The organism is Cytobacillus horneckiae (assembly GCF_002835735.1).
Taxonomy (GTDB): Bacteria; Bacillota; Bacilli; order Bacillales; family Cytobacillaceae; genus Cytobacillus; species Cytobacillus horneckiae.
On record NZ_PISD01000013.1, the window covers coordinates 115,344 to 173,014 of the forward strand.

At 38.9% G+C, this 57,671-nt stretch carries 57 protein-coding genes (2 of these 57 cut by a window edge); 42 read left to right on the forward strand and 15 right to left on the reverse strand.

Annotated features, from left to right (window positions below):
* Positions 1-238: the 5' end (the start) of an aminotransferase-like domain-containing protein gene (locus CWS20_RS07275; RefSeq protein ID WP_066192750.1), read on the reverse strand. It extends 1,184 nt beyond the left edge of the window; the window shows 238 of its 1,422 coding nt (coding positions 1-238); the start codon lies at positions 236-238; its stop codon lies off the left edge, out of view.
* 103 nt (positions 239-341) lie between these two features.
* On the opposite strand from CWS20_RS07275, the gene CWS20_RS07280 reads away from it, so the two are divergent.
* Together CWS20_RS07280 and CWS20_RS07285 are read left to right on the forward strand one after the other, a co-directional pair.
* A complete protein-coding gene (locus CWS20_RS07280) occupies positions 342-944 on the forward strand; it encodes a LysE/ArgO family amino acid transporter (RefSeq protein WP_066192752.1) in 603 nt (200 codons plus the stop codon).
* Positions 945-1,054: 110 nt separating this feature from the next.
* The gene (locus tag CWS20_RS07285) at positions 1,055-1,549 is read left to right on the forward strand and encodes a DUF1648 domain-containing protein (RefSeq protein WP_066194218.1); all 495 of its coding nucleotides are present in this window, start codon (positions 1,055-1,057) and stop codon (positions 1,547-1,549) included.
* Between the two features lie 4 nt (positions 1,550-1,553).
* On the opposite strand, the gene CWS20_RS07290 is transcribed toward CWS20_RS07285, so the two are convergent.
* A complete protein-coding gene (locus CWS20_RS07290; protein WP_066192754.1) occupies positions 1,554-2,048 on the reverse strand; it encodes a cupin domain-containing protein in 495 nt (164 codons plus the stop codon).
* A 420-nt stretch (positions 2,049-2,468) separates the two neighbouring features.
* Here CWS20_RS07290 and CWS20_RS07295 point away from each other — a divergent pair, with 420 nt between their 5' ends.
* The 8 genes from CWS20_RS07295 (at position 2,469) to CWS20_RS07330 (ending at position 11,175) form a co-directional block, all read left to right on the forward strand.
* Positions 2,469-3,425, forward strand: a complete 957-nt coding sequence (locus tag CWS20_RS07295) for an ABC transporter permease (RefSeq protein ID WP_066192756.1) — start codon at positions 2,469-2,471, stop codon at positions 3,423-3,425.
* On the forward strand, positions 3,412-4,368 hold the full coding sequence (locus CWS20_RS07300; RefSeq protein WP_066192758.1) for an iron chelate uptake ABC transporter family permease subunit: 957 nt from the start codon (positions 3,412-3,414) through the stop codon (positions 4,366-4,368). The genes CWS20_RS07295 and CWS20_RS07300 overlap by 14 nt, the downstream gene beginning before the upstream one ends.
* Positions 4,365-5,132 carry an iron ABC transporter ATP-binding protein gene (locus tag CWS20_RS07305; protein ID WP_066192759.1) on the forward strand — a complete coding sequence of 256 codons (768 nt, stop codon included), beginning with the start codon at positions 4,365-4,367 and terminating at the stop codon, positions 5,130-5,132. Before CWS20_RS07300 ends, CWS20_RS07305 begins: the two co-directional genes overlap by 4 nt.
* Positions 5,133-5,519: 387 nt before the next feature.
* On the forward strand, positions 5,520-6,539 hold the full coding sequence (locus tag CWS20_RS07310) for a siderophore ABC transporter substrate-binding protein (RefSeq protein WP_066192762.1): 1,020 nt from the start codon (positions 5,520-5,522) through the stop codon (positions 6,537-6,539).
* 193 nt (positions 6,540-6,732) lie between these two features.
* Complete coding sequence (locus CWS20_RS07315; RefSeq protein ID WP_083957229.1) at positions 6,733-7,002, forward strand: phospholipase A2 family protein; 270 nt, start codon at positions 6,733-6,735, stop codon at positions 7,000-7,002.
* Positions 7,003-7,165: 163 nt separating this feature from the next.
* Positions 7,166-8,161 carry a DUF3231 family protein gene (locus tag CWS20_RS07320; protein WP_066192766.1) on the forward strand — a complete coding sequence of 332 codons (996 nt, stop codon included), beginning with the start codon at positions 7,166-7,168 and terminating at the stop codon, positions 8,159-8,161.
* A gap of 788 nt (positions 8,162-8,949) precedes the next feature.
* On the forward strand, positions 8,950-10,173 hold the full coding sequence (locus CWS20_RS07325) for an MFS transporter (RefSeq protein WP_066192768.1): 1,224 nt from the start codon (positions 8,950-8,952) through the stop codon (positions 10,171-10,173).
* Between the two features lie 60 nt (positions 10,174-10,233).
* Complete coding sequence (locus tag CWS20_RS07330) at positions 10,234-11,175, forward strand: glucosaminidase domain-containing protein (protein ID WP_066192771.1); 942 nt, start codon at positions 10,234-10,236, stop codon at positions 11,173-11,175.
* Between the two features lie 1,077 nt (positions 11,176-12,252).
* Here CWS20_RS07330 and ade read toward each other — a convergent pair.
* The 5 genes from ade to vanR all read right to left on the reverse strand — a co-directional run bounded on the left by ade (position 12,253) and on the right by vanR (position 19,548).
* Positions 12,253-13,995, reverse strand: a complete 1,743-nt coding sequence (gene ade / locus CWS20_RS07335; protein WP_066192774.1) for an adenine deaminase — start codon at positions 13,993-13,995, stop codon at positions 12,253-12,255.
* A gap of 670 nt (positions 13,996-14,665) precedes the next feature.
* Positions 14,666-16,231, reverse strand: coding sequence for a Vga family ABC-F type ribosomal protection protein (locus tag CWS20_RS07340; protein ID WP_066192776.1), 1,566 nt, complete (start codon positions 16,229-16,231; stop codon positions 14,666-14,668).
* Between the two features lie 287 nt (positions 16,232-16,518).
* Positions 16,519-17,382, reverse strand: a complete 864-nt coding sequence (locus CWS20_RS07345; RefSeq protein ID WP_066192778.1) for a D-alanyl-D-alanine carboxypeptidase family protein — start codon at positions 17,380-17,382, stop codon at positions 16,519-16,521.
* Positions 17,383-17,741: 359 nt separating this feature from the next.
* Complete coding sequence (gene vanS / locus CWS20_RS07350) at positions 17,742-18,863, reverse strand: vancomycin resistance histidine kinase VanS (RefSeq protein ID WP_066192780.1); 1,122 nt, start codon at positions 18,861-18,863, stop codon at positions 17,742-17,744.
* Positions 18,853-19,548 (reverse strand): VanR-ABDEGLN family response regulator transcription factor, encoded by a 696-nt coding sequence (vanR, locus tag CWS20_RS07355; RefSeq protein WP_066192782.1) that lies wholly within the window; start codon positions 19,546-19,548, stop codon positions 18,853-18,855. Before vanR ends, vanS begins: the two co-directional genes overlap by 11 nt.
* 246 nt (positions 19,549-19,794) lie before the next feature.
* Between vanR and CWS20_RS07360 the strand changes: the two genes are divergently transcribed.
* Complete coding sequence (locus tag CWS20_RS07360; RefSeq protein WP_241198846.1) at positions 19,795-20,256, forward strand: chemotaxis protein CheX; 462 nt, start codon at positions 19,795-19,797, stop codon at positions 20,254-20,256.
* 33 nt (positions 20,257-20,289) lie between these two features.
* Here the strand turns inward: CWS20_RS07360 and CWS20_RS07365 are convergent, their stop codons facing one another.
* Both CWS20_RS07365 and CWS20_RS07370 read right to left on the reverse strand, forming a co-directional pair.
* Positions 20,290-20,640: a hypothetical protein gene (locus CWS20_RS07365; RefSeq protein ID WP_066192784.1), complete on the reverse strand. Its 351-nt coding sequence runs from the start codon at positions 20,638-20,640 to the stop codon at positions 20,290-20,292.
* A 161-nt stretch (positions 20,641-20,801) separates the two neighbouring features.
* Positions 20,802-21,848, reverse strand: a complete 1,047-nt coding sequence (locus CWS20_RS07370) for a lactonase family protein (RefSeq protein ID WP_066192785.1) — start codon at positions 21,846-21,848, stop codon at positions 20,802-20,804.
* A 169-nt stretch (positions 21,849-22,017) separates the two neighbouring features.
* Here CWS20_RS07370 and CWS20_RS07375 point away from each other — a divergent pair, with 169 nt between their 5' ends.
* The 10 genes from CWS20_RS07375 (at position 22,018) to CWS20_RS07420 (ending at position 29,950) form a co-directional block, all read left to right on the forward strand.
* The gene (locus tag CWS20_RS07375; protein ID WP_066192787.1) at positions 22,018-22,533 is read left to right on the forward strand and encodes a YbaK/EbsC family protein; all 516 of its coding nucleotides are present in this window, start codon (positions 22,018-22,020) and stop codon (positions 22,531-22,533) included.
* 202 nt (positions 22,534-22,735) lie between these two features.
* Positions 22,736-23,896: a beta-ketoacyl-[acyl-carrier-protein] synthase family protein gene (locus CWS20_RS07380; protein WP_066192789.1), complete on the forward strand. Its 1,161-nt coding sequence runs from the start codon at positions 22,736-22,738 to the stop codon at positions 23,894-23,896.
* Position 23,897: 1 nt separating this feature from the next.
* Positions 23,898-25,622, forward strand: a complete 1,725-nt coding sequence (locus CWS20_RS07385; protein WP_066192790.1) for an ATP-binding protein — start codon at positions 23,898-23,900, stop codon at positions 25,620-25,622.
* A gap of 397 nt (positions 25,623-26,019) precedes the next feature.
* The gene (locus CWS20_RS07390; protein WP_411814265.1) at positions 26,020-26,271 is read left to right on the forward strand and encodes a GntR family transcriptional regulator; all 252 of its coding nucleotides are present in this window, start codon (positions 26,020-26,022) and stop codon (positions 26,269-26,271) included.
* Entirely contained in the window at positions 26,271-27,170 is a 900-nt protein-coding gene (locus tag CWS20_RS07395; protein WP_066192794.1) for an ATP-binding cassette domain-containing protein, read from the forward strand. Before CWS20_RS07390 ends, CWS20_RS07395 begins: the two co-directional genes overlap by 1 nt.
* Entirely contained in the window at positions 27,154-27,885 is a 732-nt protein-coding gene (locus CWS20_RS07400) for a hypothetical protein (RefSeq protein WP_142385367.1), read from the forward strand. Before CWS20_RS07395 ends, CWS20_RS07400 begins: the two co-directional genes overlap by 17 nt.
* On the forward strand, positions 27,882-28,538 hold the full coding sequence (locus CWS20_RS07405; protein ID WP_066192798.1) for a hypothetical protein: 657 nt from the start codon (positions 27,882-27,884) through the stop codon (positions 28,536-28,538). Before CWS20_RS07400 ends, CWS20_RS07405 begins: the two co-directional genes overlap by 4 nt.
* 102 nt (positions 28,539-28,640) lie before the next feature.
* Positions 28,641-29,213, forward strand: coding sequence for a TetR/AcrR family transcriptional regulator (locus CWS20_RS07410; protein ID WP_066192801.1), 573 nt, complete (start codon positions 28,641-28,643; stop codon positions 29,211-29,213).
* Positions 29,214-29,283: 70 nt separating this feature from the next.
* Positions 29,284-29,634: a DMT family transporter gene (locus tag CWS20_RS07415; protein ID WP_066192803.1), complete on the forward strand. Its 351-nt coding sequence runs from the start codon at positions 29,284-29,286 to the stop codon at positions 29,632-29,634.
* Position 29,635: 1 nt separating this feature from the next.
* Positions 29,636-29,950 (forward strand): DMT family transporter, encoded by a 315-nt coding sequence (locus CWS20_RS07420; RefSeq protein ID WP_066192805.1) that lies wholly within the window; start codon positions 29,636-29,638, stop codon positions 29,948-29,950.
* A gap of 95 nt (positions 29,951-30,045) precedes the next feature.
* Here the strand turns inward: CWS20_RS07420 and cydS are convergent, their stop codons facing one another.
* The 4 genes from cydS to CWS20_RS07435 form a co-directional block, all read right to left on the reverse strand.
* Positions 30,046-30,171, reverse strand: coding sequence for a cytochrome bd oxidase small subunit CydS family protein (cydS, locus tag CWS20_RS28930; RefSeq protein WP_276328294.1), 126 nt, complete (start codon positions 30,169-30,171; stop codon positions 30,046-30,048).
* Positions 30,172-30,183: 12 nt separating this feature from the next.
* Positions 30,184-31,209: a cytochrome d ubiquinol oxidase subunit II gene (locus tag CWS20_RS07425; RefSeq protein ID WP_066192806.1), complete on the reverse strand. Its 1,026-nt coding sequence runs from the start codon at positions 31,207-31,209 to the stop codon at positions 30,184-30,186.
* Positions 31,199-32,551 (reverse strand): cytochrome ubiquinol oxidase subunit I, encoded by a 1,353-nt coding sequence (locus CWS20_RS07430; RefSeq protein ID WP_066192808.1) that lies wholly within the window; start codon positions 32,549-32,551, stop codon positions 31,199-31,201. Before CWS20_RS07430 ends, CWS20_RS07425 begins: the two co-directional genes overlap by 11 nt.
* Before the next feature lie 252 nt (positions 32,552-32,803).
* A complete protein-coding gene (locus tag CWS20_RS07435; protein ID WP_066192810.1) occupies positions 32,804-33,583 on the reverse strand; it encodes a formate/nitrite transporter family protein in 780 nt (259 codons plus the stop codon).
* A 149-nt stretch (positions 33,584-33,732) separates the two neighbouring features.
* On the opposite strand from CWS20_RS07435, the gene fdhF reads away from it, so the two are divergent.
* Together fdhF and CWS20_RS07445 are read left to right on the forward strand one after the other, a co-directional pair.
* Entirely contained in the window at positions 33,733-36,690 is a 2,958-nt protein-coding gene (fdhF, locus tag CWS20_RS07440) for a formate dehydrogenase subunit alpha (RefSeq protein ID WP_066192812.1), read from the forward strand.
* Positions 36,683-37,291 (forward strand): helical membrane plugin domain-containing protein, encoded by a 609-nt coding sequence (locus tag CWS20_RS07445; protein ID WP_066192814.1) that lies wholly within the window; start codon positions 36,683-36,685, stop codon positions 37,289-37,291. Before fdhF ends, CWS20_RS07445 begins: the two co-directional genes overlap by 8 nt.
* A gap of 67 nt (positions 37,292-37,358) precedes the next feature.
* On the opposite strand, the gene CWS20_RS07450 is transcribed toward CWS20_RS07445, so the two are convergent.
* Positions 37,359-37,679 (reverse strand): winged helix-turn-helix transcriptional regulator, encoded by a 321-nt coding sequence (locus CWS20_RS07450; RefSeq protein WP_066192816.1) that lies wholly within the window; start codon positions 37,677-37,679, stop codon positions 37,359-37,361.
* A gap of 139 nt (positions 37,680-37,818) precedes the next feature.
* Between CWS20_RS07450 and CWS20_RS07455 the strand changes: the two genes are divergently transcribed.
* The 19 genes from CWS20_RS07455 to CWS20_RS07545 all read left to right on the forward strand — a co-directional run bounded on the left by CWS20_RS07455 (position 37,819) and on the right by CWS20_RS07545 (position 57,357).
* On the forward strand, positions 37,819-38,673 hold the full coding sequence (locus CWS20_RS07455) for a VOC family protein (protein WP_066192818.1): 855 nt from the start codon (positions 37,819-37,821) through the stop codon (positions 38,671-38,673).
* A 14-nt stretch (positions 38,674-38,687) separates the two neighbouring features.
* Positions 38,688-39,776: an FAD-dependent monooxygenase gene (locus CWS20_RS07460; protein WP_066192819.1), complete on the forward strand. Its 1,089-nt coding sequence runs from the start codon at positions 38,688-38,690 to the stop codon at positions 39,774-39,776.
* 23 nt (positions 39,777-39,799) lie between these two features.
* Positions 39,800-40,558, forward strand: coding sequence for a GTP cyclohydrolase II (locus CWS20_RS07465; protein WP_066192822.1), 759 nt, complete (start codon positions 39,800-39,802; stop codon positions 40,556-40,558).
* Positions 40,548-41,675, forward strand: coding sequence for a bifunctional diaminohydroxyphosphoribosylaminopyrimidine deaminase/5-amino-6-(5-phosphoribosylamino)uracil reductase RibD (gene ribD / locus CWS20_RS07470; protein WP_066192824.1), 1,128 nt, complete (start codon positions 40,548-40,550; stop codon positions 41,673-41,675). Before CWS20_RS07465 ends, ribD begins: the two co-directional genes overlap by 11 nt.
* A gap of 109 nt (positions 41,676-41,784) precedes the next feature.
* Entirely contained in the window at positions 41,785-42,360 is a 576-nt protein-coding gene (locus tag CWS20_RS07475) for a 5' nucleotidase, NT5C type (protein ID WP_066192827.1), read from the forward strand.
* Positions 42,361-42,574: 214 nt separating this feature from the next.
* Positions 42,575-43,882 (forward strand): D-serine ammonia-lyase, encoded by a 1,308-nt coding sequence (gene dsdA, locus CWS20_RS07480; protein WP_066192829.1) that lies wholly within the window; start codon positions 42,575-42,577, stop codon positions 43,880-43,882.
* A 2-nt stretch (positions 43,883-43,884) separates the two neighbouring features.
* Complete coding sequence (locus CWS20_RS07485; protein ID WP_066192831.1) at positions 43,885-45,075, forward strand: alanyl-tRNA editing protein; 1,191 nt, start codon at positions 43,885-43,887, stop codon at positions 45,073-45,075.
* A 175-nt stretch (positions 45,076-45,250) separates the two neighbouring features.
* Positions 45,251-45,568 (forward strand): DUF3870 domain-containing protein, encoded by a 318-nt coding sequence (locus tag CWS20_RS07490; RefSeq protein ID WP_066192833.1) that lies wholly within the window; start codon positions 45,251-45,253, stop codon positions 45,566-45,568.
* A gap of 175 nt (positions 45,569-45,743) precedes the next feature.
* Positions 45,744-46,568, forward strand: a complete 825-nt coding sequence (gene dppA / locus CWS20_RS07495; protein WP_066192835.1) for a D-aminopeptidase DppA — start codon at positions 45,744-45,746, stop codon at positions 46,566-46,568.
* A 15-nt stretch (positions 46,569-46,583) separates the two neighbouring features.
* Positions 46,584-47,516 (forward strand): ABC transporter permease, encoded by a 933-nt coding sequence (locus tag CWS20_RS07500; RefSeq protein WP_066192837.1) that lies wholly within the window; start codon positions 46,584-46,586, stop codon positions 47,514-47,516.
* Complete coding sequence (locus CWS20_RS07505; RefSeq protein ID WP_066192839.1) at positions 47,517-48,470, forward strand: ABC transporter permease; 954 nt, start codon at positions 47,517-47,519, stop codon at positions 48,468-48,470.
* A 5-nt stretch (positions 48,471-48,475) separates the two neighbouring features.
* Entirely contained in the window at positions 48,476-49,474 is a 999-nt protein-coding gene (locus CWS20_RS07510) for an ABC transporter ATP-binding protein (protein ID WP_066192841.1), read from the forward strand.
* Between the two features lie 87 nt (positions 49,475-49,561).
* The gene (locus tag CWS20_RS07515) at positions 49,562-51,202 is read left to right on the forward strand and encodes a peptide ABC transporter substrate-binding protein (protein WP_066192843.1); all 1,641 of its coding nucleotides are present in this window, start codon (positions 49,562-49,564) and stop codon (positions 51,200-51,202) included.
* A 203-nt stretch (positions 51,203-51,405) separates the two neighbouring features.
* On the forward strand, positions 51,406-52,326 hold the full coding sequence (locus tag CWS20_RS07520; protein WP_066192845.1) for a S66 peptidase family protein: 921 nt from the start codon (positions 51,406-51,408) through the stop codon (positions 52,324-52,326).
* Between the two features lie 12 nt (positions 52,327-52,338).
* Positions 52,339-53,442 (forward strand): mandelate racemase/muconate lactonizing enzyme family protein, encoded by a 1,104-nt coding sequence (locus CWS20_RS07525; RefSeq protein WP_066192847.1) that lies wholly within the window; start codon positions 52,339-52,341, stop codon positions 53,440-53,442.
* Positions 53,432-54,370 carry a C40 family peptidase gene (locus CWS20_RS07530; RefSeq protein ID WP_066192849.1) on the forward strand — a complete coding sequence of 313 codons (939 nt, stop codon included), beginning with the start codon at positions 53,432-53,434 and terminating at the stop codon, positions 54,368-54,370. Before CWS20_RS07525 ends, CWS20_RS07530 begins: the two co-directional genes overlap by 11 nt.
* A gap of 40 nt (positions 54,371-54,410) precedes the next feature.
* Complete coding sequence (locus tag CWS20_RS07535; protein ID WP_420869173.1) at positions 54,411-55,382, forward strand: ABC transporter ATP-binding protein; 972 nt, start codon at positions 54,411-54,413, stop codon at positions 55,380-55,382.
* Complete coding sequence (locus CWS20_RS07540) at positions 55,342-56,154, forward strand: serine hydrolase (RefSeq protein ID WP_101226257.1); 813 nt, start codon at positions 55,342-55,344, stop codon at positions 56,152-56,154. The genes CWS20_RS07535 and CWS20_RS07540 overlap by 41 nt, the downstream gene beginning before the upstream one ends.
* A gap of 294 nt (positions 56,155-56,448) precedes the next feature.
* Complete coding sequence (locus CWS20_RS07545; protein ID WP_066192854.1) at positions 56,449-57,357, forward strand: aminoglycoside phosphotransferase family protein; 909 nt, start codon at positions 56,449-56,451, stop codon at positions 57,355-57,357.
* A gap of 69 nt (positions 57,358-57,426) precedes the next feature.
* Here the strand turns inward: CWS20_RS07545 and CWS20_RS07550 are convergent, their stop codons facing one another.
* Positions 57,427-57,671, reverse strand: partial view of a DUF4395 domain-containing protein gene (locus CWS20_RS07550; protein WP_066192856.1) — the 3' portion only. The gene runs 181 nt beyond the window's last position; only the last 245 of its 426 coding nucleotides appear in the window; its start codon lies beyond the right edge, outside the window; it ends in the stop codon at positions 57,427-57,429.

Sequence of the window (57,671 nt, forward strand, 5' to 3'; positions counted from 1 at the left end):
TATTATTGCATACATAGGTGCCGCTGCCAGGCTTCGTTTCAATTAATTCATCTGCGGTTAACTCTTCTAGCACATGAATGATGGTGCTTCGATTGACCTCAAATAGTTCAGCAAGCTTCCTTTGAGAAGGAAGCTTTGTCCCAATTGTCCATTCTCCGGTCTTAATTCTTTCTTTTATCCAATCAATGATTTGTACGTGGAGAGACAAGTGTGAATTGCGGTTTGGCTTCCAGTTCACAGCGTTCATTCCTCCTTGAAATTGGTTGGTTGTTAATCCATCCAATTGGTTGTTTTCTTTCTTTTTATCATAAATATAATGAAGGGGAAAGGAGGAATTGCAATTGGAGCCGTTTGTACATGGATTAATTTTGGCGCTTGGGCTTATTTTGCCGTTAGGCGTGCAGAATGTATTTATATTCTCACAAGGAGCACAGCAGCATACTTATTGGAAGGCAGGACCGGCTATTTTAACTGCATCGGTCTGTGACTCGATTTTAATATTGCTGTCAGTATTGGGAATATCAGCGATAGTGAGCCAAGTGGAACAATTAAGATGGATTTTAATGGGTGCAGGTGCTGTTTTTTTAATATATATGGGGTTTATGATGTGGCGAACAAAGCCAATGGCAGCGGAAAGATTAGAAGTGATGTCTGCTAGGAAGCAAATTTTGTTTGCGCTTTCTGTTTCATTATTAAATCCGCATGCTATTCTCGATACGGTAGGCGTGATTGGCACAAGTGCACTGAGGTATGAGTCATATGATCAATGGATTTTTACTGTGACATGTATGATCGTATCATGGTGCTGGTTTTTCGGATTGGCATTGGCAGGGAGGATGATGAAACGGTTTGATCATTCAGGTCATATACTAATTGTTATAAATAAATGCTCTGCGATTTTCATATGGTTAACTGCCCTATTTATATTGAAGGAATTATTTTAGAAATACATAAAAGGAAGGGTTAATTCATACTTAAATATCTGCCTTTATAGATGAAACCATTTTCCTTTTTAACCGTAAGTATAAGTAAAAAGGAAAGGACATTTAAATATATGAATCGACCTGTATTAAAGATACCGAAGACGAAGACGGAACTGGTTTGGGATATTTTAGGCGGGACCATATTTTTAGGAGCAATCATCTTTTTGATCTTTTATTGGGGACAGATCCCCGATCAAGTACCAGGCCACTATAATGCAGCGGGTGAAGTTGACCGTTGGGGATCCAAGTTTGAACTGTTTATACTGCCAATCATCGGACTATTCCTATGGTTTACGCTTGTGATTCTAGAAAGGTTTCCTCATGTGCATAATTATCCTGAGCGTTTAAATGAATCAAATGCTGAAGCCTTTTATTTGAACAGCAGGAAGCTGTTAAATAGCATAAAAAATTTATGTTTAATTATGTTTGCTTATTTACTAGTACAATCCATTCGCGTAGCTTTAGGTTGGACTGACTCGCTTGGCATGTGGTTTTTGCCTGTCTTGCTAGCTGCTACGTTCATCCCGATTATAATAGGAATGGTCCGTTCATCAAAAATAAAATAGGAGGCTAGTTAGGTAGCACCTCATAAGCCAGCTTTAGGATAATGTCTTTATGCTGCGGGTATTTGCTAAGAAGTTCATCTTGAGTAAATAATTTAAAATCAGCATAATCAAAGCCAGGGGAAACCATACAGCCTACAAGCGAATAGGCGTCCTTCTGCAAGACACTTGATCCGAAGATTGTGTTTTTAGGCACCATAGCCTGAGGGACTTCCCCTTTTTCTATATTCAGGCCCAAATGAACCTCTTCATATACACCATTTTCATGAATCATATGTATCGTTAGTGGGCTGCCCTCATGAAAATACCAAAGCTCATCTGACTTTAATTGATGAAAATGGGAAACATCTTCGGATCTTAGCAGGAAATAGATGCTCGTATAAAGGCTTCTATCTCCGTTAATTGTTTCTGCAGATGAAAAAGTGCTGCTGAAAAATCCTCCCTCAGAATGTGGTTCAAGTTTTAGCTCTCTTATCCAGTCATTTGCAGTGTGTTTTTTCAAAGAAATCTTCCTTTCTTTTATTATTTGAAATTGGCATCCATCGTTTGAAGATTTGCATCATACCATTAAATAAGAACAGATGCTGGCGGATATAGAAACCATCATACATCCATTTTGTTCATAAAGGCAAAGGATTATCAAAGATTTTGGATTGATGTCTAAATGTTGGGGGATACTCCTTCTGCTCCATGCAATCTTCAGTACTGCTAAGTTCAATTTCTTCAAAGGCCGTCTCGGGAATGGCCTTTTTTTGTCTTTTACTACAAAACTCGTTAAATACGAAATTATCTTTCTTTTAAGCTGGCTCTAGTATTTCGGTGTTGATTTTAGATTTTTCTTTATATATAATTGAACTCGTACTTGGAATGATAATCGTTTTCAATTGTCAGACTGAGAATAAACACATTATGAGGATTACAAATGAGAATATGGATGTTAATAATCGCAGCTGTAGTCCTGTCATTTATATCGCTATTTATCGGGGCGATTGATATAAAGCCGAGTGACTTGCTCGACTTGGATTCTGACAAGACGCAAATCTTTTTAATAAGTCGAATACCTCGTTTAATCGCGATTATATTAGCTGGGGCAGGAATGAGTATCGCAGGTTTGATTATGCAAAGTTTAAGTCGAAATAAATTCGTATCTCCAACAACAGCCGGTACATTAGATGCTGCTAAGTTAGGGATTATGATTTCGATGTTGTTCTTTACGAATGTAACATATACGCAGCAAGTAATTTTTAGCTTTGCATTTGCCTTAGTAGGTACAATGGTGTTTATGCAGATTTTGGATCGTATAAAATTTAAAGATGTCATATTTGTTCCGCTTATTGGGATTATGTATGGGAATATTTTGGGATCGGTTACGACATTTTTTGCCTATGAAGCTGATATTCTTCAAAATATTTCTTCTTGGTTAATGGGGAGCTTCACATTAATTATCGCAGGCCGCTATGAACTGTTATATGTAAGTATTCCAGTAGTAATTTTAGCGTATCTTTACGCAAATAAATTTACTGTGACAGGTATGGGTGAGGATTTTGCAAAGAACTTAGGGTTAAGCTATAAGTTTGTGTTAAATCTAGGGCTTGTCCTTGTTGCCATCATTTCTACAACTGTCGTACTAACTGTCGGCGTTATTCCGTTTTTAGGTTTAATTGTACCTAATATTGTCTCTCTTTATATGGGTGATAACTTGCGGAAAACAATCCCACATACAGCATTATTAGGGGTTGTCTTTCTATTATTATGTGACATTATTGGACGCATTATTGTCCGCCCTTATGAGATTCCGGTTAACGTAACTGTGGCAGTAATCGGTAGTGTGATCTTCTTAATTATGTTATTTAGGGGGAGAGCATATGCGAAAAAATAGTACGAAGTTGATATTTTTAGCGGTATTAGCGATTATTTGTATTTTACTATACGGATTTTATGATATAAAAGGCGGCTTTGATTACGCCTTTCCAAAACGTATGATTCGAGTGACAGCAATGATTGTAACAGGAATTGCGATTGCGTATTCGACGGTCGTATTCCAGACAATTACACATAACCGGATATTAACCCCTTCTGTTATGGGGATTGATTCTATGTATGAAGTAGTGCAAACGCTTATTTATTTTTTTGCGGGATCAATGTCGATTTGGGTGTTAAATAAATATATGAATTTTGGTGCAGCGATTTTCGCCATGATATTATTTGCACTAATCTTATATAGGTTCTTATTCCGAGCGGATAAGCATCCTATTTATTTGCTCCTTTTAATTGGGATGATATTGGGAACGCTTTTAGGTAGCTTTGTCACCTTCTTGCAAGTAATGATTGATCCGGTAGAATACTTAAGTCTCCAAAGCCGGTTATTCGCAAACTTTACTAATGTAAAGGCGGATTTATTATTTATTGCAATGGGCATTTTATTGATTGCCTTTATTTTCGGCTATTTTATTATGGATAAGCTGGATGTTATGTCACTAGGCCGTGAAAATGCAATTAACCTTGGGATTAACTATGATCGCATGGTAATGAATGTATTGATTTTATCGTCAGTTTTAATTGCAACGTCAACAGCACTAGTTGGTCCGATAACGTTCTTTGGCTTAATCGTAGCGAACTTATCCTACCAATTTTTAGTGTCGTACAGGCATTCTGTTTTAATTTTAGGCGCAAGTTTAATTAGTATCATTGCATTAGTCGGCGGTCAATTCCTCATTGAGCATGTATTTGAGCTACGTACGACGATAAGTGTTATTATTAACTTTGTCGGTGGTATTTACTTCATTTATTTATTATTAAAGGAAAGTAGGTCAGCAGGATGATTGAAATCAAAGGTTTAACAAAGCGATTTAGTAAAAAGCCTGTTGTTGAAGACGTAACTGTCACAATCGAGCCGGGGACAATCACATCGTTTATCGGACCGAACGGTGCAGGTAAATCTACACTTCTTTCTATGGTAAGTCGATTATTAGAAGCGGATACTGGTGAAGTATTACTCGATCAAACCAACGTTAAAAAGTGGAAGTCTGATGAGTTTGCCAAGCGAGTGTCGATTTTAAAGCAAGCAAACTATATCAATGTACGACTGACGATTCGCGATCTTGTAGAATTTGGCCGCTACCCTTATTCAAAAGGGCGCCTCAAAGAAGAAGATGAAAAGTTTGTCAATCAAGCAATTGAATATATGAACTTAACAGATATGCAGGATAAGTTTTTGGATGAATTATCTGGCGGGCAAAAACAGCGCGCGTTTATAGCGATGGTTATTGCACAGGATACAGACTATGTATTGCTAGATGAACCATTAAATAACTTAGATATGAAGCATTCAGTTCAAATCATGAAGATTCTTCGAAAGCTTGTGGATGAGCTAGGAAAAACAGTAATCATTGTTCTGCATGATATTAACTTTGCATCAGTTTATTCGGACCGGATTGTCGCATTAAAGGATGGTAAGGTTGTGAAAAATGGACCGACCAACGATATTATTAATTCAGATGCATTGCGTCAAATTTACGATATGGATATTCCAATTCAGGAACAGAACGGCTGCCGCATTTGCGTGTACTTCAACTCACATGCTTAGAACAATAGTATAATCATAGAATCATGCCTAGAGAAATTACTTAAAGGTTAGTTTTTCTCTAGGCTTGTTTTGAGAGATTTAATATTACATCTATTTGTGTATAAGATGAATATTTATGCAGTTGTATCGTTTATACATAAAATAATATAGTGAGCATATAACAAGGCGAATATCAGTCATTTTCCCATTAGGACGGGTACATCTATATGTATCGAAATATGGACTGTATTACCTATTAATTAGTAAATTTCCTAAAAAATTTCAAAATAATTATGCAGAATAGTATTGACGTTAACGATAATAAGCCATATAATGATAATTGTTATCAATGATAATGATTATCATTAATGGTAAAATAAGATAATAGAATAGGGAGAGGTCAGAGACATGAAGAAATGGAAATTAGCTAGCGCATTTTTAGCTATGTCTTTAATGCTTGCTGCTTGTGGTTCTAGTGAAGAAACATCAGAAGAACCAAAAGAGAATACAGCGACTGAAGAGAAAACGAATGCAGCGGAGGAGTCAGCTTATCCGATGACTGTATCTTCAACAATTGGTTCAATTGAAAGCGAAGATGCAAGTACAATTAACTTTGAAGACGTTACATTTGAAAAGATGCCAGAAAAAATTGTCGTTTTTGACTATGGATTCTTAGATACATTAGATGCACTTGGTGTTGAAGGAGTAGTAGGATTAGCTAAAGGTTCTACACTGCCAGCTCACCTTGAAGATTATTCTTCAGATGAGTACACAAATGTCGGTACTTTGAAAGAACCATTACTAGAGGACATCGCTGAAGCTGATCCGGATGTTATTTTCATCTCTGGTCGTCAATCTGTATTTTATGAAGAATTGAAAGAAATTGCTCCTGTAGTATTCGTCGGAACTAACCAAGATGACTATTGGAATACATTCTTAAATTCTGTAGATGTAGCAGCTAAAATGTTTGATAAGCAAGAAGAAGCTGACGAATATCTTAAAAAATTCGACACAGCTTTAGAAGAAATTAACGAGTTGGCAGGTAACTATGAAACATCATTAGTTACTATGTATAACGAAGGTAAATTATCTGGTTTTGCAGCAAACTCTCGTTTCGGATATATTTATGATGTTTATGGCTTCAAGCCAGTAACAGAAAATATCGAAGCCTCTTCTCACGGTTCTAATTTCGGTTTCGAAGCGATTTTAGAATTTGATCCTGAAGTATTATTCGTAATCGACCGTACAGCAGCGGTAGGCGGAGAATCTAATATCAAATCTGATATGGAAAATGAAATCGTTAAGAAAACAAAAGCTTACAAAAATGAAAGAATCGTATACTTAGATGGCCCACTTTGGTACTTAGGTGGCGGCGGCTTACAATCTGAGCTTGCTAAAATCGACGAAGTGCTAGCAGAATTAAAATAAATTATTTTGCATAACGACTGTTCAGATAGTCAGTGAAAACTGGCACGCTCTGGACAGTCTTTTTTATGGTGTTTGTCTTCATTTTATTGGAAGTGTAGAATCTCAATTTAAATCATTTTTCTAGTATAGGTTTTCCCACAAACCATTCTCTTTTTACTTGCGTATGCATATAGAAAAGATAGTAGGTGTGAAAATGAGAAGGATGAATAAACCAGGATTCTGTCTGCCAGGAGGCTATCGCTATTGCGGGCCTGGATGTAGCGGACCTGGAGCACCGATTAATTATGTTGATTCATGCTGTATGAGGCATGACCGCTGTATAGACAAGTATGGCGATTGCTATGAATGTGATGAAGAACTTATCCGCTGTGTACAATCACGAACGCATTGTAGAGATAGAGAAGGACAAATGGCAAGAATTATTTCTGGTTTCATGCATATGCGGTCATCTTTTAGATGCTAAAATTAATGCAAAAATAACCATTCCATCAATTTTGAAGGAGTGGTTATTTTTTTATTAAAAATCGTTCTGCTAATAGGGAAAAATACTTCATAAATCGAGAATAAATGTCAGCATTATTGTAAAACTAATGTCAATGTAGAAAGTCGGGAGTGATTTTTATATTATGGCTAATAAAAGAAGAATGAGCTCATCAGAACTTGGCGCTTTATGGATGACTTATCAGAAGAAGACAATGATACTTAGGATTTTAGAGTATTTTATTGAGACTTCAGAAAATAAACAGGCAAAAAAGCTAATGAATGGTCTATGGAAAGAGCTGAACCCAAAAGTCGGTGTCATTGAACAATTATTTAGAGATGAGGGAGCGGCTGTACCGCAAGGATTTACTGATGCAGATGTTGATCTAAACGCCCCAAAATTATTTGACAAAGGCTTTGATATATTATTATGCAGAATACTGAAAGAAATTAGTATGGGCTTATACACATTACATATGACGATGTCCTATAGAGAGGATATTATTGACCTTTATACTGACCTTACAAAAATCACCCAAAAGTATTATAAGGAATTCACCGAATATTTATTGGCAAATGGTTACCTTTCAGTGCCTAACTATGTAAATATGCCAAACTCGATTAACTTTATTACAGATAAAAACTATACAAAAGGCTTCAGCCTTGTAGGGAATAAGCGGGGATTGAACACGATAGAATTCAGTTATTTATTTAATTCTATCCAAACAAATGCGGTGGGTCTTCAATTAATCACCGGTTTTGCCCAAACTGCTCAAAATCAAGAAGTGCAAAAGTATATGCTTAACGGAAAAAAGCTTTGTAAAGAAATAATTAAAGGGACAGAAGAGATTCTTGTTGATAGCGATATACTCCCCTCAGCAATTAACGGTATAGCGATTACAAAATCAAATATTCCACCATTTTCAGATAAGATGGCGGTTTATTTAATCTTCCTTTTAAGTAACTTTGGGCTAGGCGGGCAAGGATTTGGAGCAGGGTTCAGCCTAAGGGATGATATAAATCTTAAGCTCTTTGTTTACGCAAAAGATATATATCAATTTATTCGCGAAGGCATTAAAGTAATGATTGATAATGGCTGGATGGAAGAGCCCCCTAAAATGGATGTAAACGGCCTAAAATAAAGTGATATATTGACACATTTGTCCGTTAAAAGGGGAAGACCCATGTTATTTTTTTCTGCTGTTTAGGTTTGCTTGATGATGGTGAAGTCTGCTTATTATTAAGTCAAAGGTATAATCTAGGATTGAATGCACAGACTCTTTTTTTATAAATGAAACTGGAACCAAAAATAGGTGAGGATAAGCGAAAATGGTTACAGTTAATGATGACAAGGTGTATTTTATGCAGCCTTGTTTTTTTGTGCTCCAATTCTTTAAACTTTTATTCTCCTGATTCCCAGTGAATCTATGTAGAGGAGAGATAAAAATGAGCATTGAAACAATTGAAAATTTAACTCATATGTACGGTGATTAAATAAATTTGAAAAATACTAACTTTCGTTTGCTTTGAGGCGATCATGCGAGCTTAACTTGACTGAGAGCAAATACTTATACTAGATAAGCCAACCAGTCATCTTGACCATTATGCAAAAGAAATGCTTCAGCATGCTAGGATACAGTTTTCCTTGTCTCCCATGAACCTGTATTTTATAAGGAGTGGATTACAAGTGTATGGAGGTGGGAGGAATTAATATTAGACTGGAATTAGTGGACGATCAAGAAATAGAAAAATGCGGCTGAGATGCCGGTTATTTTTCATATTGTATTTTAGATGAAATTAGATTATTATCTAATTAGATAATAATCTAATTGTAAAATTCGCTTAGAGGCAGTAAAAGAGGAGCATCGCATTTTCTAATTAGATAAGTATCTAATCGATAATCTTACTACTAAAAAGGAGATAACCCAAAGTGTCTATAGTCAAACTATTTAAAGAAGAAAAGGACTATTTAAAGCTATTTTCAGCGGGGGTGTTAAATGGAATAGGTGACCGGTTTAGCCAGGTGGCGCTGCTCGCATTATTATTAAATTTGACCGGGTCAGGGCTGGCCGTAGGGCTTGCATTAGCTATTCGGGTCATTCCATTTCTTATTTTCGCACCCTTTGGCGGTGCGCTTGCTGATCGTTTTTCACGCAGGAAGATATTAGTCTTTACTGATTTATCTAGAATTCTATTTGCAGTTTCTTTTATTTTTGTGAACGATCCATCAGCTATCTGGATTGTGTATGTATCCAGTTTCTTTCTCGCAGCTGGTGAAGCGATATATGCTCCCACCAGAAAATCAGCCATTCCATTTATGGTAAAACAGGAAAATATAATCAAGGTGAATAGTTTAGAGCAAGTCATGGTTGGAGTAGTTTTAATTGGGGGATCTTTTTCAGGAGGGATTGTAACTCATTTCTTTGGAGCGAATCTTACATTTATTATAAATGCACTCTCTTTCTTGTTGGCAGCGAACCTTCTTTCAAAACTACATGTTTTGGATAAGCAAACAGAACAGGAACCGCAGGACGAAAGTGAAAAAAGATTTCAGCAGCTGGCTACATTTAAAACAACGATGCTCGCATCAAATGTTCTCCTGCTCATTTTGTTAACTGAAATTATTGTCCCGCTATTCAACGGGATAGATAATGTGCTTATAAGTGTATACGCTGTTCAAGAATTTCATTTAGGAGAGGTAGGTGTTGGCCTTTTCTATGGTTCACTTGGCATCGGTTTAATGCTGAGCTTCCCTTTTGCAGAGCGGCTTCAAAAGCATCTGCTAAAAATAGGCCTTGTTGCGCTCGTATTAGAGGGTGCTGGATTAATGATGTTAAGTCAAACAGGATCTATATTTGCAGCTATACTGGCATTTATCGCTGTATCATTCTGTTCGGGTGTGGGGAACACATGTTTTGATTCTGTATTAATGAAGGAAACGCCAGAAAAACATCGCGGTTTTATTTTTGGCATATTAACAACTATCTCTAATACATTAATGGGCCTATCCATGTTTGCAGCAGGTGTGGCAGCTGAAATTATCCCCAATCGATTATTAGGATTCATCGGTGGAATAGGTTTTGTTCTAACGGGAATGCTTCTATTTTTATTATATATAATAATAGAGAAAGGTAAAATCTACGCAAAATACTAACGGTAATGCCTTATCAGAGATTGGCAGACAAGCATATACTATCAAAAAGGAGTGGGAATAATGGACTTTATTAGCCTTATTGCTCCATATGCGCAAAAAATAGCAAAGCAATATAATATTCTAGCTTCTCTTATCATTGCACAAGCGATACATGAATCCAATTGGGGAAAAAGCAAACTAGCAATTGAAGGCAATAATCTATTTGGCATAAAAGGGTCCTATGAAGGTCAATCAATTGTTTTGAAAACGTTGGAGGTGAACAAAGGCGAGAAAGTTTATGTTGATGCTCACTTTCGGAAGTATCCATCATGGTATGAATCTATGGAGGATTTAGCAAGGCTATATAAAAATGGCGTTTCATGGGATCGAAATAAATATCAATCGATTATTGGAGAAAACGATTATAAAAAAGCTGCCAAAGCTGTGCAAGCTGCAGGATACGCAACAGACCCCAATTATGCGAATAAAGTAGTTACGGTCATTGAGTCGAACGAGCTTGCTAAATACGACCGACAAACAGAAAGCTACCTGCTTCATAATCATACTCCCGGCTATCTTACTGCAGCAGATGCAAAAAACAATAAGAATGCAACAGGCACTGTAGAGTCTGGAGAGTATTATATTTATAAAAAGAATAGCGGAATGCTCAATCTCTCATCAAAGGCGTACGCACCCGGCTCCTGGATTAATCCAAATTTTAAGGGCACCTCTGAAATAGTCCATATAGTAAAAGCTGGCGACACCTTAACAAAGATTGCAGCCACACATCAAACAACCGTAAAAAAATTACAGCAGCTTAACAAGATTAAAGATGTAAATGTCTTATCCATTGGTCAGAAATTAATCGTAGCTAAAGAATCCCAATACTATACTGTGAAATCCGGAGATACTGTATCAAACATTGCAAAAAGCTTTAAAACAACCGTACAACAAATTAAGCTGTTCAATCAACTGCACGATTTCAACAAAATTTATCCTGGGCAAAAGCTGCGTGTGAAATAAAAAACGGAGGCGCTTATGCCTCACTAGAATGCCTTCGAAAGATATAGTTGGATTTGAAGAGGTGTCCGCTCGACTCTGGCGGGAGTAGCGAGCCGCTTCGGAGTCCATGCAGGCATGTGCGCCGAAGCGCCACAAAAGCAACTTGTTCAGGTGAATAACCACGGTTTATTCCCCTGAAGCAGCACAAAAGCAACTTGTTCAGGTGAATAACCACGGTTTATTCCCCCGAAGCAGCTCGATTGCATCTTGTTCAGGTGAATAACCACGGTTTGTTCCCCTGAAGCAGCACAAAAGCAACTTGTTCAGGTGAATAACCACGGTTTATTCCCCTGAAGCAGCACAAAAGCAACTTGTTCAGGTGAATAACCACGGTTTATTCCCCTGAAGCAGCTCGATTGCACCTTGTTCAGGTGAATAACCACGGTTTATTCCCCTGAAGCAGCGCAAAAGCACCTTGTTCAGGTGAATAACCACGGTTTGTTCCCCTGAAGCAGCGCAAAAGCACCTTGTTCAGGTGAATAACCACGGTTTATTCCCCTGAAGCAGCGCAAAAGCACCTTATTCAGGTGAATAACCACGGTTTATTCCCCTGAAAGCAGCACAAAAGCATCTTATTCAGGTGAATAACCACCGTTTTACCCACACGAAGCTCCTCGCTTAACTCTTTTTTGAATGATTATCTTCACATTTTAAAGAGAGTAGTACACCGTTCCTTATTTACATGAAATGCCTATTAAGCTGAAACAGCAATCATGTTTAGCGATTATTACGAATCGCAAGACACATTTTCAATTAAAATAATATTTATGCGCTTGGAAATCGGGTCATATTTTCAGGGGATTCTAATTTGTGAAGCAGGAACCTGAAGTTTTCCATCTGTATAAGCACGTTGAAAATCAAAGCTAATGAAGCGGTCCATATTGGAGAAAAATGATATTTGGGTGCCAAAGCAGTAGGTTGAGAACGATTTGGGAAAGATTGCGAATTTGGATGCGGTGATTCAGTCAATATTATCATTAATTATTACCATTAATTAAGTAAAAGGTACCCAAGCTGGGTACCTTTCTTATTAGCTCATCAGCTGTCAGAATGATGTGAGATAGGAATATGAGTGAAAGTATTTACATCAAATAAACCTATATCTGTAAGCTTTAATGCAGGAATCACCGGCAGTGCAAGGAAGCTTAATGTTAGGAATGGATTAAAGGTTGTTTTTGCCCCAATTTTTACTAGTGCGCTGTTTATATTTTGCAGTTCATGATTTACTTCTGGATAGGAAGCTTCAGACATAAGGCCGGCAATCGGCAAACTGAGCTTTGCCAGCACCTCGCCATCTTTTACAACAACTAAACCGCCTTGCAGCTCTTCAATGGCTTTTGCAGCAGTCAACATATCTTCATCATTGACACCTGCAATAATGAGGTTATGTGAGTCATGGGCAACTGTTGTAGCAATTGCACCGGCTTGCAGTCCAAGTCCTTTTAATATCCCTAACCCAATATTGCCTGTATGATGATGCCTTTCAATGACAGCCAGCTTAAGCTGATCATTTTCAGGGGATGTAAGAAAGTGATGAGTGTCATCTGTTTTGACAGCTTCAATCACATGCTTGGTGACAATGCTGTTTGGAATGACTTCAATTATATTGGCTTGTACATCTTGGATTAAGATTTTGAAATCATCCTTTGTTAAAGTCGGGATATGGACGCTGCCCATTAGCTGTTTAGTTTTTGCATTCAGTTCAACCGTTGGAAAGGAGTGCAATTCCCCATTTTTCACTACGCATTTTCCATTTTTAAAAACAGCGTGAATGGCAAGCTGCTCTAAATTATCTAAAAGCAGAAAATCAGCTTTATATCCGGGTGCAATCGCTCCTTGCTCAGTTAAGCCGAAGCACTCTGCGGTATTTAATGAGCCCATTTGTATCGCTGTAATTGGATGCATGCCAGCTTTTATTGCCGCTCTTATCATATAATCAATGCTGCCTTCATTAATGATATCGTCTAAATGCCGATCATCGGTAACGAATAAGAAGCGGCGTGCGTTTCGGTCATTGACTAATTCAATAATTTTTTCTAGCTCCTTTGCCGCAGTGCCTTCACGAATCATAACATACATGCCTTTTTGCAGCCGTTCTCGAGCTTCTTCTGCTGTTGTACACTCATGGTCTGTCCGGATGCCGGCTGCCATATACACATCCAATTGCTTTCCTGATAGACCCGCAGCATGGCCATCGACTTTTTTGCCGCGGTTGCGCGCTTCTTCGATCTTTGCCAATAAATCTGCATCAGCGTTCATAACACCTGGATAATTCATGACTTCAGCAAGACCAAGCACTTTCGGATGATTATAGAATGGAGAAAGATCTTCTGCATTTAAAGCGGCTCCGGCATTTTCAAAAGTTGTGGCGGGCACACAGGAAGGAAGCATAAAATAGGCATCAAACGGAATATTTTCTGAAGCCTCCAGCATAAATTGGATTCCTTTTGAACCTACAACATTGGCGATTTCATGAGGATCACATATGACACCTGTTACTCCATGCTTAAGCAGAATCTTTGCAAATTCGGGAGGGGTGACCATAGAAGATTCAATATGAACATGGCCATCCAGAAATGAAGGCGCTAGAAATTTTTGCTTGGCATCAATTGTTTCCTTCCCTTCATATTCTCCAATACCAGCTATGTATCCATCCTTTATGGCAACATCCCCTGTAATAATTTCACTGCTAAAGACATCGACAATTTGCGCATTTTTAATCACAAGATCTGCTGGCTGTTTTCCAGATGCAGTATGTATTCGATTGATGATAGGATTCATGTATTTTTCCCCCTCTTGTATTTCTTAGTGCGGCTTCAGTTAGGCTTAGAAATTAAAGTTCTTATATACTTATGGTTTATAATTTACCGTCCATTGTATCATTTTTTAGCGGAAAAGCCTTTAACTTTTTTGTGCTTTCTTACATGGAAACCCTGCTCTCATGTAGTTTCCATTTCAATATCTCCACTGTTGAAGTAATTATACTAATGATGATGACGAATATGAATCTAAGGACAGGGCTTTCTATTACGATAGGAAAAATTATCCAAATACGAGAGAGGTGAACGATTGATTATTTGAAAATTTACCGAAAGTTAAAGATATGAAAGCAAGAATGGCGAAAATAATTAAGCATGATGATTATTATACGATCGTTGCTGAATCAGACGGAAAGCTGGTCGGCATGGCTGGTTTGCATCGAGGCTTATCTTAAGAATACAGTGAATGTCATGTGAGAAGATGAAAAGGCAAAGACGGCAAGGGGTTGTCAAAATACTCATCAAAGCAACAGACAATGGGCAGTTGAAGGCTGCAGGGATATCCTAAATAGCGGAAATAGAGAAGAGCGAGTAATCGCCCATTAATTTTATCAATCGAAGGGTTATGAAAAGACTGGTGAACATAGCTAAAAACAGCGAAGGAGAATCAATTGTTTCCTTCGCTGACAATTTTACTGCAATTCTCTTTTTCGCTTCAATAACGCTTGAAACTCCTTTTCAAGCGCTTCACTTGGTGCAATACTCAATCTTGAAAGAACTTCAGTAATTTTCGTCTCAATAATGAGTAGCTGATCTTCTTTCGTATCCCTCTCAGGTGCAGGTTCATAGTTTAGATAATCATGATAAGAACCATCAAATAGTGTTAGCTCACCATCTTCAAAAATAACTAATCTGTTCGCAATTTTCTCGATGAATCTTCTATCATGAGAAACAAAGATGATCGTGCCCTCATATTCGATTAGGAGTTCTTCTAATGCTTCGACAGCTTCTATATCTAAAAAGTTTGTCGGTTCATCTAAAATGAGCGTATTAATATCACTAACGAATAGCTTTGCCAGTGCTACTTTTACACGTTCACCGCCGCTGAGTACGTTTACAGGCTTGTAAACATCTTTGCGGAGGAAGCGAAGTCTCGCAAGGATTGTTCTAATAAAGGTTTCATCTTGTTTCGAGGTTGATGTAACGTTCTCTAGAATGGTCTTATTTTTATCTAGAATATCTATATTTTGGCTAAAATAACCGATTTTCACGGCAGGTGAGATGGATATGCCATCATCTTGGCGAATGATTTTTTTTAACAGTGTTGTTTTCCCGCTGCCATTAGGACCGACGATGGCCACTTTCTCCCCGCCTTTGATATGAAGAGTAGCAGGTTTCCATAATACCCGTTCCTGGATGATTCCAGGCAAATCTGTCATTCGCATAATCACTCGATTTTTGAATGTCCGCTCGTTAGGAAGATCCATTTTGATAGAAGGCAATTCTTTTGCTTTTTCCACTTTTTCGAGCTTTTCAAGTCTTGTTTCAATTGATTTGGCGGTTTTTTGAAGCTTCTTTTCTTTCTTTGCAAAATAAGGCTTAGCACCGGTAATACTCGCTTCAGAAGCGCTGACATTTTTCGGTTTCTTTGTTGCCCGCTCGGCTTTTTTAACCTTTAGCTCAAGCGCATTTTCAAGCTGAGCCTTTTTTCTTTCATAGTTTTCATATGCGAGCTGCTGTTCCCGAGCTTCCTGATCTTTCTTCGCTTTGTAATCTGAGTAATTTCCACTGTATTCCTTCAGTTTTCCTTCTTCAATTTCCCATATTTTTGTACAGACGGCATCAAGAAAGGCGCGGTCATGTGAGACGAGAACGTAGGCGCCTTGCCAGCCTTTCATAATTTTTTCCATCCATTCAATATGAGAAGTATCAAGATTTGTCGTCGGTTCATCAGCTAATAAGATCTCAGGGCTGCGGGCAATTGCACCTTTAATATATTCCTGTGTCAGCTCGCCACCGCTTATATATTGATCTGTGTGTTTTAGCTGTGGAAGAAGCTCTGTGACGGAATGCCGAACGACATTCCCCTCATCAGGTACACGCTGATTGGAAAGAACCTCTAATAAGGTCGTTTTCCCGCTGCCGTTTCTACCGACTAAACCAATTCGTTCATTCTTATGAATCGCTAAATGTGCAATATCTGCGATTAATCGATCTTTTATATAAATTTTTAATTCGTTTGCTTCAAGCAGTAACAAAAGATCATCTCCTTTTTTCTGGAGACATAAAAATGCCTCCTATCTTTAAATTCAGAATAGGAGGCATGGCTGTACACCGAATAAAGGGTATAATAACCCCTTGGTAACCATTGAAGCTCAATCCTATTCTGAAAACGTCGATTGAAGGCAACACAAAAAGAGCAAATCTTTCTGCATATATAAACCTTCAATTGTTTGCTTTCGAAAAATAGGATTAGTACTTCATCGGCCCAGGGTCACCCTTCCTTGTTTTGTTAAAATTACAATAAACCATATCCAATGAAATGTCAAAGCGTATTATACACTTTTATCATATCTGTTAGATTAAATTGCTCTGTATTTGGCCCGCCCTCCGCGCCTGCAGTTATTAGAATATATTCCTTGCCACCTATGTTTGCAAGGCTGGCCAAACATAATCCCGCCTGTTTCGTATAGCCTGTTTTTCCGCCAAGAATTTCGCCATTATTGATGATGGAGGAATCAAGCTTTTGAAACATGCTGCTCCAGATTGTCATTCCATCTGGATGAAAGTTTGTTGGAAGTACAGTATATGATTGCGCTGTGAAAATGTCTTTAAACGTGTCATTCTGCAATGCATATAGAAGCAGAATTGCCATATCTGAGGCGCTGGAATAATGGTCTTTGTCGTGCAATCCAGTGACATTCATGAAATGGGTATTCTCTAAACCGAGCTGTTCAGCTTTCTTGTTCATCAGGCTTACAAAATTGGCCTCAGACCCAGCAATATGGGAAGCTAGTCCAATTGATGCTTCAGCGCCAGATGGGAGCATGATGCCGTAGAGCAAATCAATTGCGCGAGTTTCCTCGCCAGGCAAAAAGCCAGCCATGCTTGCATTGGCTTCATATAATTCTGTAAACATTTCCTCTGTTAATAAAATCGGTTCTTGAGTTTGATTGATAAGCTCAATTGCAACAATCGCAGTCATAATCTTAGTTAAGGAAGCAGGGAAAATTCTTTCATCCGCTTCTTTTTCCAAATGAATATTTCCTGACAAATCCATTAAAACTGCGTTTTGACTGTTTAATTCAATATCCGGACCGGCTTTAGGAGCAGAAGCAACGTGGGTATATAAATAGCCGCCGCCAAGCAGCAAAGCAAATAAAAACATGATAAAAAATACCTTTTTCATAAAAACAACTCCTTAATAGAAATGCGGAGGTGGCTCGTACAGCCCCGACCAGCATAAGGCGGACAAGACTGGAGGTTGAACTATACCTCTAGTCTTGTTTGACTTATGACCTCGAGGGGCTAGCCACCGCAGCTGGACAAATAGAAATGCGGAGGTGGCTCGTTCCGCCCCGACTAGCATAAGGCGGACAAGAGTGGAGGTTGTACTATACCTCTAGTCTTGTTTGACTTATGACCTCGAGGGGCTAGCCACCGCAGCTGGACAAAATGCGGAGGTGGCTCGTTCCGCCTGTCTCTTTATTCAACCAAAAAAGTAGGAGTTGTTTTTTAATTTCATATAAGGAATTTCTTAAGTTTCTCTTAAGATGGAAGGGTGACAGTAAATACGGTTGTGCCGTTTTCGCTTTCAGCTGTAATTTGACCATTGTGCGCCAGGACAATTTCCTTTGCAATCGCAAGTCCTAAGCCTGCACCGCCTGTATGTGATGACCTTGACTCATCCAACCGGTAAAATTTCTCAAAAATTGATTGTAATTTATGCGAAGGAATGGTTTTACCAAAGTTTGTGAATTCGATCATTACATGGTCGTCAGTTTTCTTGATATTAATATCGATGGCGCTATCTTCATCACTGTACATAATCGCGTTTTTGAAAACATTATTAAATACTCTTGCAAGTTTGTCTGGATCGGCTTCAATCATTAAATGATCGTCAGCATGGATGGCAGCTCTGCTCCCTTTCTCAGCAAGTAAAGGGTAAAACTCATCTGCAATTTGCATCATCATAAGCGAAAGGTTAATTGGTGATTTTTCCAGTACGATTGTTTGCAAATTGAATCTTGTTATATCAAAAAACTCATTGATTAAATCTTCCAGCCTATTTGCTTTTTCCAAAGTAATCTTTGTATATTTTTCTCGTTGCTGCTGAGGCATGTCTGAAGCCTCATTTAATAAACTTAAGTAGCCAATTACAGATGTAAGCGGGGTTTTTATATCATGGGCCAGATAGACGACTAAATCATTCTTGCGCTGCTCAGCTTCCTGTGCGTCCCTTGCTCTTTTTGCTAAACGGTCTTTCACTGTATTCAGGTTCTTTTCCATAAATTCAAGCTCCGGCGGGAGGTTGAATTCTGCTTGCTGTTCTTCGGCAAGCATATGGATCCCTTGATTCATTTGTTTAAAATAGAGTGTAAATCGAGAAAGCGTTATATAAAAGATAATGAGTAAAAGCAATATAAATCCAATTGCCAGCCATAGCGGCTTGTTGCGCTGAAACAGGTTCATATAAGTCATTTGTGCAGCGTAAAAATCAACATCAAAAACATTTTGTATCAATTTGGTAAACCAATCAGCAAATGGCGCTTGGAGGATGCCATCAATAAGGATATTATTGATTAATAAGCCAATCGCTGCAGCGATAAATAAAGTAATGATAATCTGAAGGATGATTGTTCTTTTAAGTTTTCTAAAGTCATTTTTCAATCATATAACCTACTCCCCAAACCGTTTTAATATATTTTGGATGTTCCGCCGAATCGTTCATTTTATCACGGAGATGACGTATATGAACCATTACAGTATTGTTGCTACTAAAATATTTCTCGCCCCATACCTCATGAAATAATTCCTCTGAACCAATGACACGGCCCCGATTTTTACTAAGAAACCAAAGGATGGAAAATTCGGTTGGAGTAAGCAGCAACGGCTTTTCATTTAACATGCATTGGCGGGTATTCCGATCAAGAATTAATCCTGAAAATGCAATAATATTCTCGTTTTGCTCTGAATCAGATCGATTATACTTTGTTGATCTTCGCAGCTGCGCTTTGACTCGGGCAATGAGCTCAAGCGGTCTGAAAGGCTTGGTTATATAATCATCTGCTCCAAGTGTGAGCCCTGTAATTTTATCAATTTCTTCATCTTTAGCTGTGAGCATGATAACAGGGAAGTGGAGTGACTCGCGTATTTTGCGTAATATTGTAAAGCCATCGATTTCCGGCATCATCACATCAAGAATAGCTAAGTCTAGCTTTTCAGTTTCAATACAATTCAAAGCATCTGTTGGTGAATAAAATTTAAAAACTTGGAAATTTTCATTTTGCAAGTAGACCTCAATAAGATCAGCAATTTCTTTCTCATCATCTATAACTAAAATACGAGTGTTCAAACAAATCCCCCCAATATAATTAACCTTATTGTAAAATCAATTCACTTTTATAAGTTTTATCTTATGAAAATCTTAACAAATCCTTAAGAAAGAACAAAATCTGAAAGAATTGACGTTCAGGCGTGTTTGAGTTTTTAAAAGTAGGGGAAAAAATAGTGTTGAAATAATCAATCAATTCAATTACTATGACTATAGGCTTGAATATAAAGAACTATTAGATAGGACAATTTTATAGGGGGTGAAGATTTGTCAATAGCTTCAGACGAAAGCTTTCACATGACAGAAGCTTTATTAAATGGAATGATCTCTGCGATCAGCCAGACAATTCCTTTAGAACATTCTATTAATAAAACGTCCCCAATCGGAGATTCAATCTTAATTGATTTTGGCGTATTTATTGGTTTTACTGGAGATGTGAAAGGGAAGCTCCTGTTTTCAGGCGATAACAGTCTGTTTGCCTATATAGGAAAAGCTTTATATGGAATGGAGCTTGAAGGAGAAATGTTGGTTTCTTTTAGCGGAGAACTGGGAAATATGCTTGCTGGTGGTTTTTCAACATCAATAGAGTCCGATAAGATTAACATAGATATAACTGCGCCAACGATTATGGAAGGTCATACGGCGATTACTGGATTTAAAGATGGAGTGAAAATCCCTGTCGAATTTCCTCATTCCAGGCATTTAGCTGTTTTTTTGCTATTAGACTAAAAAAAATCTCATCTGTTATCAGATAAGATTTTTTTATTTCTCATATTTTAAATACTCATATTCATCTAAGGCAACCATTTCAATTACCTTATTATTGTTATCTCGATATACTTCATATTGTCTGTATGTTTCGATTATCTCATTGTCCTCCACTTGAGTATCTACTAATTTAAGCTCCAAACTTGGGATAATGCCATCTAAAGGGTCTTCATCAGCTACCGGCTGATCCACTTCTTCTGCTTCTTTCACATCATTCACGACCGGAATCATTTGATATAGGTTGTCATGCTCATTTTCATGACTGAGAAAAGAATTCGGCGATTCACTATATGCAACAAAGCCTATAATGATGAGCAATCCAATAATAGAAACAGCTTTATTCAATAATATCTTCCCCTTCTCTGTTATCCTCAGTCTATGTATATGCATGTCCAAGGGAGGTAGAACAGAGATTTTTTCTTCGAGTGTTGTAAAAGGAGATGATTGTGATACCACAAACAAAAAAGCAGAAAAGGAGGCTCCTTTCCTGCTATAAATAAAAATAATTAGAGTAGATTTAAGAATTTTACACAAACCGGGTTGGGTACTTTAACATCTTTTTGGATTACAGACAATTTACCAGTCTCACAATTTCGGCGATATAAAGTAAGCGAACTTGAGTTTTGATTGGATGCCACAAGATAGTTTTCTGATGGATCCAAAACAAAATCACGAGGCCAATTGCCATAGGTTGATGTATGCTCAATAAATGAGAGAAGCCCTGTTTGCTGGTCTACTGCAAATACTGCAATGCTGTCATGTCCTCGGTTGCCAGCATAAATAAAACGGCCATCACTAGATATATGAATCGCACTTCCCTGGTTATTTTTACTGAAATCCGCAGGGATGCTGGAGATAGCTTGTATTTGTGTAAAGCGGCCATTGTCTTTGTCATATTTCAATGAAATCACTTCTGAGCTCAATTCTGTCATCACATACGCCCATTGACCATTCGGATGGAATACAAGATGACGTGGTCCGCTGCCAGGTGCTGTATTCAAAACAGATTTCTCAATAAGCTGATTGTGTATTAACTCATAAACAATGATTTGGTCGATTCCTAAATCAACTGCAATAGTATATTTCTCATCCGGGGTAAAGCCAGCATAATGCGTATGAGGCTTCTCTTGACGGGTGTGTGGACCTGAACCATGGTGTTCAACAGTTGATAAAGCTGGTTCTACTATGCCACCCTTTGATGAATAGTAGTCGATCGTTCCTTTATGGTAATTGGCGCTTAAAACACTTTCTGCACGATCATCTAGACTAACATGACATGGAGGTGATCCAGCAGATAATTGTGTGCTTATTGCGTGAAGCTCACCTGAATTTTCATTGATTTTATAGGAAGCAATCCCTCCGTCTTCTCCCTTTTTTATTACAGAATAAAGAAATTGATTGTCTGCACTAATTGTTATATATGTAGGGTTTTCAAGTGCAGCGGCAACTTTAACATCTGTGATTTCATTGGCAGCCAGCTGAAATGAGTAAATACCTTCACTGTCTCCATTTGTATATGTACCAACATACCCAATAAGTTTTTTTTCCTTCATTCAATAGCCTCCAAAAAAAGTATGATCTTCTCTGTTTACTCTATCATATTTAATAACGACTAAGAAAATCGTTTATCAGTATTTCGAATTTTTAGATAAAATCTAATTGCTTTTGCACAATAAAGAGTGTTATGCTTTTACATAATATTTTACAGAAAGGAAGGTTCAAATGTCGCTTGAAAGTGTGAAGGCTCATTTGAAAAAATATGAGCGTGATCAAGATATACTAGAGTTTGATACGACCAGTGCGACTGTCGACCAAGCCGCTGAAGCAATTGGTGTTAGCCCTGCCAAAATTGCAAAAACATTATCTTTCAGAGGTGAAGGAGAATTAGGAATCTTAATTGTCGCAGCTGGTGATGCAAGAATAGATAATAAGAAATTCCGGGAAACCTTTGGAATGAAGGCAAGGATGCTTTCTGCGGAAGAAGTGACTGAACAAACGGGTCATGTCGTTGGAGGAGTATGTCCTTTTGGATTGGCAAAGGATTTGGACGTATATATGGATGTATCTTTAAAAAGATTTGAATTGGTATATCCTGCATGTGGAAGTAGAAATTCAGCTATCGAGCTAACTTGTGAGGAGCTCTACCAATATGCAAACGCAAAAAATTGGATTGACGTGACAAAGGACTGGCAAGGTGAATTAAAGGCTGAAACCGCTGCTGCTAAAGAGAAATTATAATTAAGGTGAGTCTATGCCGGATTCGCCTTTTGTCTTTTTAGCATAAAAAAACATGAAATATCATTGATTTATTTGTCACATCTGTATGATACTATAGTACTATTATGGTGATGTGGAAGCAGAACAATAAATAAAGAGTTATTTCCTCATCATTTATTTAATAGTAAAATAAAGTTGGATGTGTACAAAGGGGTTGCATTTTATGGGAGCTGTCATCACAGGGATGGGTATAATTGGCCCTGGTCTAACATCGATAGAAAGCTATACAAATATATTAAAAGCAGGAAGTTCTGTCTTAAAAAAAGAAAAGTTTAAAGACAAATATATTCATACCGGCAGGGTTTGTTCAGAAGATATATTTTTTCCCTTTGCTAAAGGAAAAAAATATCCTAAGGTTGCACAAATGTTGCTTCATGCTTCTGAAATGGCAGTAAACATGGCAGGAGTTTCTCCGAGAGACTATAAAACCGCTGTCATTGTCGGTTCATCAGGCGGTGGAATTACAGAAGTCTTTAAAAATACAAAGGATATGGAACAGAATAATAGATTAGGACCATACGCAATTGGCAATATGAACGCAAATACACTTTCCAGCGCCTTAAATGCATTTTACAAGCTGGATGGACAATCGTTTGCATTATCCAATAGCTGTACTTCTAGTTTAGATGCGCTTCATCTAGCTAAAATCCTTATAAAATCCAAAGAAGTAGATATTTGCATTGTAGGTGGAGCAGATTCTACAGTGAATGAGCTTGTGCTTTCAGGCTTTATACCATTGAGGGTATTGCAGACAGAAGAGGCATTCACTGGGCCATTTTCAAAGGGAACTGGGTTTGCTATGTCTGAGGGTGCAGGCATATTGATTGTAGAAGATGAGGAAGTGGCATTAAAGAGAAATGCTCAAATACTAGGGTGGGTAGAACAAACAAGCATGTCTCAAGATGCACGCTCACCCTATCTTTCGGACTCTGCTGGCGGAGCAATGCTAAGAGCTGTGGAGTCATGTGTAGGTCAGAAGAAACCAACCTATATTAATAGTCAGGCATTAGGTATTAAGGAAAATGATGATATTGAGTCTGTCGTATATGAAAGGCTATTTGCAAAGAAAGGTATCCCTATTACTTCTATAAAAGGAATGGTAGGTCATGCAATGGGTGCATCAGGCATGTTCCAGGTGATCTCAGCCCTAATAAGCATGAAAGAACAATTTATTCCGCCCACTCTTTATGCTAATCGTGCCGAATATCCTAATCTGCCTATAGTAGAGAAGACTATCAATACGCCGATAGAAAGTGTATTAATCACTTCACATGGGTATGGAGGAAATAACGGTTGCGCTCTTCTTTCAAGTGGAGGGATATAAATTGGAATTTATCTTATTACTAACAGTATCCTTTATCCCCTTATTTATCTCAATTTCTATTCTGTTTTTTTCCTATGCCTCATTAACAAAAGCTTTATCTTTATTTTTGCTTATGCTGTCTTTTTGGCAAATGGATATTGCTTTTCTATATGCTGATGATTTTTTATCAATTGAGGTAATAGACTGGCTATTTAGGGGACTAAGGATGGGCTCCATTTTTATTATGCCAATCATGTTTTATTTTTCATATTATTTGGTGAAGGAAAACCCGTTTCTTATTAATTTTAAACGCCTATTTAATAAAACAGGAGTTTTCATCGTTACTGGTTTTAGTGTGATCACATACGCGATAAATTTTACGGAATTAGGTGTGACTTCCTATAATTATATAGGAGAAACATCGCTTTCGCCCTCACATTGGATACCAGAATACGGACCATTGAATTTTACGTTTATTATTAATGTACTGCTTGTGTTTATAAATTGGTTCTTTTTGCTAATTGTAACAATCCAGCTTAAAGGAATCTATTATAAAAGCTTTTATCTTCAACTTGTTATTGCTGCTATGATTATTTTTGTAAATGGCGTAATTAGTGGATTCTCTTTTGTGCCGGTCTATTTCTCAAGTTTTAATTCTATTATCGCTGCACTCATTCTATTTTTAGGTTTTTTCCAAATGCAATCAGAACGAATAAGAAATATAAACCAAGAGCGGGAAAAACAGAGCGATTTGCTTGAGGCCATTATGGATATTAACCCCAACTATTTATTAGTAAGCGATGCGAACAATCGTATTGTAAAAGTGAATAGTTCATTTTGCAAGTTATTTGCTGAAGCTGAAGAAGACTTGCATGGAAAAAGAACTGCGTCCTTGTCGAGCTTCTTACAAATGGTTGATTATGGCTTTGAAACCCCGTATTGTTATACAGACAGCAGAGGAAATGTTTATTACATACAGTGGGGATGCAAACAGCTGAATCAGGAAACAGGAGAAACCTACACCATTTTCTTTGGCAATGATGTAACTGAGCAGAAGAGAAATGAACAAGTTCTGCTTTCATCTGAAAAAATGAAGGTAATTGGAGAAATGGCTGCAAGTGTTGCCCATGAAATTAGAAACCCATTAACAACGATTCGCGGATTTATCCAGCTCTTAAAAGAGAAAAGTCCAGATTCAACGTACGAGAAAATCCTTATCGAAGAAATCGACCGCATCAATCAAGTACTGAAAGAGCTCTTGATACTAGGTAAGCCTGAAGCAAAGGAAGAAGATATTAAGATTGAATTAAAGCTTGATGCATTAACTGAAGTCAACAATATCAATCTACTTTTTGAAGCATTAGCTGTAGAACAAAATAAGCATATTACAGTTGAAAATAAACTAATTACTCTTTCACAGATTAAAATGGATAAATCACATTTTAAACAAATTATGATTAATGTCGTAAAAAACAGCCTTGAAGCGATTCCATCCGAAGGCAAAGTGAAAATTGCACTTGACGAGCATCAAAATCGGATCCGCATTCGTGTCATTGACAATGGAGAAGGCATTCCAAAAGAAAGGCTAGCCCGCATAGGCGAACCTTACTTCACAAGCAAGGAAAAAGGCAATGGCATCGGCTTAACCATCTGCTTTAAACTCATGGGTGAAAATAACGGACAAATGTATGTGAAAAGTAAAAAAGATTGTGGAACAGTTGTAACTATGCTGTTTCCTGCAAAATAAATTTGTTACGAAGTGCTGAGCGTTTTACTGCTTGGCACTCTTTTTTTTGATTCCATATTTACAAGAGGGAAGCGCTCATGGTTGCAAAGCATCCTTTCTATAGGATAAGCCTGATATATCTCCGTGAAGGGTTCCAAAAAAGGGCATCATTCATTAAGTGAAATTACAGATGAAATAATTCTTTTAAAAATTTTCCAAAAAGGTATTGATAATTATGGAAATTTATAATATAGTACATTACATCAGTAATGCACTAGGTTAGGGGGCGTAATCCATTCTTAATACTGAAAGTAATAAACCAATCTATGTCCAAATTGCAGAATGGCTCGAGTCAGAAATTTTAAATGGAAATTTCTCCACAAATCAGAAGGTGTATTCTCAATATCAACTGGCGGAAATGTTTACAATCAATCCAGCAACTGCGGCAAAAGGGCTCAGCCTGTTAGTGGATAATCAAATATTATATAAAAAGCGGGGGCTGGGGATGTTTGTTTTCAGTGACGCCAAAGAAAAGATTCTCTTTAAACGCAAAAACCAGGTATTGAAACATTTAATTGAAGAGGTTGTTTTAGAATCTCAGCGGTTACAGGTGAGTGATGAAGAATTAATATTGATGATTAAAAGCGAACAATCAAGGAGGGAGAAGTGATGGGTGTCATTGAGTGCAGAGAAGTTTCCAAGAAGTATTTACGGAAAAAGGCTTTGAACCAGTTAAGCTTTACAATTGAAGAAAATAAGATTACAGGGTTAATTGGGAGAAACGGCGCCGGAAAGACAACTTTGTTGAAGCTGCTTTCGGGTTTTATAAAACCTACTTCAGGAAAAATCAAAATTTTTTCTGAGAAACCCTTTGATAATTTAACTGTGTCAGTTAATTCAATTTTAATAGATGATCAGATGGCGTTTCCGACTGCTTTGAACTTGGGTGATATATTAGTGGCTGCATCGAAATTTTATCCAAATTGGGACAGCAAATTAGCTGAAGGATTATTAAATTATTTTTCATTTAAGACTTATCAATACCATAATCGTTTATCTAAAGGGCAAAAAAGCACATTTAATATGATTGTTGGATTATCTTCACATTGTCCGCTGACTATGTTTGATGAGCCTACAACCGGAATGGATGAAGCAGTAAGAAAGGATTTCTATCGCGCCCTTTTAAAAGATTATATAGCCTATCCGAGAACAATCCTCATATCCAGCCATCATCTCGAAGAAATCGAGCATATTTTAGAAGATGTCCTGCTTATCAAAAATGGCGAGTGCATTTTGCATCAATCTATAACAGATTTAAAGGAAATGATGATAGCGATTCAAGGGAAAAAAGAGGAAGTATCCTCTTTATTACTCAACCACGATGTAATCAGCGAACAGATGATTGGAACAGATTATATGCAAAAAGTGATTAAGCGACATGAAATATCGGAAGATTCAATCCTATCTGCTCGGCGGTCTGGCTTGGAAATAAATGCAGTAAGCCCTTCACAGGCTTGTCTGTACTTAACGCAAGAAAGAAAAGGGGGGATTGATGATGTCTTTAATTAAAGCTGATTTGGCTGAAATTTTAAAAAAGCAATATTTCTTTAAGTTTAAGGCGAATATCGATGTGTTTAGTTCGTTAGTTGGTTTGCAATTGTTAGCTGTTTTGTTTTCTCTTGGAGGAGGAATGTATACAGGATATTATGGAGGCGGCATGGATATTAGCATGAAACTATACTCTGCTGATATGGTTATATTATTTACAATGATTTGGGCACTAATTACTTCTGTTACTATTACTACCAAACCGTATCGTAATTATGAGTTTACTTTTGTCACTAATCGTATTTCAAGCAGTTTGTCCAATATTCTGTTTCTCTTGACTATTAGCTTACTAGCAGGCTTTACTTCAATGCTTTCAGCCAATTTAATACATGTGTTGGTGTATTTTTTTATCGATAGCGGAATGCTAATTTACGAGCAACATATGCAAGACATCATTACTGGAGTGATTTCTACTTCTTTATATATCTTCTTATTCTGTTCATTTGGCTATTTATTTGGCGCATTCATTCAAGTTCATAAAGTTTTCAGCGGTTTGATTCCAGTAGGAATTATTGGGCTGCTGTTATTTGATGGGATGAAGCTGAATTCAACCATTGCAATGTTTTACTTTAATGAACCTAGTTTATTTATGTTTTTTATAAAAACAATCATTTTAGCTGGAATAGCTTTTGCAGTTGCAATTCTTATTTTGAGGAATATGGAGGTGAAGAGATGACATCTTTATATTTGCTTGTCATTATCGGTGCTATAGCTATCTTATCAATCTTCCTTATTTCGAAAAAAATAAAAACGACTTATGCAATCTTAATTACTTACTCAAGTATATTGTTGATTTCAACAATACTTGTTGGCTTTATTTCAATAGAGCCCGAAAATATCCAAATTGAATCTGAAGCAGTATCACAGCAGTTAAATAATGCCTTGAAAAATGGAGATAGAGAAAACATTGATCCTTTGTATGTCATGAAGGAAGAGAGCTTTCAAATAGACGAGGAGAAGGTGCTCACATTAAAAAGTAATTATGAGGATGGGTTAACATTTTATATTGAGAGAAAAGCGGAGGATGATGGGCAAGTTGATAGTACAATCTACCATATTGGGCCAATTGTTAATGGACATTATGTGGAAAACTCTCTTGAACCGTATGAGCTGCATTACTCAGAAAATATGCTAGATTATTATGTGAATAGAGTTGCGAGATTGATTTTTCATATGAACACCTCTGAATTCACAATTAATCAATTTAAACATGATGATGTATTTGCTATAAATGAAATTCATACGCAAGCCCCGGCTGTATACTTGCAAATCCCAAAAAGCCTTAGTATAGACAGAGATGGCGATTTTTTTATCGAATATGTAAAGTAGTAAATGGCCAAAGAGCATATTTTGTTCTTTGGCCTTTACAATGATTTGTTTTTTATGTATAATGAATGATATTCAGTCATTAACAACATAAGGAGATGGAAAATGGATAAAAAAGAGAAGATTGTGCAGGCAGCAATTGAAGTGTTTCGTGAAAAGGGAATAGAGAAAACAAAAATATCGGATATTGTCAAACTTGCTGGTATCGCACAGGGTACCTTTTATTTATATTTTCCATCAAAGCTATCCGTCATGCCGGCCATTGCAGAGGTAATGGTTGAAAGGATGATTACTTTTGTACAGGATCAAGCAGATGCAAATGAATCATTCGAAATCAGATTATCACAAATTGTTGATGCAATATTTGCTTATACAAATGAATATCGTGAAATTCTTGCTTTGATATATGCTGGTCTTGCTTCTAGTGATCATATTCGTCAATGGGAAACCGTTTATGAGCCGTTCTACGCTTGGATTAGTGATTTTTTGAATGAAGCAAAGGATGCGGGCTTAGTGCGAGCATCATTACATGTTGAAAACACATCTAAGTTATTTATCGGTCTTGTTGAATCAGCGGCAGAGCAAATTTACTTATATGATCATACCGATGAGAAACAGGCTGCAATTCAAAAGAAAGAAGTACTGGAGTTTCTTCAATACGGACTGGGATATAAGTAACTTGCCATAGCGGCGAGTTTTCTTATGGAGTAATAATGACTGAAAGTCAGTCATGGGAGAGGTGCAGAAAATGAATAAATCATGGATGTATGTAATATTAACCTGTTTAGCTGAGTTGGTTTGGGTATACGGTTTTAATACAGCAAGCCTTTGGTGGCATTGGGTGCTGATTATCGGCGTAATTATTATTGACTTTTATTTCCTTGCGAAGGCTTGCGAAAAATTGCCTACAGGAACGGTATATGCTATTTTCGCCGGCGTAGGCACAGTTGGTGCAACAGCAATGGATGTGTACTTGTTTGGAGGCAGTATGAATATCGGTAAAACACTCTTTATTGCATTAATTATGCTTGGGGTGATCGGATTAAAGCTTGCAGACAATAAAGAAGAGGCAGGAAAAGATATGAAAGGAGCTGCATAATATGGGCTGGTTATTAGTTATGTTAGCCGCTGTTAGCGAAATTATCGGTGTGGTTGGGTTGAAAATGTACAGCCAAACTAAAAGTTTGCGTAACGGTGCTATTTATATGGGCGGATTTGGGGCGTCTTTCGGATTTCTCTATGCATCGTTTCAATATTTGCAATTAAGCGTGGCATATGCAGTTTGGATCGGCATAGGAACAGCCGGAGCAGTGCTGTTAAGTATGTTTCTTTTCGGCGAATCTAAAAGTAAATCCCGGTTAATTAGCGTTGCCCTCATCGTTATAGGTGTTACTGGGTTGAAAGCAATGTCTTAAGGAAGAAGCAGATTGCAGCAGAGCTGCTCCTAAGTCAAAAACAGTGCAGGATCGAGCTCCATTGCTCTGTCTGCACTGTTTTTGTTATTTTTTAGCTATTTTTTCTCCGTTTCACCATCATCACTTGCAACGAGCCCATCCTTTAAGGCTGCCCAAAAACTAAGGACAATCGAGATAAACACCATAATAAACGGTGCGTAAAAAATAATAAATTGCTCCATATACTTCACTCCTCACACATGATTATCCCGTTTTCCTTGTACATATTCTTTATTAAACAGAAAAAGCCGTAACAGCAGGTACAGAGAAGGAATCAATAATCCGAGACCGGCAACAAAAACGATAATTAGCGAGATCGCCATCGCTTCATTCGTAAAGCTGTCGTAAATCGTTAAATATGGGTAGAGCAAGTATGGATAATGGGAAATGCCATAGGCGAAAAAAGCGAGATAATATTGGCCGCATAGTAGTGTAAAGGCCAATCCATAAGCTCTTTTTTTCCATAAGAGAAATACGGTCCCTGCAAAGAACAGGACAGAGAGGGCAAACATCCACCATAAATCCATTAATCTTGTGAAATGTTCATAGTTGTGGAAACGCAATTCCACTATTATTCCTATCGCTGTTATTAGTGAAGGAATGGACCAGATTAGCGCATAGCTTCTCAGCAAGTTTGTTGCTGCTTCATCTTTCGCATAATGAGCATACCATGTGAGAAAGACAGCGGATATGAAAAGCACCGCTGTTAAGCTGAGTACGACAATGCTCCATGTAAGCGGGCTTGTGAATAATGTCCAATAGTCCAGAACTGGCCCCTTTTCGCCCATTGATATAAACCCGCCTTCTGAGATGGTGAAAACAATGGATAGGGAGGCGGGTATAAATAGCCCTGATAGCCCGTACAGGTAAGTATAACGTTTAGGCATCAAGCCTCCATAAGTTGTAAACGCATAATAAGAACCGCGTATAGCGAGCAATACAATTGCAATGCTGACAGGCACGAGCAATGTCGTTCCGTAGTAATAGGCAGATTTAGGGAAGAATCCGACAATACCGACAAAGAAAAATACTAGAAAAACATTGGTCACTTCCCAGACAGGTGATAAATAGCGCTGAATGACTTTATTTAAAATATGCTGCTTGTCACGGAATAAGCTGTAGGCATTGAAGAAGCCTGCGCCGAAGTCGATTGAAGCAACAATGACATAGCCATAAAGAAAAAGCCATAAAACAAATATCCCGATGACCTCAAGTGTCAAATGAATCACCTGCTTTCTCAAGCTTTCTATCTGCTAGCTCCTGCTCGACGGTATTTTTCTTGAACATTCTTGATAAGACATAAATACTGCCAGCGCCTAATAATAAATATAATGAGGCAAAGAGGATGAGCATCTTGTCCACCTGTCCGCTCGTTGTTGCAGCCTCATGTGTACGCATAATTCCCCGCAAAATCCAAGGCTGTCTGCCGACTTCAGTGAACCACCAGCCAACTTCAATTCCAATCATAGATAATGGTCCTCCAATGACAATGAGCCAGCGATACCACTTCGAATGAATAAATGGCCACTTTCTCCACATTCCTATTAAGTAAATGAAAGACAGTGCAATCATTGCTACGCCAATTGTGACCATCGTATCGAATAAATAATGAATAGAGAGAGGAGGAATATCCTCTTCAGCAAATTGATCCAAGCCGGTCACTTCCGCAAACGGATTGCTGTATGCCAGTATGCTCAAAGCATAAGGAATGCGAATGGCATATTTCACTTCTTGTCCATCTAAGACTCCATACAGAATTAGGGGAGCGCCTTCTTCTGTTTCAAAATGCCATTCTGCTGCTGCGAGTTTTTCAGGCTGGTATTCAGCAAGGAATTTTCCGGCAAAATCGCCAATTAGCGCAGTGGAGATGGAAAAAATAAGCCCCAGTTTTATCGTTAAAAAAACTGCTTTTTTATGGTAAATATGATTCGATCCCTTTAATAGACGATATGCGCCAATGGCAGCAAGGATAAATGCTGCGGTCATATAAGCCGTTACGAGCACATGTGCCACTTTGGTCGGCATGGCAGGATTAACCATCGCAAGCAATGGCGAAATATTTACGATCTGTCCGTCCACAATTTCAAAGCCTTGCGGAGTATTCATAAATGAATTGACAATCGTAATAAACACTGCGGAGAAGGAAGCGCCGAGCGCAACAGGTATTAATAGCAGCAAATGCTTTCTCTGGTCTTCAAACCTGTCCCATGTGTATAAATAAATGCCTAAAAATATCGCCTCGAAGAAAAATGCGAATACTTCCAGAAATAATGGCAAGGCAATGATGTGCCCGACTAATTCCATGAAATTTGGCCATAGCAGGGAAAGCTGAAGGCCGATAGCAGTCCCTGTCACGACACCGACAGCAACAGTAATAACAAATCCGCGTGACCAGCGCCTGGCAAGCAATATGTAATGTTCATCATTCTTCTTAATCCCTACCCATTGAGCAATCATAATCATAAGCGGGATTCCTACACCAATCGTTGCATAAATAATATGGAAGGACAGTGTAAGTTCTGTTAAAACACGACTAAAGAATACAGCTTCTTCATTCCCCATTCTAAAACCCTCTTTTCTGTGTGGGTAAAGTTTAACTAAACATTCTTCCAAGCAGTGATAAACCGAGAATAAAGGCCACTGCAAATGCGAGAAGCATTAATTTCTTCTCTTGTTTTTTGTACATGCTGCCAGCTCCTTTGATCTGTCTCTGTTATAACTTTTACCAATTTAGGAATTTTATTTAAAAAATATTAATTAGGAAGAGAAATATTGCGAAGATAAAAAATCCTTGCAGCTTGGCTACAAGGAAAATTACTCAGGGTTGTTAGTCCGGCTGATTAAGAAATATACACCTGCAACAAATAATGCGCCACCGATAATATTTCCTAGTGTGACTGGAATAAGATTATAGAAGAAGCCACTTATTGTCACTGTTTCTGAACCGCCATGCATGAGTGCCATACCTAATATGGACATATTAGCCACGCTATGTTCAAAGCTCGCCGTAATAAAAGCAAGGATTAATGAGAAAACGAGCGCAAGCTTAGCAATATCTCCTTCTGCACGCAAAGAGGTCCATATCGCAAGACAAACAATCCAGTTACAGAGGATTCCTCTAAAAAACAGCTCTGATAAGCTTGCATTCATTTTGCCGTCCGCTAGTTCCATCATATAGTGATCAATGCCGGCCTCGCCAAAAATCCCGGAAAGTAGAACGAGAAGTGAAAGTAAGAGAGCACCAACAAGATTACCAAGATAACTCCATCCCCAAACATAAAAAGTCTGCTTCCATGAGGTGACTTTTGAAAGAGCACTGACAGTAAAAATTAGATTATTGCCAGTAAACAGCTCTGATCCAGCCCAAAGAACAATGGCAAGGGCGATGCCGAAGGTGGCTCCTGTAACGATGGAAAGGAAAGGTGAATTCGCACGATATAAAGGGTCTCCAACAGAAAATAATACAATTGATCCAATGCCGACGTATGCGCCAGCTAATATGGCGCCGAGAAAATAGCGAAGCATAGAGGATTGTAACAATCCAAACTTGCTTTTTGCCTGATTGTTCAAAGTTTGTAAGGTTTCCTTATACATGTAAAGCATATCCCTCCTGTCTTGTTTCCATGTGTACCCATTCAGCCTCTTTATAAACGAATAGTTTTAGAAAATATAACGTTTATAAGGGGAAAATGACGGGAAGTGGGTAAAAATATATATAACTGTAATATGGGGGGTGCGTATCATTGGTAAATCAATTTGAAGTAACTTTGAACGGAAATAAAGAAAACGCAGAGGGTAGTGAAACGCTATTAACCTTTTTAAACAAAATGGAAGTTGAGGTGCCGAGCCTCTGTTATCATCCAAGTCTTGGGCCGATAGAAACTTGTGATACATGCATTGTAAAAGTAAATGGAGAATATGTAAGGTCCTGCTCAACTGAAATTAAGCCTGGAGATATCGTTGAAACGAAAAGTGATGATGTCCACGAAGCACAAATCATCGCGATGGATCGTGTGCTTGGGAATCATGAACTTTATTGCACAGTTTGCGATTACAACAATGGCAATTGCGAGATACATAACGCAGTCAAAGAGATGAAAATCTCTCATCAGGAAACTCCGCATACATCGAAAGAATCGCCTGTACAAAGAAATGACTTTTACAGATATGATCCTGATCAATGCATCCTATGCGGCCGCTGTGTTGAAGCTTGTCAGGATGTACAGGTCACTGAGACATTATCTATTGATTGGGATTTGAAAAGACCGCGTGTGATTTGGGATAAAAACTCGCCGATTGATGAATCTTCCTGTGTGAACTGCGGACATTGCTCGACCGTTTGTCCATGCAATGCAATGATGGAGGTTGGTATGGAAGGCGAAGCTGGCTTTTTAACTGGATTTCGAGAAGAAGCGATGAGACCGATGATTAATATTACAAAAAGTGTTGAGACTGGCTACGAGTCATTAATGACCATTTCTGACGTAGAAGCGACGATGCGAGAAGAAAGGATAAAGAAAACGAAAACCGTCTGCACGTATTGCGGTGTTGGCTGTGCGTTTGATGTATGGACGAAGGGCAGACAGGTTTTAAAGGTGGAACCTCAGGCAGAAGCGCCTGCAAACGGTATTTCAACTTGTGTTAAAGGAAAATTCGGCTGGGATTTTGTCAATAGTGAAGAGCGAATTACAAGACCGCTAATTAGAGAAGGGAATGAATTTCGCGAAGCCGAATGGGAGGAAGCTTTAGATTTAATAGAAAATAAATTTAATAAAATTAAGAAAGAGAAAGGTTCGGATTCTCTTGCTTTTATTTCATCCTCTAAATGTACGAATGAAGAGTCTTACTTAATGCAAAAGCTGGCAAGAGCTGTCATCGGAACAAACAATGTAGATAACTGCTCAAGATACTGTCAATCGCCGGCTACAATGGGGCTGTGGCGTACAGTTGGATATGGCGGAGATTCCGGCGGCATTGGCGATATTGCTAAATCTGAATTGGTCATTTCTATTGGGTCTAATACGGTTGAATCGCATCCAGTATTAGCAACGAGAGTAAAAAGAGCGCAAAAGCTGAATGGGCAGAAGGTGATTGTGGCAGATATTCGCAAGCATGAACTGGCTGACCGCGCAGATCTTTTTGTGAAGCCTGCCCCGGGAAGCGATCTTGTCTGGCTATCTGCAGTAACGAAACATATCCTTGATAAAGGCTGGCATGATGATGAATTTTTACAAAAGCATGTGAACAATGTTGATGAATTTATCGAAAGTCTAGAACCGTACACACTTGAGTATGCAGAAGAGGTTACACATCTCTCTAAAGAGGAACTTAAATGGATCGCTGAAAGCATTCATGAGGCTCAGACAACCTGCATCCTGTGGGCAATGGGAGTTACACAGCATGGTGGAGGCAGTGATACAAGCACAGCCATTTCAAATCTTTTGCTTGTTACCGGTAATTATATGAAGCCTGCAGCTGGCGCTTATCCGCTCCGCGGCCATAATAATGTGCAAGGGGCAAGTGATTTTGGCAGCATGCCGGACCGCTTTCCGGGCTATCAATTTGTTACAGATGATGATGTGCGCAAACGCTTTGAAGCCAGCTGGGGTACAAGCTTGCCGGCTAAGCCTGGATTAAATAATCACGAGATGGTAGAAGCGATTCATGACGGTTATCTTAATGCGCTTTACTTAAAAGGCGAGGATATGGGAATTGTTGATGCGAATATTAATTATGTGCAATCCGCATTCGAAAAATTAGACTTCTTTGTCGTGCAGGATGTCTTCTTTTCAAAAACTTGCCAATACGCAGATGTAGTTTTACCTGCGAGTCCAAGCTTTGAAAAAGAAGGGACATTTACAAACACAGAGCGTCGATTCCAAAGGCTATATCAAGTGTTTGAACCGATGGGCGAGTCCCTTCCAGATTGGAAAATTATTATGGAAATCGCCAACACACTTGGAGCAGACTGGTCATACACACACCCAAGTGAAATCATGGATGAAGCTGCTTCGCTCACACCGATATTTGCCGGTGTAAACTACGAGCGCCTTGAAGGCTATAACAGCCTGCAATGGCCGGTAGCTGAAGATGGTACAGATTCGCCACTGCTATTCACTGAAGAATTTCCGTTGCCTGATGGTAAGGCTAAGCTGCATCCGGTCGAATGGACAAAGCCGCTCGAGTTTGAAGAGGAATATGATATCCATGTGAATAATGGCCGTTTACTTGAGCATTTCCATGAAGGGAATTTAACCTATAAGTCGAAAGCCATTTCAGGGAAAACGCCAAGTGTCTTTTTAGAAGTCTCACAAGAGCTTGCTGATGACCGCGGAATAGAAGATGGAACGAAAGTAAAGCTAACTTCCCCATATGGAAGTGTAAAAGTAAGCTGTGTTGTAACTGATCGAGTATTCGGAAAGCAAGTGTACTTGCCGATGAATACGAGCGGAGAGGGAGCAATAAACTATTTAACTAGCTCTCATTCTGATAAAGATACGGACACGCCGGCATATAAAGAAATTTCAGCAAAAATGGAAGTGCTTGAATCTAAAGGGGAAAGTCCATTGCCGCGAAATAATCATCGCTATGGGAGCCCGCAGCCGCAAATAGGTGTAAAAGTAGAAGAAAAATGGGCAAGAAAGGATTATGTCTTCCCTGGTGATCTTGTAAAAGAAAGGAGAGCGAAGAAGCATGGCTAAAGCAACAACGGTCATTCGTAAAATGGAAATTGATCCGGAAAAGCAGAGGAAGGAAGATTTACGCGCTATTGAAGATGTTTTATTGGATAATAGAGAAGGTATTACTGATTTACTGAAGCTGCTTCAGCGTTTTCAGCACAAGGAAGTTTTCCATATGGCTGAAAGCATGATAGGCCAAAGTGATAAAATCTTAGAGCGTGTTGTACTCTCCATGGACCATCCTGAAATTACAAGGTCATTGAAAAATATGCTGCTTTTATTTGAAGCACTTGGCAAAGTAAATGTGGATGAACTTGAGCCGATGATTCAAAAGCTAAACAATGCGGTTTCAAACATAGCAGAATACGATAAAAGAAATGAAAGAGCATCCTATTTAAATCTCATTTCTGCCATGAAGGACAAGGAAGTTGTCGACGGACTAAATGTGATGGTTGCGCTAGTGAAAGGTTTTGGTTCCAGTACAAACAATGCCGCTGATAAATATGGTATCCGGCATCCTACTATAGGCATTGCACCTCAAAAAGCGAATAAATGGCTTTATTTCTTAGGTGGGGCAATGGCCGTGGCTGTTCCGTTATTATTAAGAAAAAATAAAGAATAAATAAAAGAAGCATGTTCAAAATAAACTTGAACATGCTTCCTTGCTATTAGAACTATATAGCTTAAGATTACTTCATCTCATTCGGCAGCCATGTTTGCGACCACTTTTCAATTTCCCTCATGACAGGCTCTAAAGCTTCCCCTTTTTCCGTTAATGAATATTCAATTCTAACAGGTGTTTCAGGGTAAACCGCTCGTTTAACTATTCCCTGGTGTTCGAGGTCTTTAAGGCGTTCAGATAGGACACGACCGCTTATGCCGATAGAAGATTCTAAAGTGCAGAAACGTTTTGGGCCGGTTAGCAGTTGATAAATGACAAGACCAGTCCAGCGCTGGCTCATTAAACTCATGGCTTTTTCGAATCGAGGACAAATGAGAGCTTGATTCAAATCAGTCACCTCTATTATTAGAATTCCATTGTACTTTTACAATACATCATAATTGTACTTGACACAAGTAGTTAACGAAAATATAATTACTTACATAAAGTAACTAAGTGATAAATTATGAAATCAAGGGGGCAATACAATGAAGTATCATCAAAAACCTAATATTTACGCTAATCAAATTGAGTTAAAGGTAGAGGATTTACAGCGCTCCCTTGACTTTTATCAACGGATAATTGGGTTAAAAGTAATAGACAAAACAGACCAAAGGGCCGTTCTTTCCGCTGATGGCATTCAGCCGTTAGTTACGATTGAACAGCCTCAAGATATACAAAGGAAGGAACCGCGCCGAACTGGTTTGTATCATTATGCAATTCTCCTTCCATCAAGGGCAGACTTAGCAAGTATGATTCGTCATTTTATTAAAACAGGCTATCCTCTGCAGGGAGCTTCAGATCATGATGTGAGTGAAGCTTTATATCTTTCTGATCCAGATGGCAATGGTATTGAGATTTATAGTGACCGACCATCATCTGCATGGGAATGGCGAGGAAATGAAATTGTAATGGGAACAAATGCCTTGGATGTTCAAAGCATTATGGAAGAATGGGATGGAAAGCCATGGGCAGGTTTACCACAAGGGACGATAATGGGGCATATTCATTTGCATGTAAATAGTATAGAAAAAGCGAAGAAATTCTACTGTGAAGGCCTTGGGTTTGAGGTGGTCACAAGTTACGGTAAACAAGCGCTTTTTATATCCACTGGTAAATATCATCATCATATCGGCCTAAATATTTGGAATGGCACGAATGCATCTCCGCCATCAGATAATAGCGTTGGCATGAGTTCGTTTACTTTGGTTCTTCCTAGCGAGGAATTTTTACAGCGTACAATAAATCAATTAGAGCGTATTGGCAGTTCTATTATTTCTGAGGATGGAGCGCTCGCAGTGCTGGATCCATCCGGAAGTAAAATCAAGTTAATTGTTGAATAGAGAAGGTGGTCATCATGGATTTGAAATGCGATGTATGCATCGTTGGAGCGGGTCCGGGAGGCGCTCTTTTAGGCTATTTGCTGGCAAAAAGCAATCTATCGGTTATTGTTATTGAACGGCATGAGAAAATGGATAAGGAGTTCCGCGGAGAGCATTTAAATGTTGCAGGTGAAGAAGTATTAAAAAGCTATTCTTTATATGATATGGTTGAAAAGACAGGCCTTCTCCCGATGGAACGAATAGAATATTGGAAGAATGGGGAAGTAATTAAATCGATTATGCCATCAGAGAATGAAAGGCATGTAGGTATACATGTCCCACAGAAAAACCTCTTGACGGCAATTTTGACAGAATCTACTTCATTCCAAAACTATCGCTTATTAACAGGGACTAAGGCAGTCTCATTAATAAAAGAGAATGGAATGGTAAAAGGCATCGTTGCGGAAAATGGAAAAGAGAAAATACAAATTTTAAGCTCGATTGTCGTTGGCTCGGATGGGCGCTTTTCAACCATCCGGAAACTGGCAGGCATTCCATTTCAGCAAATAGCTCATGGCTATGATTTATTATGGGCGAAAATCCCTGCGCCTAGCCTGTGGACACCAGTTATTAGGCAGGCATTAATCGATGGAAAACAGTTGGCACTCTTTTCGCAGGCAGGCGGAAACATACAAATAGGCTGGAATATTGAAAAAGGTATTTTTCCACAGCTTAAAAAGCAATCATTCTATCCGTTTATCCAAAAAGTGATAGAAGCATTCCCAGATTTAAAAGAATTAGTGCAAAATCATATCCAATCATGGCAAGATTTTATATTATTAAATGTACACAGCTGTAAATGCCAATCATGGGTTCAAGATGGACTCGTAATGATGGGTGATGCGGCGCATACGATGAGTCCGACCGGTGCATATGGCCTTAACAGTGCACTGTTGGATGCAAGTATTCTATATGAGGTTATTATAGAAGCAATGAGCTTAAATGATTTTAGCGAAAGAAGCTTAAAGGCATTTGAGCAATTGAGGAGAACAGAGGTAGAAAGACTACAAGCGCAGCAGATTATGCAAGAGGCATCTTTTCATCAGCATTTTGCATCTGCGTAATTGTATTAGGAGGAACATAACTTATGAATCAAATACAGATAGAATCAAAAGCGCTGTCTTTATTGGAAAATAAAATTAAGAGAATAGATAAGGAAGAAGGAGCCATCTACTTAGTTGGCCCGATTCAGCTTCCAGTTAACTTAGAGGGAAGGACTGTTAATTTTAAATGGTACTGCTGGCTGAACAGCGAAGAGGTAATGAATGATACGAAGCAAATCATCGATCATTTATCTTCGGCTAACCTAGCAGATGCACAGCAATCGAGCGTGCTTGTATATGGTGATTTTGAACAAGGTGAAGAGGCATTAATTCGCTTCCATTCCATTTGTCATACCGGCGATATTTTTGGCAGCAAAAGATGTGACTGCGGTTATCAACTGAGACAGTCGATGAAAATGATTGAAGCCAACGGTTCAGGTGCGATTTTTTATTTAGCGAATCATGAAGGGCGCGGAATCGGTTTATTTAGTAAAGCGATGGCTTATGTCCTGCAGGAAAATGGCTATGATACGGTAGAAGCAAATGAAGAATTAGGATTTGCGGATGATATGAGAAACTACGATGACGCCATTCTTGTCCTAAAAGAATTAAGAAACAAGCCGGTCACACTTATTACCAATAATCCGAAGAAATTAGATGCATTAACAAAAGAAGGCGCTAATTTAATCGGTAGAACACCGTTATGGGGAGATATTTCGTCTTATAATGAGCGCTATTTGCAAACAAAAGTGTTGAAATCAGGTCATTTGCAGGCGGAAGGATTGAATTCAAATGACAAATGATCAATTTTATATGAACTTAGCCATTCAAAATGCAAAGGCAATGAAGGGGCAAACCGACCCGAATCCATTAGTAGGTGCGGTGATTGTGAACCATAATCGCATTGTAGGGGTAGGAGCACACTTAAAAGCAGGTGAGCCTCATGCGGAAATCCATGCATTAAGAATGGCAGGGCAACAAGCAGCAGAAGGAACCATTTATGTCACGCTTGAACCATGCTCCCATCATGGCCGAACTGGCCCTTGCGCGGAAGCTATCGTGAAAGCGGGACTAAAGAAAGTGGTTATTGCGGCTTTAGACCCGAATCCCATTGTTAGCGGAAACGGCGTGAAAATTTTACAAGAAGCTGGAATCGAAGTGGTGACAGGCGTTTGTGAGGAAGAGTCCCGCAAAATGAACGAAGTGTTTAATAAATATATTGTGGAGGAAAAGCCATTTATTACTTTGAAATCGGGTATTACACTAGACGGCAAGATTGCTACGCATACTTCCAGCAGCAAATGGATCACATCTTCCGAAGCAAGGGAAGATGTACATAAGCTGCGCAGTGAGAACAAGGCTATATTAGTAGGCGTCAATACCGTCATTCATGATGATCCTGAATTAACAGCAAGGATACCAAATGGGCGAAATCCGCTTCGCGTCATTTTAGACTCTTCATTAAGAATTCCTTTAGATGTCAAAGTGGTGAAGGATGAAAAGGCAGATACATGGATTTTTACGGGAAATGCATATGATCAAAAGAAAAAAGCCATTTTAGAATCAAAAGGAATCAAGGTTTTTCACACCGATAGCAAGCAGGCAAATGTGAGTGAAGTAGTGAAAATATTAGGCGAACACCAAATATCATCCATGCTAATAGAGGGAGGAGGAAATGTTAATGCTGCCTTTTTAGAGCATGGACTGATTGATAAAGTCGAGATTTATATGGCGCCCAAGCTAGTAGGCGGAAGGGAAGCGCCTACCTTCATGGAGGGAAATGGCATCGCGGAAATGAGTGATGCTGTTGAATTAACCGATGTATCTGTCACCTCTATCGGCAAAGACTTTAAATTCACTGGTTATCCGATTTATCGCAGATTAACGGGCAGTAAGATCCCCCCACTTCAAGGCTTGTGATAGAAGCATTAAAGATAAGTGGCGGATTAACTGCCCGTAAAAGCCCGATTGGTTCAACTAACCATCATTGGGGGATGAAGGTTAAAAAAGTAAGTAAAGGGATGTAATAATGAGATTTGGATTCGATATAGATGATACATTAATTAATTTGCGCGAACATGCCTTTCATATTTATAACAGAAAATTAAATCAAACGATTGATTTAAATGAATTTCATAAATTAAATACATTAGAAATTCATACATTATACGGACTGTCGGATATAGAGGGCAAGGAAATGTGGAACGATTCTCTTGAAGAAATCTATTTCACGGATTGTGCAATATTTTCTGGTGCACTGGATTTTTTAAAAGAATTAGAACAGCAAGGACATGAAATTTTCTATATTACTGCAAGAAACAAAGCGTATTGTCGGAAAACGAAGGAATGGATGATAAAGCAAGGCTTCCCAGTCAAGGACGGCAACTTCTACTGCGGCATGAAAGATCATGAAAAAATAAACATTATTCAGAAGCTATCTTTAGATTACTATTTTGATGATAAGCCGGAAGTGCTCAATACATTAACGGATGAATCAGTTTCATGCTTTGTTAAAGATCAATCCTATAATCGTGCAATGAACCTGCCACGATTAGTAGACTGGTCAGAATACCATGAAAAATTAAAGGCCAAAGGCTTGAAATGAATGGACCCTTACTTTGAGGGTCTTTTTTTGTTTGAACAGTGGAATGCAAACAATGGTACTAGTTTTAAGAGAGTTTGCAGAAAAAGTGGTATCAAACAGCAAAAGAAACTAACCGTTAGAATCAAATCCAAAAGCTTACCCGTCCTTTCAGCGAATAAAAACTTGTGAAAATTCTTCATTTCATGCATTGTAAAAGTAAAGGAGTGGTTATTTTATGAATAAAGAGTTAATTGATCAATTAATACGGAATCATCCATTATTAACTGAAATCACCCAACTTAAGGAAGTGATGTGGATAAATGAGCAATACAGCTCTGCCATGAATACAAGTCTTTCCATAGAAGACATTGAGGATGCTGCCCTTCGTCTGCAGCGATTTGCACCATACATAGAAAAGGTTTTTCCGGAAACAAAAGAAGCAAAGGGCATCATTGAATCTAAATTAATTGAATTGCCGAAGATGAAAGAGAGCATAAATCATCTTCCAGGAAGACTGCTGCTTAAATGTGATAGTCACTTGCCAATCTCAGGATCGATTAAGGCGCGTGGAGGAATCTATGAGGTTTTGAAACATGCAGAGGATTTAGCATTGCAGTATAATAAATTATCAATTGATGATGACTACAGTAAACTGACACAGCTACAATCATTCTTTTCCCAGTTTTCCATAGCTGTCGGATCTACAGGAAACCTTGGCTTAAGCATAGGGATTATGAGTGCGCAATTAGGGTTTAAAGTGTATGTCCATATGTCAGCAGATGCTAAACAATGGAAGAAAGATCTTTTACGCGAAAAGGGCGTCCATGTTGTTGAACATACCTCTGATTTTAGTGAAGCGGTGGCAAAAGGCAGAGAGCAGGCAAGTAAGGACGAAAATATGTATTTTGTTGATGATGAAAGCTCTGAAAACTTATTCCTCGGCTATGCAGTTGCTGCGTTAAGACTGCAAGAGCAGCTGAAAAAACTCGATGTGACTGTTGACGAAAAACACCCGTTATTTGTGTATTTGCCTTGTGGTGTAGGCGGTGGTCCTGGCGGCGTCACCTTTGGATTAAAGCAGCTCTTTGGTGAAAATGTGCATTGTTTCTTTGCCGAACCGACACATGCTCCATCAATGCTTATTGGCTTAATGACCGGTTTGCATGAGGGAGTGTCTGTGCAGGATTTTGGGATTGAACTTCGTACTGAAGCGGACGGGCTAGCTGTTGGACGTCCTTCTGGCTTCGTGGGAAAAGCGCTTGAACATGCGATTAGCGGAGTTTATACGATTCAAGATAACCATTTATTTGCATTACTAAAATTGCTTGCTGATGAAGAAGGGATTTTCTTAGAGCCTTCAGCGTTAGCGGGATTTGCTGGTCCCGGTAAATTATTTTCTTCAGACTACCTTGTTCACCACAACCTGCGATTAAATATGAATCAATCAACACATATCGTGTGGGCAACCGGCGGAAATATGGTCCCAGAGCAAGAGAGGAAACGCTATTATGATAAAGCAGTGAGTGTCACATCGGAGGGATAGCAGTGAAAAAATTATACTATGAAAACCCTTATATAAAAAGCTTCCATGCAGTAATAGAGAAACAGGCAGAAGACGAACAGGGCAGATTATATGCAGTGCTGAATCAGACAGCTTTTTATCCGACTGGAGGAGGTCAGCCGCATGATATCGGCACGATAAATGACATCAAAGTAATAGATGTAGAAGAAATGGATGGAGAGATACGCCATTATATTGAACATCCTATTTCACAAGCTGAAGCAGTTTGCAGCATTGATTGGGAAAGAAGGCTTGATCATATGCAGCAGCATACGGGTCAGCATATCTTATCAGCTGCATTTGCTGAAAACTTTGGCTACATGACAGTTGGCTTTCACCTTGGAAAGGATATTGTCACAATAGACTTAGACACGAAAGAGCTAACTGAAGAGCAAGTTCATTCTGCAGAAGCGCTCAGCAATAGCATCATTTTCGAAAATCGTCCAGTCGAGACCAAGTGGGTCGATGCTGCAGAATTAGTTCAATATCCTTTGCGGAAGCAGCCGGCGGTTCAAGAAAATATTCGTCTTGTTATTATTCCAGACTTTGATTATAACGGCTGCGGTGGAACGCATCCTGTCTCTACAGGACAAGTGAGCGCAGTGAAAATTTTGGATTGGGAGCGTCAAAAGAAGAAAACACGGGTTTCCTTTGTTTGCGGGAACAGAGTGCTGCAAAACCTTCATCAGAAAAATAAGACAGTTAAGGCACTAAGCCAATTGTTAAGTGCGCCCGAAAACGAGCTTGCAATGGTAGCAAATCGGGTTTTGGAGCATGGAAAAGCAGTTGAAAAAGAGCTGGAAGAAGCGAAATTAACATTAATTAAATACGAAGGAATAGAGCTTTTAAAAGAGGCAAAAATGGCAGGCAATCAAAAGGTTGTTGGCAAAGTTTTTCACGGAAGACCAATCCAGGATTTGCAGAACCTTGCTCGGCAAATAGCGGCCCATTCTCCGGAATCTATTATTTTCCTTATAAATGATGGAGGAGAAAAGTTGCAATTCGTATGTGCCAAAGGTTCCGAGCCAGACTTTAGTATGAAAGAAATTTCTGCAAAGCTTTTGCCAATGATAGATGGTAAAGGCGGAGGAAATGAAAGCTTTGCCCAAGGCGGAGGCGAACCGATTCTGACCGCGGAATCTCTTCTGGACAAGGCAATAGGATATGTTATATAATCTAACATAAAGCTATTTAAATTTAAAAAATATTTAGAAATAAAGCGAAAATTAATTGTCAACGATGGTACAAATGTATTACAATCTTATGTAAGGGTTTATGCATTGCATTGAATGTTTATGTTTTTCACATAAGCACCTCATGTAATATCCATACTGGCTAGGAGGAAGTAGAATGTTTCCGCCAAATACCCTCTATATTATCGGAGAGAGTAAAACCTCTTCTAATAATGCAATCATGCAGCAGTACAATGGCTTTTTTATTGCATTTGTCGTAGAAAGAGAAACTGGAAAAATCCTAGAAGCAGAATGTTCTTCGACGATTAATTTAACATCAGCGTTTATCCAATCTATCTTTGCGGGGAAAAGTATGCTTGATGTAGAAGGACTGCTTAAGGAAATAGAAACCCGGTATTACGGCTCTTCACAAAAAGCCATCATGGTGGCTTATAAGAATGCTTATATTAAATATACTCAAATAATGAATAAATAAGCTGCTTTTTCTGTTCATCGCAGAGAAAATCCAGCTGCTAGAGGTACGTTTCTTTAACTCTGGCAGCTGGATTTTTTATTTTGAGATTAATAATATTTCAAAATACCTTTTGCTTTTAATAGATTGATAATTTATAATAATAAAAATTATTATAAAATAATTTGGAGGGCTGAAAATGAAGCTATATGTATCTGTAGATATGGAAGGAATCACTGGATTGGCAGATTATACACAGGTCGATTCTTCCAAAAACAACTATGAACGCGGTCGGCGGATTATGACGGATGAAGCGAATTATGTCATCACTGAAGCTTTCAATCAAGGCTGTCAGGAGGTACTTGTAAATGACAGTCATTCTAAGATGAACAATTTAATGATTGAATACCTTCACCCGGATACATCCCTAATTACCGGCGATGTTAAACCGTTCTCCATGGTGCAAGGACTTGATTCCACCTATGCAGGTGCGATGTTTATCGGCTATCATGCGCGAGCATCCATGAAGGGTGTGATGTCTCATTCAATGTTCTTTTCTGTTCGTCACATGTACATAAATGATGTCGCGATTGGAGAGCTTGGTTTTAATGCTTATGTTGCAGGTTATCACGATGTGCCCATTCTGATGGTTGCCGGAGATGATCAAGCAGCAAAAGAAGCAGAAGAGCTAATTCCTAACGTGACAACTGCCATTGTAAAGGAGACGATTACGCGTTCTGCAGTTAAATCATTAACACCTTCCAAAGCTGGACAGCTATTAAAAGAAAAAACCGCATTAGCTTTAGAAAATAAAGAGAAAGTAAAGCCGCTTGTTCCTCCTGATCATCCGGTATTAAGAATTGAATTTGCCAATTACGGCCAGGCCGAATGGGCCGCTTTAATGCCTGGAGTGGAAATTGAGAAAGATTCTACAATTGTCCGTTATCAAGCAAAGGACATTCTTGAAGCTTATCGAGCGATGCTTGTGATGACAGAATTAGCTTCTAGAACGGCATATTGTTAAGGAGTGCTGATATAAATGCTTCGATATATTATGAAACGCCTTATAGCGATGGTCATCACCTTATGGTTCATTGTTACATTAACGTTTTTTCTCATGCACTCCATTCCGGGGTCGCCTTTTAATGAAGAACGTGCAACTAGCGAGGCTGTCCAAAGAAATCTTGAATCATTTTACAATTTAGATAAACCGCTCTATGTTCAATATTTTTCTTATATGAAATCGGTTGTTACATTAGATTTCGGTCCATCGATTAAGAAGCCTTCACAATCTGTCAATGACATGCTGAGCCGCGGCTTTCCCGTTTCGTTTGAGCTGGGTATTGTGACGCTAGTGGTGGCGATAATATCCGGCATTACATTAGGTGTGATTGCAGCCCTGCGGCATAACGGTTTTATTGATTACCTCGCCATGACCATTGCTGTCCTTGGCATATCGATACCTAACTTTGTTCTGGCAACGATGCTTATTCAGCAACTAGCAGTTAATGTGCCGATTTTTCCGGTTGCCACATGGTCAAGTCCGATGCATATGGTCTTGCCGACATTAGCCCTTGCAACAGGCCCAATGGCAATTATTGCCCGCTTAACTCGTTCCAGCATGATGGAGGTTCTTACTCAGGATTATATTAGAACAGCGAGAGCGAAGGGCTTATCACCAGTGAAAATTGTGTTCCGCCATGCGTTAAGGAATGCGTTATTGCCGGTAGTGACGGTGCTGGGTACGCTTGCAGCGAGCATTTTAACAGGCACATTTGTTATCGAAAAAATCTTTGCTATTCCTGGTATGGGAAAATACTTTGTTGAAAGTATCAATACACGAGATTATCCAGTCATTATGGGTACAACGGTCTTTTACAGTGCAATATTGATCATTATGCTTTTCTTAGTTGATATTGCCTATGGGATACTTGATCCGCGTATTAAGCTTCATAAAAAGGAGGGGAGCTAATTGGAACTGCATAAACGAGATAACCGTAATATTTCACCTGAAATTCCAGATGATTGGTTTGCCCCTAAAAATAAAAACCAAGAGCAAGCTGAGGCAGTTGTTCGACCGAGCCTCTCCTATTGGCAGGACGCTTGGAACAGATTGGTTAAAAACAAACTAGCAATGACGGGTTTGATATTCCTTATTCTTTTAACGATTATGGCCTTTTTAGGTCCGGCGATTTCTCCGCATAGCGGCTCACAGCAGCAATTAGCAAATCAAAATTTAGCTCCATCATCCGACTATTGGTTCGGAACGGACGAACTCGGTAGAGACGTCTTTACGAGAGTATGGCAAGGAGCTCAAGTATCACTGTTCGTCGGCCTAGCAGCAGCATTAATTGATTTTGCCATTGGTGTAGCATACGGCGGGATTGCAGGATATAAAGGCGGCAAAACTGATAATTTCATGATGAGGATTGTTGAGATACTTTATGGGCTGCCATACTTATTGGTCGTCATATTAATAAGCGTTGTGATGGGGCCGGGACTATTCACCATCATCTTTGCGCTCACTATTACCGGCTGGGTCGGCATGGCCAGAATTGTTCGGGGGCAGGTCTTGCAGGTTAAAAACTACGAATTTGTGATGGCATCAAAAACCTTTGGGACAAAAACAGGGCGGATTATTAGAAAAAATTTACTGCCGAATACGATGGGACCAATTATTGTCCAGATGACGCTAACTGTTCCATCCGCCATCTTTGCCGAGGCATTTTTAAGCTTTTTGGGCTTAGGCATTCAACCACCTTTGGCAAGCTGGGGATCGATGGCTAATGATGCGTTATCTGCCATTTTGACTGGCCATTGGTGGCGGCTGTTCTTCCCAGCCTTATTAATCAGTTTAACAATGTTTTCATTTAACGTTTTAGGTGATGGTCTGCAGGATGCGCTTGATCCGAAGTTAAGGAGGTAACGAAGATGGAAAAGGTACTTGAAGTAAAAGATCTTCATGTGACATTTTCAACCTATGGTGGGGAAGTAAAGGCTGTCAGAGGCGTTTCCTTCGATTTACATAAAGGCGAGACTTTAGCGATTGTCGGAGAATCCGGATGTGGAAAAAGCGTTACCTCACAAAGTATTATGAGGCTGATTCCATCTCCGCCAGGCAGGATTGCTTCAGGTTCTGTTCTATATAAAGGAAAAGATTTGGCGAAGATCAGCGAGAAAGAAATGAGGAAGATTCGCGGAGCTGATATTTCCATGATTTTTCAAGACCCGATGACAGCTCTAAATCCCACATTAACAATTGGTAAGCAGCTTGTTGAAGGAATCATCCAGCATGATGGCTCTCCAAAAGAGAAGGCGAAAAAAAGAGCGCTAGAAATGCTCAATCTAGTAGGCATACCCGATCCGGAAATGCGCTTTAAAAATTATCCCCATGAATTTAGCGGTGGGATGAGGCAGCGGATCGTGATTGCAATGGCGCTTGTTTGTGAGCCAGAAATACTAATTGCCGATGAGCCGACAACAGCTTTAGATGTAACCATTCAAGCGCAAATTCTAGATTTATTTAAAGAAATACAGAGGAAAACAAATGTATCAATTATATTAATTACGCATGATTTAGGCGTGGTTGCCCAAGTAGCTGATCGCATTGCAGTCATGTACGCAGGAAAAATAGTAGAAGCTGGAAATAGGAGAGAAATTTTCTATAAGCCGCAACATCCTTACACCAAAGGACTTTTGCAATCCGTACCAAGACTAGATTTAGAAGGTGAAGACCTCGTGCCAATTATGGGTTCACCTCCGGATTTATTTTCACCACCAGTTGGCTGTCCTTTTACAGCTAGATGTGATTTTGCCATGGAAGTTTGTGATAAGGCCTATCCATTTAAAACCCATTTGACAAAGGAACATCATGTCGACTGCTGGCTGCAGGATAAGCGCGCACAAAAAATGCTTTCGGCAGCAAAATAACTTTGGATTCTATTAAATAATATTTCTCAGCTCTCCCATGAAAGCTGAAAAATATAAAAAATTCTAAAAATAAGAGGGGGAAGTTAAATGAAAAAGCTTTTATCTGTGCTTATGATGGGATTATTTGTACTTATCCTAGCTGCATGTACGGCAAACGAAGATGCCGGTAAAGAGCCAGAAGGTAGCGGCGGGGATGATGGAGAGAAAACTGAAGAAGCAGCTGAAAAGGTTCTTTATATGAACAATGGCCAGGAACCGACATCTTTTGATCCTCCAATTGGATTTAATGCAGTATCATGGCAAAGTCTAAATAATTTAATGGAAGGGTTAACACGACTTGGCCAAAGTCATGAACCGGAAGCGGCAACTGCAGAAGATTGGGATGTATCTGAAGATGGGAAAGTATACACATTCCATATTCGAGAGGATGCAAAATGGTCAAATGGCGATGATGTTACAGCTGGTGATTTTGTATATGCATGGAAAAGGTTATTAGATCCTAATACTGGTTCACCTGCAGCGTTCCTTGCCTACTTTATTGAAGGCGGAGAAGCATTTAATAATGGGGAAGGGTCAGCTGATGATGTACAAGTGAAGGCAGTAGATGACAAGACATTTGAAGTAACTTTAATTAGTCCGCAAGCTTATTTCTTAAGCGTTATTACAAACCCTGCATTTTTCCCAATCAATGAAAAGGTTGCAGAGGAAAACTCGGAATGGTTTGCTGAAGCAGAATCGTTTGTAGGAAATGGTCCCTTCAACCTAACAGAATGGGTGCATGACAGCCATTTTGTCATGGAGAAGAATGAGCAATATTGGGATGCGGAAAATGTAAAACTTGATAAAGTCCATTGGGCAATGGTTGACGATACAAACACAGAATATCAGATGTTTCAAACTGGAGACCTTGATACTTCTGATGTCCCGCCTGAATTAAGTGAACAGCTATTTGCAGATGAAAGTGCGGAAATGGTTGATCAAGCAGGCGATTATTTCTACCGATTTAATGTTGAGATGGAGCCATTTCAAAATGAGAACATCCGTAAAGCATTTGCTATGGCTGTCAATCAGCAGGAGATTGTAGACTATGTTACAAAAAATGGTGAGGAACCGGCTTACGGATTTGTATCACCAGGATTTAAAGACCCTTCCGGAAATGATTTCCGCGAGACTAGTGGAGACTTACTAAAAACAAATGTAGAACAAGCGAAAGAATTATTGGCAAAAGGGATGGAAGAAGAAGGCTATGATACTTTGCCAGAAGTAACATTAACATACAGTACATTAGATACACATAAAAAGATTGCAGAAGCCCTGCAGCAAATGTTTAAAGAGAATTTAGAAGTTGATGTGAAGCTGGCAAATATGGAGGCAAATGTATTTGCAGAAGAACAAAAGGCTTTGAAATTCCAGCTATCGAGAAGTTCATTCCTTGCGGATTATGCTGATCCAATTAACTTCCTGGAAAACTTCCAAACAGGCCATTCAATGAACCGTACAGGCTGGTCTAACGAAGAGTATGACAAGTTAATTCAAAGTGCACTGAAAGAAGCAGACGAGAAAAAACGTTTTGAAATGATGTATGATGCAGAAAAAATTCTTTTTGATGAAATGCCAATCATTCCAATTCACTTCTATAATCAAGTTTATTTGCAAAATGAAGATGTGACAGGTATCGTTCGTCACCCTGTAGGCTACATCGAATTGAAGTGGGCTGAGAAAAAATAATCTTAAAGCTATATAGACGAGTTCAAAAGCTACAAGGAAGAGGGGGTGTTCGCTTTGAACACCCCTTTTTCGACAATTATTTCCTGAGAAATATGTGAAATAACGTCACAGACTGTCTGTATTTCTGTGAGCATAGATAAGAAATAACTCAATTAAAACAGGCATATAATGAAGAACAATCTTTAAGTAAAGGATGTGGGGAAATGACAGTGAAGCCAGAGCGTTTGCGAAGAGGAGATACAATCGGTATTATTGCTCCTGCAAGTCCTCCTAATCAAGATAATTTAAACCGATCATTTGCATTTTTAGAAGAGCTTGGGCTGAAGATCAAGCTTGGTGAGCATGTATATGACCAATATGGTTATTTAGCAGGTTCTAATGAAAATAGGTTAAGAGATTTACATAATATGTTTCAGGATAAGGAAGTAAAGGCAATCATTTGTGCTGGCGGCGGTTATGGCACTGCAAGAATTGCAGCACATATTAATTATGAAATCATTGCTGCTAACCATAAAATTTTTTGGGGATACAGTGATATTACTTTCCTTCATTCAGCCATACATCAGAAAACAGGACTTGTCACTTTTCATGGCCCAATGCTTGCTTCCGATTTAGGGAAAGCAGATGCTGATTTACAGTCAAAGCAATTCATGAATCAGCTGTTTGAGCCAGGACCGCTTGTTTATCCGCAAAATTTGAGTGAACTTGAAACGATGGTCCATGGGCATGCAACCGGGGAATTAATTGGAGGGAATTTGTGCCTGTTAGTGAGCACATTAGGAACAGCATTTGAAGTGGATACAAAGGATAAACTGGTTTTAATTGAAGACATAAATGAAGAGCCTCGCGCAATTGACCGCATGCTTAATCAGCTTTATATGGCTGGAAAGCTGGACGCGGCAGCGGGATTTGTCATCGGAGACTTCAATAATTGTGTACCTGAAAGAGAACAGTCACTGACTCTTGACGAGGTGCTAGCGCACTATATCTCTTTAGCAAATAAGCCGGCAGTTAAAGGTTTTAACATTGGACATTGCTCTCCGCATTTCTCCTTACCTCTAGGGGTTGAAGCGAGTCTGGATGCAACGAATAAGCAACTGACAATAGACAGTGGCATTAAGTAAAGGTGGTCACATATGAAAATTGCTAAAATTGAAACACATCGCATGGCAGTTCCGTTGATCAAGCCCTTTAAAACGGCATTGCGCACAGTTAAGACAGCTGAAACCTTAGTGGTGAAAATTACCTGTGACAATGGCATTGTCGGATGGGGAGAGGCGCCGCCGACTGTTGTGATTACTGGTGACAGCATGTCTAGTATTGAGTCAGCTGTGAAAGAAGTTCTAGCTCCATTTTTATTTAAACAGGATTTTTCTAACTATGAGGAAATGTTTCAAGGAATAAGCGCAAGCTGCATTGGGAATTCCAGTGCCAAGGCTGCAGTGGACATGGCGCTGTATGATTGCTTATCACAATCGTGCCAGCTGCCGCTCTATCAGTTTTTAGGAGGCCATAAGAAAGAGCTTGAAACTGATTTTACTGTAAGTGTGAACGGACCGGAGGAGATGGGCGAAGATGCTGTTTCTTATGTGCAGCAAGGATTTGATGTTTTAAAGGTAAAGGTCGGAAAAGATCATGTTCAAACAGATATAGACAGAGTGAGGGAAATACGGGCAAGAGTCGGCGATGACATTAAAATACGTCTTGATGCAAACCAAGGGTGGACGGCTAAAGAGGCCGTTGCAATCATTAGAAAGATGGAAGATCTAGATTTGCAGATTGAGCTGGTTGAACAACCTGTTAAAGCATGGGATATTGTGGGGCTTAAACAAGTAACAGATCAAGTGGATACGCTCATCATGGCAGATGAGAGTGTATTTAGCCCAAAACAAGCGCTTGAGGTCGTAAAAAACCGCAGCGCAGACTTAATTAATATAAAGCTAATGAAAGCGGGAGGAATCTATCAGGCGCAAATGATTAATCAGCTAGCAGAAATAAGCGGCATGGAATGCATGGTCGGCAGCATGATAGAAACGAAGATTGGCATCACAGCGGCAGCCCATTTTGCTGCCAGTAAAAAGAATATTACAAGATTTGATTTTGATGCACCGTTAATGATGGCTAAAGAAGTAGTAGAAGGCGGTATTATGTACGCTGGGCGGAAAATTTTCTTGCCTCAAGGACCGGGGCTTGGCATAACGAATGTTGATATAAAAGGAGGCGTCTCACTTGGAAGCTAATAATAAATGGTTAGTGAATGTGCCAGTTGCAACATTATGGACTTCATATGATTCCCCTAGAGGCATTGATCAACAGGCGATTAATAAACCAGCCGATATAGAGGGCTGGCTAAGCACCCTCACCTACGAAACGAGCTTGGATTTATGCAATTCCAACTTAGTCCAGTCTCAGCTCTTATATGGTGAGGAAGTCATTGTCATAGAAGAAAAGGAAGATTGGGTTCATGTGCTTGTTCAGAGTCAAGCATCCTCTAAAAATAAGCAAGGATATCCTGGATGGATACCAAGCAGGCAATTGCGTCAAAGAGAGGGCTGGAGTATAAATAAAAGCCGGGTTGCTGTCATTAGAGCAAAGAAAGCTAAAATACTTTTAGATAACAAGCAAGAATTACTATTAAGCTATTTAACGATTTTACCAGTTATTGCTGAAGAACAAGCAAGCGTAATTGTCCAAACACCAGAAGGGACGGGAATATTAAATAGTGGTGATGTTTCAATCTGCGAATCTATAAGTGAACAGCCTAAAGGCAATGGTGCTGATATTGTTCAAGCAGCGGAGCAGTTTCTAGGCTTGCCGTATTTATGGGGAGGAATGAGCAGCTACGGCTATGATTGTTCAGGCCTTAGCTATGCTGCATGCAAAGCAAACGGCTATATTATCCCGCGCGATGCACATGATCAGGCGGCTGCAGGAGAGAAAGTAGACATTACACAATTACTTCCGGGAGATTTGCTGTTCTTCGCCTATGAGGAAGGGAAAGGAAGCCTGCATCATGTTGGCATTTATTATGGAGAAGGGAAGCTGCTTCATTCTCCTAATACAGGGAAAATGATAGAAATTATAGATTTAAAGGGAACCGTATATGAAAAAGAGCTATGTGCAGCTAGACGTTACTGGAATGAGTGGGGGAATAACGATGTCAAATGATGCGTTACTAAAGGTCAACCATTTAAAAAAGCATTTTCATATGGGAAAAGGTCAAACCCTTAAAGCAGTTGATGGCGTTTCTTTTGAAATTAAAAAAGGGGAGACATTTGGTATTGTCGGCGAGTCAGGGTGCGGTAAATCAACTGCTGGCCGGACAATCATCGGACTTTATGATAAAACGGACGGAGAAGTAATTTACGACGGGAAAAATGTGCATAAAATGAATGAAAAAGAGCGCTTTGTTTTTCATCGGAAAATGCAGATGATTTTTCAAGATCCCTATGCCTCATTAAACCCTCGTTCAACCGTTCAAGAAATCATATCTGAGCCAATGGAAGTACAGGGGCTGTATCCAAATAAAAAGGAAAGGCGAGAAAGGGTTTACCAATTATTAGAGGACGTTGGGTTGAACAGAGATCATGCCAATCGCTATCCTCATGAATTTAGTGGCGGCCAAAGGCAAAGAATCGGGATTGCAAGAGCGCTGTCTTTAGACCCGGATTTTATCATTGCTGATGAACCTATTTCCGCTTTGGACGTATCAGTGCAGGCTCAAGTAGTCAACCTTCTTAAAGGATTGCAAAAGAAAAAAGGGCTAACCTATTTATTTATCGCTCATGATCTCTCCATGGTTAAGCATATAAGCGATCGGATAGGCGTGATGTATTTAGGCCATTTAGTTGAATTAACAACGAGTGATGATTTATACAGCAAACCATTGCATCCGTATACACAAGCATTGCTATCTGCCATCCCTATTCCAGATCCAGATGTAGAGGATATGCGCGAACGGATCATTTTGAAAGGAGAGCTGCCGAGTCCAATGAATCCGCCAAGCGGCTGTGTATTTAGAACAAGATGTCCTCATGCCATGGATGCTTGTGCGACAATCAAACCGGAATGGCAAGAAATCGAAAAGAATCATTTTGTTGCTTGTCATTTATATAACCAAGAAGTAATCGGCCGAAAAGATGATAAACTGGCAGCCGCGTCCAAAGAAAATGGATATTAAACAATTAGAATCAGAAATTAAAGAACTAGCAGCAAATCTGGATGGACGAGCAAGTATTTACATCGAATCAGCTGCGGGAGTGATTGATGTGGATGGCCATCACTCCTTTTCATCTGCAAGCTTGATAAAGGTCCCTATATTAATGGCCGCTTTTCATCAATGTGAACAAAATCAGTTAAAGATGGAAGAAAAGCTCCTTGTATCAACTGATAGGAAAGTAGGAGGTGCAGGCGTATTACAAGCTTTATCAAATAAATTATCGATGAAGTTAATCGACTTGCTTACGCTAATGATTATTGTGTCAGATAATACGGCGACAAATATATTGATTGAACGATTAGGAATGGAGAATATAAATAAGTATATTCATTCATTAGGGATGAGAAATACATTACTACAGAGAAAAATGATGGATACTGTTGCATTGGAGAACGGCATTGACAATAAGACAACCGCTGCTGATATGGTATATGCTTTAAAGTCTATTAAAGCGAAGCAATTATTTTCCGCAGAAAATAGTAATAAAATGTTAGAAATATTATCTCAGCAGCAATTTTTAAAATTGGCTGATGGGATAGATTTAGAATATTTTACTGTCGCAAGCAAAACTGGCGAACTAGCTGGTGTACAGCATGATTGTGCGATTATTAGCAGCCAGCAAACTGTTTTGTATGCAGCAGTATTGATTGATGAATTAACTCTGCCTGAAACGGGGAAGAAGACTTTGCTCGAGATTGGCAAGAGGCTAAATGGTTTTCTAAAGGAACAATAAACTTCATAATAATATGGCAAATTTACATATTATTGTGTATAATAAATATTGAGAATAGCTCTCAATTAGTACATACATTGCATTTAGAGGTCTTATGATTTCTGTCCTTGGATGATCCAAATATCTTTTCATTATATTAGTGATTGTTTAAAGGAATATAAAAAAATAAAGCAGTGATTATCCTATTAGGCGGAGTGTTAAAAACACTCCGTTCTTTTTTTGTTGAAGGCTTTGCGGCACTGTCCCATAATATAAATGAGAATAAGACTTATATTGTAGAGGAGTGGAGCTCGATTGAATCAATTGCCAAGTTCATTTATAACTACAATCAAAGGCGTTTACGGAATAAAAGGGGAGGAATGGCTGAAACAACTGCCTCGATTGCTTGAATATTGCGAAGATAGATGGTCGTTGAAAATCGGAGACCCATATCAGCTTTCATATAGCTACGTTGCATCTGCAACAAATAATAAAGCCGAGGAGTATGTATTAAAGCTAAGAGTTCCTGACAAGGATTGCAAAGACGAAGAAGCATTTCTTAAATCACCTAATGAAGAGATAGTACGAATGATTGATAGCGATATTGAAAAAGGCATTATTTTATTAGAAAAACTTTCGCCGGGACATACCTTAAAAATAGTAGAAAGCGAAACAGAGGCTGTACATATCGCTGCAAATGCGCTTAAATCACTGTGGAAGCCGGCATCAGAAGCCCATGAATTCCAGCATATTCAGGATATTGCAAAAGGGTTGAAAGGAATAAGGAAGAAATATAACGGTGAAACAGGTCCATTGGATGCAACTCTTGTTGAAAAAGCGGAGCTTTGGTTTCCTGAGTTAATAGCAACTATGAAGAATGAAGTTCTCCTTCACGGCGACTTTCATCATGAAAATATTCTTCTGCACGGACAAGAATGGAAAATTATTGATCCAAAAGGCTTGATCGGTGAAGCAGAATATGATGTCACCAATTTTTTAAGAAACCATTTAGTCCATTATCCAAATCAAAAAGAAGTTTTGCTAAAAAGAATAGATGCTTTCGTGGAAGTATTAAACTTAAATCGGGAACGTCTTTTAAAATGGGGACTATGTCAGGTTGTTTTATCGGCATGGTGGTTTTTGGAAGATAATCTTGATGGCTGGGAAGAAGTTATGTCTATCGCAAAATATTATTTAGAAATAATAGAAGAAACCGCATCGTGAAAAGAAGATGCGGTTTAAGTTTATTTTATCCCACGATAACGGGCAGTAAAACCAGCACTGATAGAAGTTTTACTTTATTGAACGTCTATATTTATATTGGTTAAGCTGAAAATGAATAAAGCAGCCAATGCAAAAGCCGCAAATCGCAATAAACGCGGCCATCCCAACCATAATAGTAAATATATAACCGACTGTAGTCCATTCTAATAGAAAACTAATTAGCCCTAATCCTAGACAAATAACAGCTATCGTTTGATTAAATTGCTGCTGGTCACGATCTTCTGGAATATATTCAGATGGATGCTTTTTTAAAA

Coding starts and splice junctions, on each gene's coding strand:
- CWS20_RS07420 (WP_066192805.1), top strand. CDS start 29,636: ATGGGCTGGTTATTAGTTATGTTAGCCGCTGTTAGCGAAATTATCGGT.
- CWS20_RS07535 (WP_420869173.1), top strand. CDS start 54,411: ATGGGAAAAGGTCAAACCCTTAAAGCAGTTGATGGCGTTTCTTTTGAA.
- CWS20_RS07375 (WP_066192787.1), top strand. CDS start 22,018: ATGTCGCTTGAAAGTGTGAAGGCTCATTTGAAAAAATATGAGCGTGAT.
- CWS20_RS07305 (WP_066192759.1), top strand. CDS start 4,365: ATGATTGAAATCAAAGGTTTAACAAAGCGATTTAGTAAAAAGCCTGTT.
- CWS20_RS07520 (WP_066192845.1), top strand. CDS start 51,406: ATGACAGTGAAGCCAGAGCGTTTGCGAAGAGGAGATACAATCGGTATT.
- dppA (WP_066192835.1), top strand. CDS start 45,744: ATGAAGCTATATGTATCTGTAGATATGGAAGGAATCACTGGATTGGCA.
- CWS20_RS07415 (WP_066192803.1), top strand. CDS start 29,284: ATGAATAAATCATGGATGTATGTAATATTAACCTGTTTAGCTGAGTTG.
- CWS20_RS07455 (WP_066192818.1), top strand. CDS start 37,819: ATGAAGTATCATCAAAAACCTAATATTTACGCTAATCAAATTGAGTTA.
- CWS20_RS07295 (WP_066192756.1), top strand. CDS start 2,469: ATGAGAATATGGATGTTAATAATCGCAGCTGTAGTCCTGTCATTTATA.
- CWS20_RS07515 (WP_066192843.1), top strand. CDS start 49,562: ATGAAAAAGCTTTTATCTGTGCTTATGATGGGATTATTTGTACTTATC.
- CWS20_RS07510 (WP_066192841.1), top strand. CDS start 48,476: ATGGAAAAGGTACTTGAAGTAAAAGATCTTCATGTGACATTTTCAACC.
- CWS20_RS07315 (WP_083957229.1), top strand. CDS start 6,733: ATGAGAAGGATGAATAAACCAGGATTCTGTCTGCCAGGAGGCTATCGC.
- dsdA (WP_066192829.1), top strand. CDS start 42,575: ATGAATAAAGAGTTAATTGATCAATTAATACGGAATCATCCATTATTA.
- CWS20_RS07395 (WP_066192794.1), top strand. CDS start 26,271: ATGGGTGTCATTGAGTGCAGAGAAGTTTCCAAGAAGTATTTACGGAAA.
- CWS20_RS07500 (WP_066192837.1), top strand. CDS start 46,584: ATGCTTCGATATATTATGAAACGCCTTATAGCGATGGTCATCACCTTA.
- CWS20_RS07320 (WP_066192766.1), top strand. CDS start 7,166: ATGGCTAATAAAAGAAGAATGAGCTCATCAGAACTTGGCGCTTTATGG.
- CWS20_RS07475 (WP_066192827.1), top strand. CDS start 41,785: ATGAGATTTGGATTCGATATAGATGATACATTAATTAATTTGCGCGAA.
- CWS20_RS07410 (WP_066192801.1), top strand. CDS start 28,641: ATGGATAAAAAAGAGAAGATTGTGCAGGCAGCAATTGAAGTGTTTCGT.
- CWS20_RS07435 (WP_066192810.1), bottom strand. CDS start 33,583: ATGTATAAGGAAACCTTACAAACTTTGAACAATCAGGCAAAAAGCAAG.
- CWS20_RS07380 (WP_066192789.1), top strand. CDS start 22,736: ATGGGAGCTGTCATCACAGGGATGGGTATAATTGGCCCTGGTCTAACA.
- CWS20_RS07405 (WP_066192798.1), top strand. CDS start 27,882: ATGACATCTTTATATTTGCTTGTCATTATCGGTGCTATAGCTATCTTA.
- CWS20_RS07285 (WP_066194218.1), top strand. CDS start 1,055: ATGAATCGACCTGTATTAAAGATACCGAAGACGAAGACGGAACTGGTT.
- CWS20_RS07445 (WP_066192814.1), top strand. CDS start 36,683: ATGGCTAAAGCAACAACGGTCATTCGTAAAATGGAAATTGATCCGGAA.
- CWS20_RS07400 (WP_142385367.1), top strand. CDS start 27,154: ATGATGTCTTTAATTAAAGCTGATTTGGCTGAAATTTTAAAAAAGCAA.
- CWS20_RS07460 (WP_066192819.1), top strand. CDS start 38,688: ATGGATTTGAAATGCGATGTATGCATCGTTGGAGCGGGTCCGGGAGGC.
- ribD (WP_066192824.1), top strand. CDS start 40,548: ATGACAAATGATCAATTTTATATGAACTTAGCCATTCAAAATGCAAAG.
- CWS20_RS07330 (WP_066192771.1), top strand. CDS start 10,234: ATGGACTTTATTAGCCTTATTGCTCCATATGCGCAAAAAATAGCAAAG.
- ade (WP_066192774.1), bottom strand. CDS start 13,995: ATGAATCCTATCATCAATCGAATACATACTGCATCTGGAAAACAGCCA.
- CWS20_RS07345 (WP_066192778.1), bottom strand. CDS start 17,382: ATGAAAAAGGTATTTTTTATCATGTTTTTATTTGCTTTGCTGCTTGGC.
- cydS (WP_276328294.1), bottom strand. CDS start 30,171: ATGGAGCAATTTATTATTTTTTACGCACCGTTTATTATGGTGTTTATC.
- CWS20_RS07390 (WP_411814265.1), top strand. CDS start 26,020: ATGTTTACAATCAATCCAGCAACTGCGGCAAAAGGGCTCAGCCTGTTA.
- CWS20_RS07540 (WP_101226257.1), top strand. CDS start 55,342: ATGATAAACTGGCAGCCGCGTCCAAAGAAAATGGATATTAAACAATTA.
- CWS20_RS07370 (WP_066192785.1), bottom strand. CDS start 21,848: ATGAAGGAAAAAAAACTTATTGGGTATGTTGGTACATATACAAATGGA.
- CWS20_RS07525 (WP_066192847.1), top strand. CDS start 52,339: ATGAAAATTGCTAAAATTGAAACACATCGCATGGCAGTTCCGTTGATC.
- CWS20_RS07465 (WP_066192822.1), top strand. CDS start 39,800: ATGAATCAAATACAGATAGAATCAAAAGCGCTGTCTTTATTGGAAAAT.
- CWS20_RS07490 (WP_066192833.1), top strand. CDS start 45,251: ATGTTTCCGCCAAATACCCTCTATATTATCGGAGAGAGTAAAACCTCT.
- CWS20_RS07430 (WP_066192808.1), bottom strand. CDS start 32,551: ATGGGGAATGAAGAAGCTGTATTCTTTAGTCGTGTTTTAACAGAACTT.
- CWS20_RS07300 (WP_066192758.1), top strand. CDS start 3,412: ATGCGAAAAAATAGTACGAAGTTGATATTTTTAGCGGTATTAGCGATT.
- CWS20_RS07310 (WP_066192762.1), top strand. CDS start 5,520: ATGAAGAAATGGAAATTAGCTAGCGCATTTTTAGCTATGTCTTTAATG.